This window comes from Hoeflea prorocentri, from assembly GCF_027944115.1.
In the GTDB taxonomy this organism is placed as follows: Bacteria; Pseudomonadota; Alphaproteobacteria; order Rhizobiales; family Rhizobiaceae; genus Hoeflea_A; species Hoeflea_A prorocentri.
On sequence record NZ_JAPJZI010000001.1, the window covers coordinates 3,091,633 to 3,147,703 of the forward strand.

The following is a 56,071-nucleotide window of genomic DNA, read 5'->3' on the forward strand; positions in this document are numbered from 1 at the left end:
GGGGGCCTTTGTCGTCGCAACGGATATCAGCGAAGCGGCACTGCCGGAGCTCGACGCCGTCGATGGGATTGTCGCCCGGCGCCTGGACGTATTGGATGCGGCAGCGGTCACGGGCATTCTTGAAGAATTCGGCCCCTACGACATTCTGTTCAATTGTGCCGGCTATGTGCATTCCGGCACGATCCTTGATGCAACGGATGACGAGTGGGACCTCGCGTTCAACATAAACGCCAAAGCGATGTTCCGGCTGTGCCGGGGCGCCATTCCGGGCATGCTGGAAAGGGGTGGCGGCTCGATCATCAATGTGTCGTCGGTGGCCTCGTCGGTCAAAGGCGTTGCTGACCGTTGCATCTACGGTGCATCGAAGGCCGCCGTTATCGGGCTGACCAAATCGATCGCCGCTGATTTTGTGACAAAGGGAATACGCTGTAACGCCATCTGTCCGGCAACAGTCGACAGCCCTTCGCTTCACGAGCGCCTGCGCGCCACGGGCGACTACGAGACAGCGTGGGAAGCCTTTGTCGCTCGCCAGCCGATGGGTCGGATCGGAACGGCGGACGAAATCGCGGCGCTGGCTGTCTATCTCGCGGCCGATGAAAGTGCATTCACCACCGGACAGACCCTCATAATCGATGGCGGCTGGGTTCTCTAATTCCCGCAGCTGCCTTCGGACACATCACAAGCAGACAGGACACATTCATGAAATTACTTCGTTTTGGCGAACCCGGTCAGGAACGCCCCGGCATCCTTGATGCCGGTGGCAATATCCGCGATCTGTCGGCTGTCGTTCCGGATATCGCCGGCAGCGTTCTTGGCGACGAGCAACTCTCGGCAATCGCCAAGCAGGATCTGGAGAAATTGCCTCTTGTAGAAGGGAATCAGCGTTTCGGGCCGTGTGTCGCCGATGTGGGCAAATTCTTATGCATCGGGCTCAACTACTCCGACCATGCCGAAGAAGCCGGAATGACGGTTCCGGATGAACCGGTCCTTTTCTTCAAGGCGACATCGGCAGTCTGCGGTCCGAACGACAATGTGGAAATCCCGCGTGGTTCGACTGCTACGGACTGGGAAGTCGAACTCGGCGTGGTGATCGGCAAACACGCCAAATATGTCAGCAAGGACGACGCGCTCGACCATGTGGCGGGTTATTGCGTCATCAACGACGTGTCAGAGCGCGACTTTCAGCTCAAACGCTCCGGCCAGTGGGCCAAGGGAAAATCGGCCGATACATTTGGCCCGATTGGCCCGTGGCTGGTCACCCGCGACGAGGTGCCCGACCCGCAGAACCTCTCGATGTATCTCGATGTCAACGGCAAGCGCTTTCAGTCCGGCTCAACGAACACGATGGTCTTCGGCGTCGCCCATGTCGTGTCCTATCTCTCGCAATTCATGAGCCTTCATCCGGGCGACATCATTTCAACCGGTACGCCTCCTGGTGTCGGCATGGGTCAAAAGCCCGATCCGGTCTATCTTAAGCCCGGCGACGTGATCGAACTGGGTATCGAAGGTCTAGGCGAACAACGGCAGACGACGGTCGCCAGCTGAGGCGGCCAGCCGTCAGGAAAGCTCCCTGGGGATGATTGCACCGCGCACGCCAATGACGCGGGCTGCACAATCGTGACCGGCCAGCATGGCTTCGCCCAGCGGCCGTCCGGACAGGAGCGCCGCCAGAAAAGCCCCGTTGAAACTGTCGCCCGCAGCGGTCGTATCAACCACGCTGGTTGCCGGCGAAAACCGGATCGACGGATCGGCCGGCGCGTTGATCGGAACGGGCCCCTCGGCACCGCGTTTGAGGGCGCCGGTCACAATGCCGCTGGCGCTCAAACGCGCCAGCGCCGCCATGGGATCGGCATCACCGAAGAGTGCCATCTCGTCATCCACCGACGGCATGCCGATATCGCACAGGGACCAGGCCCGGCTGACCGCATCGCGCGCAGCCTCAACGCTTTCCCACAGTCTTGGGCGATAGTTGGAATCGAAGGCAAAGAGCCCTCCCCGCTCGCGAAAAACCTGAAGCCAGCCCATCAAGGCTGTTCGTACATCAGGCTGAAGGATGGCCAGCGTGATGGCGGAGAGGTAGACGACATCAAACTCATCGAGTGAGGAGAAATCAGCGCCATGATCGCTGCAAAAAAGCAGCCTGGCGGCCGAGTTCTCGCGCCAGTAGGAAAACGATCGTTCGCCATGTGCATCGGTGCTGATGGCATAAAGGCCGGGCAGCCGCTCATCATCCCGGACAATCCCGGCAGTCGAAACACCCTCGCCTTCGATAAACGCGATCATCCGGTCCGAAAAACTGTCACGGCCGACTTGTGAGACGAAGGCAACCTTATGGGCTTTTGCGCCGGCACGCTCAAGATAGACAGCCGTATTCAGCGTATCGCCGGCAAAGCCGATTTGGGCGGTTTGCCCCTCTGCATCCAGGGAAAGCTCCACCATGGCCTCGCCCACGCACGCGATCTTTCGGCCCATGATGATTTTCTCCCGGATAGTCGGCGCGTCGTCGCCGAGCGGCGCTGGACTGGATCGCAAAAACGCGGTTCAGCGTCAAGGGATGCATACGGCCAAGCGAGGATATGCAGAACATGACGCGACAGCGCTTGCGCTCGCGGCCCGGAAAAGGCAACACTACAACTTAGAGGCGGCGAGCAGGCCGCAAGAGACAGGGAACAACCATGCATCCTACAAACAACAGAATTGCCGATATTGTTCCGGAAGTAAAAGAATGGCGGCGGTGGCTGCACCGCAACCCGGAATTGCTTTTCGACCTTCCCAAGACATCAGCCTATATCGCCGAAAGATTGCGCGAGATCGGTGTGGACGAAATCCACGAGAATGTAGCCGAGTCAGGCATTGTGGCCGTGATCAACGGCAATGCAGACGGACCGGTGATCGGGCTGAGGGCGGATATGGACGCCCTGCCGATGGACGAGATAAGCGACATCGAACATGCATCCGAAACGCCCGGGAAAATGCATGCATGCGGCCATGACGGCCACAGCGCCATGCTTTTGGGCGCTGCCAAATATCTGGCGGAGACACGCAACTTTGCCGGCAAGGCCGTGCTGATATTCCAGCCGGCCGAGGAAGGCGGCACCGGCGCAAAGGCGATGGTCGACACCGGGTTGTTCGACAGAATGGGCATTGATGAGGTGTACGGCATGCACAACATGCCCAGTCTTCCGATCGGCCATTTCGGATTCTGCGAGGGGCCGGCGCTGGCGGCGACCGATTTCTTTTATGTCGATATCGAGGGCGTCGGCGGGCATGCTTCCCGTCCACACCGCTGCGTCGATCCCGTCGTCGCGGCAAACGCCATTTACAACGCATTCCAATCGATCATCACGCGCAATGCCGATCCGATGAAAAACGGGCTGATTTCGATCACCTCCATACAGGCGGGCGACGCCAACAATGTCATTCCGCAAACGGCGCATCTGAAAGGCACAGTGCGTAACCTGCATGAAGAAACGCGCGACATGATCGAGCGGCGCATGCAGGAGATCGTCGACGGCATTGCGCAAAGCCATGGTGTTGAAATCAAGCTGACCTATGATCGTCTATGCCCGGTTACGATCAATCATGTCGATCAAACGGTTCATGCGGCAGAGGCCGCCGAAAAGGTCGTGGGCGCGCAGAACATCGACCGCGAGCAACCGGCCCGCCTCGGCGGAGAGGACTTTTCCTATATGCTCCAGGAAAAGCCCGGCACGATCGTTTTCATCGGCAATGGCGAAACCGCCGGCTTGCACCACCCGGAATATGATTTCAACGATGAGGCGATCCCGTACGGCATCGCCTTCTGGGCAAAAATCATAGAGGACAGGCTGCCGCTCGGCGAAAGCGCTGCACCACCGATCAAACAGGCGAGCTAGGGTTTCGACTAGAGCGGATGCGTTTCGGTTGCCTCGGAGAAAGGCCGGCGCAGCCGCTCTCCGGGTTGCAGAAGAACATCATTGTGCAATGCGACGCCCATTTCCAGGCTTGCAGCAATGTTATGGGCGCGCTCGATGAAGAGGTCTGCGGCAGGCGGCGCGCAAAGCTCCCGCGCCGTTTCTTCGAACAGTTGAAGCCAGCGGTCGAAATGCCTGGCGTCGACGGGAAGCGGTGCGTGTTTTTGCATCGGTCTGCCGTGATAACGCCCGGTCTGCAACGCCACAGACGACCAGAAGGCGAACATGCGCTGAAGATGTGGCTCCCAGTCGGTGATGCGTTCGGCAAAGACAGGACCGAGCATGTCATCCGCTCTCACCCGGTCATAGAACCGGCGAACAAGTCGTTCGATCAACGCCTCGGTTATTCCGGTTTGCTTTGAGATTTCCCGTGATTTGCGGGCTCGTCTGTCGTTCATAGGTGTCGCTTCTTCCAACGGGAGCAATCTGTGGGTCGAAACGGCGGGTTTCAAGTCGCTAAATTGCCGCGGTGTTTCGCCTCAATGCAAGACAGTTCGTACTTCACCTCAATCGGCAGCAAGTCATGTATGTCAGCACTGATATACTTGACGAAAACTTACACGCATGTTTCTTCTGGCACCAAAAGAGCTGGAATACTCTTTTGAAACGAGAAGCCTTTACTTGAACATCCCTCATCATCCGGCGAGACGATATCAGGCGTTTGAAGCGGATCGGCAACATGTTTAACGGACTTAACTGATCGGGCCTGCTGTATGATCCCCAAGATAATCCACCAAACATGGCGCGATGAAAACATCCCCGACAACTACCTGGAACTCGTTGACAGCTGGAAGCGGCTAAATCCGGATTGGGAGTACCGTCTGTGGACAGATAATGATCTGGACACCATGGTCGTCGAGCATTTTCCGGAATTCCTTGATCAGTTTCGCGCATATCCAAACCCCGTACAGCGCGCCGATGCAGGCCGTTATATGGTGCTTTATCTCCATGGCGGCGTTTATGCGGACCTCGACACACGCTGTAACGAGCCGTTCGATCTGCTGTGGGATGAAGAGCGTATCGTCCTGGCGCATGAGCCGCTGGAGCATCTCTACGAATATTGCCGGGTCAGGCAGATGGATCATCTGCTTTTCAACGGCACCATGGTGAGCCCCAAAGACCATCCCTTCTGGCTCAGCGTGTTCGAGGCGATGGAGCGGGCCCGGCATTCCAGAGATGTCATGGATTCAACCGGACCGGTGCTTTTGACAAATTGCGTGAAGCAATACAGCGACCCCGACAGTCTTTGCATCAATTCGTGCCAACTCTTTAATCCCCTGACGAAGCAGAAGGTCGAGTCCGAAGCCGACGTCTTCGGCGACTATGCGGGCCATCGCCTTTCGACCCATTACTGGTTCGGAACCTGGTATCAGGACTGGTATGAAACGCCGCTGCGCCGCTTCAAGAAGATCGTCCGGAAAACCCGGTACCATTTAACCCGGGGGGAGTATCTGTCGCGGTCCGAGGCGCGGTCGCTGGTGGACCGAACAGTGTTGGATATCCCGCTGAACGGGTCTGCGTCAGCGGATGACCAAAATATCCAGGTGCTGATCCCGGCTCGCGACGCGGAACCGTTCCTCGAGCGGTGTGTCGAACTGCTGCGCGCGCTGGACTACCCCAAGGACAAAATAAAGATTGCTTTTTGCGAAGGCGACAGCGTTGACAATACGTGGGACAGGCTGCAGGCACTGTGCGCCGAGCTTCGCACCGAATTTGCAGACGTGATCTGCCTGAAGAAAGAAACCGGCGCCAGTTTCAACCGTGAAAAACGCTGGAAACCCAAACTTCAAAAAAAGCGCCGCATCGGCCTGGCGAAGGTCCGCAATCACCTGATTGACAACGCGTTGGACGGCGAAGCGAATTGGGCTTTATGGATCGATGCCGATGTCTGCGATTATCCGCCCGATATCCTGAAGAGGCTGTTGCACGAGCGCGAGAAGATCGTGGTGCCGAATTGCGTCCTGGAGCCTGGCGGCGCGTGTTATGATCTTAACAGCTTCACCGTGACCGATGAGCGGCGTGATAGCGGCTATTACAAATATGTCCGCAATGGTCTTTACGCACCACCGGGAGAATCGCCGCGGCGATTGCACTTCAACGATCTTCGCAGCTCGGAGCGTGTTGAACTCTTCGGCGTCGGCGGCACGATGCTGCTGGTGCATGCCTCCGTTCACCGGGCAGGCATCCGGTTTCCCGAAATCCCCTATTGCGATCTGCTTGAGACCGAGGGCTTTGGCTATTGGGCTCGCGACTGCGGCGTTATTCCGATCGGACTTCCCAATGTGGAAATCCGGCATGTGCGCTCATGACAAATTCGGCCTGCAAACTTCCCGCCTTCGTGCTGACCTTCGACGGGTCCCATCCGCAACGTCATGAATCCGTCAGGCAACAAATGCTTGCCTTCGAACCGGCAATCGAATGGCAATTCGTTCACGGTTTTGCCGCCGATGATAGCCGGATCGAGGACCTTTATGACGATGCGCTGAACAGGCGTTATTCGAAGCGGCCCATGGGTCGGGGAGAAATTGCCGCCTATGCGGGACACCGCAGGATGATGCAGAGGTTCATTGAAACCGGCCACGATTACGGTCTTTTTGTCGAAGACGATTTCGGCTGGCGTGGAACGGCCGCTCAATGGCACCATTTGATCGGCAATGTCGATACCGTCATGGCCGGCAAGGACATGCTCAAACTGTTTGATTTCGGCCCGCCCAAGTCGGGCTGTGTGGCCCGCGCCGAATGCGGTCCTATCGAGACAGTGAAGCCCTTGAGCGTCGGTGCCGGCGTGGTTGGCTATATCCTTGGCCGGGACGGCGCAAAAAAAATACTCTCGCGCAAACGGGTCTTCAGACAGATAGACGAAGATATAAAGTATTATTGGGAACTCGGGCTCGAGATATGGACTGTCCGACCTCAGATGATCGCTGAAATCAGCGCAGGCCTTGGCGGAAGTTATCTGGAGAAAGAGCGGGCACTGATCAAGCGGCGCCATCGCAATTTGGCGACTTCACTGAAGGGCAATCTGCTGGCGCTTCGCAAAAAGGTCCTGAACCGGCATCATCGGTCCAAAGGAAATGCAGGTCCGCGATCATGAGGGCGTCGCAATGATCCGGGCAAGGTTTTGCACCAGGCATATGGACATTGTATCCTGCAAAAGACTGTCAGCGGGGTTGGCGATGCAGTTGAAATCTGTGCTTGGCGCTTTTGTTCTGGTTTTTTGTTTTTTACCGGCTGTCGGCTTAGCGGCAGATGATCCGCTGACGTTTACCTACGATCCGCCGAAGGATCTTTCCAAGCACCGCGAAATCGAGCTTTGGGGAACCTTCTACCACACCAGGATCGCCAAGGATCAGCCGGACGGGCATGACCTGCTCAACAAGCACGACAAGCCGATCGGCCCGAAGCTGGGCCGGACGGACTGGTGCAAGGCTGCCCTTGAGGGCGCTGCCGTCATCGAGATGAAGGACGGTTCGAAGGTGATCGTCAATGTGCGTGACGCGGATGGCCCGGCCCAGGTCAATTGCAGCCCGCTCTATCCGCACCTGAGTGCCCGGGCGCGCAACGGCATGCGCCATACACGGTTTTTCAAGATCACATCCCCCAAGGTCAAATATGGCTACGGGATCGACGACATGCCTCTTGCGGCCTTTCGCACCATCGCGGTCGACCGGCATCAGGTTCCGATCCGCTATCGCAGCCTGGTTTTCATTCCCAAACTCAAGGGGCGCAATCTGACCCTTGCCGATGGCACCGCCATTACCCATGACGGTTACGTGTTTGCCGCCGACACCGGCAGCGGTGTTCATGGTCACCATATCGATTTTTACACCGGCTTCGTGAACACCAATCCGTTTCCCGATCTGGCCGGTGGTGAGCGTCATCGTTTCAAAGCCTATCTCGTGACCGATGAAGCGATCCACAAACAGATGTTGGAACTTCACTCCGACTAAGCCTTGCCGTTGACTGCTCATCTACACTGCCCACGCAACTGGTAAAAAAAATTGTCCACATGCACAGATCCATCTTGTTTCCAACGGGATGATCATTAGAATGCGCTCCGGCCCTTTCCTATTCCGTTTCAGTGACAGCCAGTTTTCGCAGGATTGGGTCAACCATGGAGACACCTGATGGCGCCCATTCTCGAGATCGCGGACCTGAAAGAACGCGCCAGGCGCCGCGTACCGAAGATGTTCTTCGACTACGCCGATTCAGGCTCCTGGACCGAGAGCACCTATCAGGCCAATGAAAGCGACTACGACCAGATAACGCTGCGCCAACGCGTGGCTGTGGATATGACCAACCGCTCGCTTGAAGCCACCATGATCGGACAACCGGTCTCCATGCCGCTGGCGCTGGCGCCGGTTGGGTTTTGCGGCATGCAGTGGGCTGACGGAGAAATTCTTGCTGCGCAGGCAGCCGAAGCGTTCGGCGTTCCATTTACTCTTTCCACCATGAGCATCTGTTCCATCGAGGATGTGGCCGAGAACACGAAAAAACCGTTCTGGTTCCAGCTCTATGTCATGCGGGACCGGGACTTTGTCGGCAATCTCATCGACCGCGCCAAGGCTGCCGGATGCGCGGCACTGGTTCTGACGCTCGATCTGCAGATTCTGGGTCAGCGCCACAAGGACCTGCGCAATGGCCTGTCGGCGCCGCCCAAATTCACACCGCATCATCTTTGGCAGATCGGCACCTGTCCGTCGTGGTGCCTGGCCATGGCGAAGACCAAACGGCGTACGTTCCGTAACATTGTCGGCCACGCCAAGGGCGTCGGTGACCTCTCATCGCTCAGTTCGTGGACGGCTGAGCAGTTTGACCCGACCCTGTCATGGGCAGATGTCGAATGGATCAAGGAGCGCTGGGGCGGTCCTGTTATCCTGAAGGGCATTCTTGACGCCGAGGACGCGCAAATGGCCGCAAAGACCGGAGCCGACGCCATTATCGTGTCGAACCATGGCGGCCGGCAGCTTGATGGTGCACCTTCTTCCATCCGGTCGCTGCCGGCAATCATTGATGCGGTTGGCGACAAGATCGAGATCCACATTGATGGAGGCATCCGCTCCGGTCAGGATATTCTCAAGGCACTCTGCCTCGGCGCCACCAGCACCTATGTCGGGCGGCCGTATCTCTACGGTCTCGGAACCGCGGGCAAGGCCGGTGTCGCCAGGATGTTTGAAATCCTGAAGACGGAACTGGACATAACCATGGCGCTGTGCGGCGAGCGGGACGTGAAGAACCTTGGCCGCCAGAACCTGCATGCGGCCTTCGGCGAGAAGATCAACTGACCGCTATGTCGGACCGATCATGTCTTCGGGCCGCACGGTCGCGTCGAACTCTTCTTCGCTGACATAGCCGAGACGCAACGCTTCCTCGCGCAGCGTTGTGCCGTTTTTGTGCGCTTCCTTGGCGATCTTCGTGGCTTTGTCGTAGCCGATCTTCGGCGCAAGCGCGGTCACCAGCATCAAGGACCGCTCCATCAGGTGCCTGATATGATCCTCATTCGCCTTGATGCCGACAACGCACCGGTCTGCAAAGCTGCGGGCGGCGTCCGACAGCAATTGAACGGACTGCAGCAGATTGTGGGCAAGCAGCGGCTTATAGGCGTTGAGCTCAAACTGGCCCTGGCTTCCGGCGATCGTCACGGCCGTCTGATTTCCCATGACCTGCACGCACACCATGGTCAAAGCCTCGCACTGGGTCGGGTTGACCTTGCCGGGCATGATCGACGAGCCGGGCTCGTTCTCCGGCAGCGAAAGCTCTCCCAGCCCTGAGCGTGGGCCGGAACCGAGATAACGGATGTCATTGGCGATCTTGAAGAGCGAGGCGGCGATTGTGTTGAGTGCTCCGTGTGCATAGACGAACGCGTCATGCGTCGCCAGCGCCTCAAATTTGTTGGCAGCGGTCTGGAAAGGAAGCCCGGTCAAGTCGGCAACGGCATCCGCGAATTTTACGTCGAAACCCTTTACGGTATTCAGGCCTGTTCCCACAGCCGTCCCACCCTGTGCCAGATGGTAAAGCCCGTCCAGCGCCGGCGAAAGGCGTTCGATCGAATTGGAGACCTGCGCCGCATATCCGGAGAACTCCTGTCCCAATGTCAGCGGCGTTGCATCCTGGGTATGGGTTCTGCCGATCTTGACGATATGTTCGAATGCCTTTGATTTGTCGCGCAGCGCCGTCCGCAGATGGCTGAGCGCCGGGATCAGTGACCCATTGATTTCGCGCGCGGCGGCAATGTGCATGGCAGTGGGAAAGGTATCATTGGAGGACTGCCCCATATTCACGTGATCGTTGGGATGAACCGGGTCCTTGCTGCCAATGACGCCGCCCATCAATTCGATGGAACGGTTTGAAATGACCTCGTTGGCGTTCATATTGGACTGGGTCCCCGAACCGGTCTGCCAGACGGCCAACGGAAAATGGTCATCGAACGTGCCGTCCGCCACCTCCTTCGCGGCCTTGGTGATCGCGACGGCACGGTCTTTGTCCAGCCTGCCGAGTTCCAGATTGACGCGCGCGGCAGCTTGTTTAACGATCCCCAGCGCAGAGACGAGCGGTTTGGGCATGGTTTCATGCCCAATCGGGAAATTGATCAGCGAACGCGCGGTCTGCGCGCCGTAATATTTTTGTGCCGGCACTTCCAACTCGCCAAAGGAATCCTTTTCCAGGCGGGTTGCGTGTTTTGCGTTTTTCATCGATGCACCTTTGCCGCAGAATTGCGCTGCGCGATTGTCCGACAGGCCGACACCGCAATCAAGTTCCGGTCGCACGCCAACCCTGATGCGACGCAAAAACCGATGCTGTCGATCACAAAGAGCACCTCCAAAAATATCGATTATTCTCATCTCTTCTGGTATTATCAATATTGGGAGGATCTAAGATGAAATTATCGATGTTTACTTCTTTTGCTGCTGCGAGTTTCTGGCTTGCTCTTTCCGCAACGGACGTATCGGCCGAGCCATGTTTGAAGGTCACGCTAACCGGAACACAGGGCGGACCGCCGTTGTTCAACGGACAGGCAGGGGCCGGCACGCTTGTACAATATGGGGACGAGACAAATGGCTGCGGCGCCGTGAGGCTGCAGTTCGACACCGGCCGCGGCACCAATATGCGGCTGTCCCAGATGAAGGTCCCGGTCGGAAAACTGGATGCCGTCTTCTTTTCGCATATGCACTCCGACCATACGGAAGGGCTTGGCGATATCCTGCAGTTGCGATGGCACTTCAATTCCGGCGGACCGAAGGTTGATATCGTCTGCAGCGACGACGCCAAATCGCCCCTCGGACATACGCTCAGCTGCAGCCGCTTTGTGGCTCACATCGGGGATTCGCTGATCCGATCCGGGGAGATCGCCCAGCGCCTTGCGGAGAACAAGAAACGTCTGGCCGGCGGGCCGGCGGATCTGGCGAATGTTATGACATTTTCACCGGGCGGCGAAGCAGCCACCGTTTGGGAAAAGGGCGACGTGAAGGTTTCGGCCATCGGTTCGCATCACATTCCCGGCCATGCATCCTATCGCGTCGACACCCCGGCCGGCAGCGTCGTGATTGGCGGCGACGCTGGCAATGACAGCCCCAAGCCACCCAGGCCATCCTCAACTTCGGAACAGGTGGAGAAACTGTCCGAGGGCGCTGACGTGCTCGTTCACTCGACCATTCATCCGGTCATGGGACCGGACAAGGACAGCGGCTTTCCGCCGCCGATCTACTTCCGTCAAAGCAACGCCGCCGATCTTGGCGCCCTGTCCAAACGTGCCGGCGTAAAAAACCTGATGCTTACGCACCTCATCCCGCCGATGGGCGCCGCCAAACAAGGCCCCTACCCCATACCCGGTGGCGCGCTGGATGAGGCTTCGTACAAGGCGGCAGTCACGGAAAGCGGTTATGAGGGCAATACGATTGTCGGCACCGACCTGGTGACCATTACCCTGCCGTCCAACCAATAAGAATCAGGCGTTCAGCGTCCCGCCGGGAGCCGGCCTTTGGCGGGGCGCGAGTCTTTAATCCGACAGGGTATTCAACCGCATTTTCAGGAATTCACCGGTCGATGTGTAGTGGTCGACAAGCAGCTTTACGGCTTCGTCAGCTTCATGGGCAATCGCTGCCTCGCAGATAGCCTGGTGTTCCGCCGCGACATTTCGCGATGGGTAGGCGATCGCCCCGGCAATGTTTCGATAACGAATATTGAGATCATAAAGCTGCTCACAAAATCCGATCAGAAAGCCGGATCCGCATGAGGACAGGAGCGACATGTGGAACAGCTTATGAGCCTTTTCCCATTGCGGGCTTGCCTTGTCCGAACCAGATTGGGAGCGTGGCGTCCGCGTCAGGCGGTGATGCGCAAGCAGGACGCCCTCATCCCATGCCGCAGACCTTGACGCGATCGACTCGCGAAGCGCCCGCTCTTCGAGCCAACAACGGGTTCTCAGCAACTCCTCAAAGGCGCTGACTGATATCTCGGAAACGCGGAAGCCGCGTTGATCAAGGCGTTGAACAAGACCCTCGGCGGTCAGCATGCTTAGTGCCTCGCGTACGGGGCTTGCGCCCACCTCATAGCTTTCGCGCAGCGTCTCGATCTTCAGCTTCAGCCCGGGCTGAAGCACTCCGTTCAGGATATCGTCGCGAATGCGGTCAAACAGTTGGGCGGTGATGGATGCACCGCCTGCCGAGACGGTGACCGGCCCGGGCTCTGTGTTTGCTGCCATTAGATGCACCCCATATGATTCTCCTAGCGCCGGGTCAGTTCGGCCAAAAACCGCTGCAATATAACGCTCAAACCCGCCGAATTACAGCTTTGCCGGCTTATATGTGCCTCAAACGCCACCCGCGCGACTACGCGCTTTCCCTTGCCAGCTTGAAATCGAAATCCACCTTGTAGAAGGGAACGGTCAGCCGGTCTTTCGCCTCGAACAGATCGGGCACGAGGCTGGTATCGGTCTCTTCCACATAGTCCATGATCAGGTCGGATCGGACTCCGAAGACAGCATCCTCATCAAGATAGGGGTCATCGCTTGGGAAAACCTCCGTCACGAGCGTCTGAAAGCCAGGCGCCGAAACGATGAAATGCAAGTGCGACGGACGCCAGGGATGCCGCCCGGTTGCGTGCAGCAGCTCACCGACGGGACCGTCGTCAGGAACCGTATAGGGTGCCGGCCTGACGGTCGTGAGGGCATATTGACCATCATTTTTTGTCGTCAGATGCGCCCGAAGATTGTACTCGCCTTGCGCAGGATCCTGATTCGAGTAGAGACCGTTGTCAGCCGTCTGCCAAAGCTCGATGCCGGCGCCGGCAATCGGCTTCCCGTTTGCGTCGCTGACCGTGCCCTGCACAATAACCGTCGCCCCCTCATTATCGCCTTTCAAATCGCCGCCAAAGGCGAGTTCCGGCGCACCGAGGATATGAAACGGTCCAAGCACGCTCGACGATGTTGCCTCGGGTTTCGAGTTGATCATATCGACCAATGACGACAGTCCCAGCACATCAGACATCAGCACGAACTCATTGCGTTCGCTGTCGGTCATCTCGCCCGCGCTGGTCAACAGCTCGATGCCCTTTCGCCATTCGTCATGGGTCAGCCCTGTTTCCTTCACGAAGTCATGCAGATGCCGAACCAGATGTTCGAGAATAAACCGCAGTCGCGGTGACGTGTCCGGACCGCAATAATCCAAAAACGCCTGTGTGAGGTTATCTGAGGTGACATTGCGCATGACTGTCTCCAATCAGTTAAGCAGATAGGTCGTCAGGACCGGGAAGCGGATAATGACGATGAGAACAACGAGCATGACGGCTGCAAATGGCAACGCGCCGAGGAAGACATCCTTGAGTGATATCCGGTCATCGTTGAGCGTTGCCTTGATGACAAAACAGGATATGCCGAGCGGCGGCGTCAGCAATCCTATCTCCGCGCCGATGACCGTCACCAGGCCGAACCATATCAGGCTGAGGCCCATGGGTTCGATCACATCAATGAACAGCGGAACCACGATGAGGATGATCGATGCGGTGTCGAGCAGAGTGCCCAGGAACAGCATGAGCACGACATAGGCGACCATGATCCAGAAGAAGCTGAGGTTCTGGCTGTCCAGAAAGGCCTGAAGCTGGTTCGGCAGATCGACAAATCCGAGCATGCGGCTGTAAAAGGAGGCAGCGGTGATGAGGAACAGAATGCTTGCCGTAATGTGACCGGTTTCCAGCAACGCTTCCCAGAAGGATCCGGCAGTCATGCGGCGGCGAAGCAGCGCAATCACCAGCCCTGCCAGAGATCCGGCGGCGCCCGCTTCGACGGGCGTGAGCCAGCCGGTGTAAATGCCGCCGAGCACGATGGTGATCAGGATGACGATCGGAGCCGTCTTACCGACAAGCTCACTCCAACTGAGCAGTTCTTCGTCCGGCATTTCCTCTATGCGTCCACCGATGGCTTTCGGCGCTATCCGGCCGGCGAACGCAATAGCCACGATATAGGCAAGAGCCAGGATGATGCCCGGAATGATGCCCGCAATGAACATCTCCCCTACGGAGACTTCGGCAACGAAGGAATAGATGATGAGCATCGCGCTCGGCGGAATGATCATCCCAAGGACCGAGGACCCGGCGACAACGCCGACGGCAAAGCGTTTGTTGTAGTCAAGACGCAGCATCTCGGGCACGGAGACCTTGGTGAAAACCGATGCGGACGCTATCGAGGAGCCGGTCACCGCGGCAAAGACCGCATTTGCACCGACCGTTGCCATGCCGATGCCGCCACGAATGCGGCGAAACACCTGGTTCATGACGTCGTAGACATCCTTGCCCAATCCGGCCTTTGCCACCACAAGCCCCATGAAGGTGAACAAGGGGATTGTCGCAAACTCATATTCCGTGACGCTGTCACCGATTGTCTGGCGAAGGAAATTGATTGCAAGGATCGGCTTCTCGCTCACGATCCAAAGGGTGACGAAGGACACGCTTGCCAAGGCGACCGGGATATAGACACCGAGATAGATCAAGACAACAATGGCGACCACGGACAGGGCGCCGATTTCCACCGGACTCATCAGCTTGTCTCCCCGGCGCTGTCGCGCAGTTCGCGTGCCTGCGTATCCGAGGCGTCGGCGCCTTCACCAAGGTCGTGACCGACAATGACCTTGAGGAAGAATATGACCGCACACAGGCCGGCGCTCGCAGTGATCGCGGCATTGGCCGGCCACCAGGGAATTGTGAAAACACCGAGCGTTCCGAAATAGTGGCAACGGCGTGTGGCCGCGACCAGATCGGTCCAGAGATCGCCCGTCGGCGCAGGGCCGAATTCCGGCTGAGTGAAGTAGTGGCAGGTCTCGAACGCCTCGACCAGCGCCGGATAGGTTGCATAGGCGATCAGCGCCATCAACACACAGGCAATTGCGTCAATCACCCGGTAGAAGAATTCGGCAAGGCGCGGATGACTGCTGCGGATAAGGATAAGGAAACCGTCCGAGCGGGTCAGGCGGTTCACCCGTACCACGTCCGGCAATTGCAGAAACACGATCAGGATCATGGAGAAGATGACAATCTCGACGACGCCGAGAAAGGGCGCGTGAAAAACGCCCCGCGCCACGACATCGATATTCATGACAATTACCAGGACCAGAACCGTTAGCGTCCCGATGGCGTTGGCGCCGATTGCCAGGGCCCTGGCAAGGCCGGTCAGGCTACGGGCGGCCCGCAATGTTCCATTGTTGCTTTGCATCGCGGGTCGCCCGGCGTTCTAGTTGGTCGCTGCCCAGTCGCGTACCGGCACGGAACCGGCATCCTTGAGTTTCTGGACATAAGAACCCAACATCGCAGTTCCCGGAGCACCCTTCTTGTCGAGCGCACCGGCCCATTCCTCGGCGATATTCGGCATGGCGTCCGCCCAGGCCGAGCGCTGGCCTTCCGTCAGCACGACAACGGTTCCGCCGGCCTCCTCAAACGCATCGAGTGACGTTGCGGCCCGTTCCATTGCGACCTTGGCCACACGATCCCGGTATTCCACCGCAACCGATTGCAAAACGTCCTTAACCTCATCGGGAAGCTTGTCCCAGACATCTTTGTTGACAGTCACGGTCTTGGAATTGACCGCGCCCAGATCGACCTTGAGCATATGCGGCGCGACCTCGTTGATCTTGAAGGTCATTGCCGCTTCCGGCCACAGCATCGCCGCGTCGACAACACCGGTCTGCAGCATGTTGTAGAAGTTCGGCAGACCGCCGCGAACACCGGCAACGTCCTTCAGCCCCTCAAGGTAACGCAGATTGTATCCGGCGCCGGCAAGCTTGAGCCCGCTCAGATCGTCAAGCGATTTGACCGGTGTCTTGGAGAAGATCTGGTAGCTGTCAAGCACAACGCCCGTCGCCAGGTAGACCTGGTTTTCCGAGGCAAATTCCGCCTGCATCTGCGGGTATTCCTTGGCAATTTCGTCAACGGCCTTGGCAACGATACGAGCATCGGAAGAGACCATCGGCGTAGCCGCGGAGATTGCCTGGCTCGGCAGCGCCGAGTTGTGGAAGATCGTGGTGACGATGCCGATATCGCCGAGGCCCAGCTTGATGCCTTCAAGCACGCCGCGCGGCTTGACGATCTGCCCGCCATAGGCCTGCTGCCAGTCGATCTTGTAGGTGCCCGTTCGGGCCAATTCTTCATCAACCCGTGGGATAAAGAAGCCCGAGAATTCCTTTACCCACATCGACCGTTCCGGATAGCCATCGATGGCGATCATCTTGATCGTCTCGGTGGCTGTGGCCGGAACAGCAGCACTGGCTGCCAAACCGGCGGCCGCAACGGCAGCCATGAACGACCTGCGTAGCAATTTGCTCATTTTCTTCCTCCTTTTCGACAGCCAGCCTCCCGCTGGCCGTTTTCGGCAGCAGCGCTAGCCGGCCGGCTGCCAATCCTCCACGATCTCCGTTCCCGCCGCGGTAAACAGTTTCGACAACGGGCAGAATTTTCGCACTTCGGCGGCAACGAGTTGAAGGGCTTCGGCCTGTGCCGACCCATGACTGATCACATTCAGCTCAATGTGCCTGAACGGCACCCCGATCTCCTCCTCCAGCGTCACGCCACGCCGGTCAAAGGTGCATTTTGCCGAGATCTCCAAATGCCCGATGTCGACGCCAAGTCTTTCAGCGCATTTGTGGCCGATCACATTGGTGCAGCCGATCAACGCCGCCAGAGCGGTATCCGTCGGCGTCGGCCCGGCATTTGTGCCACCACGCTCAGTCGGCTCGTCAATCGCGAAACTCAGATCACGCACGACAATGTCGGCACGCGAATGGCTGGGGCATTCGGCTGTCGCCCTGAGCGTGACTTCAGTTTTCATTCTCAGCGCCATCTGCTTTTCCTCAGGCGAAACTGCACACATCCTCAAACTCAAAACGCGGCAGTTTATGAAACAGGGCTCCCTCGTCAGCATATCCGAGGTTGCACAGAAAATTTGAACGCAGGGTGGTCCCGGTGAAGAACTCGCGATCGACAATCTCGTTGGAGAAGCCGGACATGGCGCCGACATCAAGGCCGAGCGCCCGCGCCGCGATCATCAGATAGGCCCCCTGAAGCGTTGCATTGCGGAAGGCCGTTTCCTCCGCATGTTCCGGCTTGCCCTCAAAATGCGGGCGGCGATCCTCGTGGGGAAAGAGGAAGGGCAGCTCCCGCCAGAACTCGAGGTCATGGGCTATGATCACCGTCACGGGCGCCGTGGCCATTTTTGGTACATTTGCCGGTTTGAGCGATTTTGCCAGTTTTTCCCGCCCCTTGTCACTGCACACGAATATGAACCGCGCAGGCGAGCTGTTCATACTGGTCGCGCCCATCTTCACGATGTCATAGATCCGGTGCAACGTTTCCTCGCTCACCGGTTTATCCGTCCAGGCGTAGTGCGAGCGTGCACCGGACAGGATCAAGCGGATTTCGTCCTCGCCAAGCTGGGTGAGGCGCTGGCGCAGCTGCCTGACATGCTGCTGAGCCTCGGTTCGCAGACTTTCCAGTTGAGCGCCGGTTGGCGCTTCCTGCGGATCCCTGATCATGCAGCAGCCTCTTTTCCGGCAGCATCGCCCTCACTGACGATGGGATTGACGCAGGTGCAAATGTTTTCAATCTCCACTTCGACCGTGTCGCCGGGGACCAGGAAGACAGGCGGCGTGCGCGCATGACCGACACCGGGCGGCGTCCCCGTCGCGATGAGATCGCCAGGTTCAAGGGTCGTGAATTCAGAAACCGTGGCGATCGTCTTTGCAACCGACCACATCATGTCTGCGGTGTTCGCGCTCTGCATGACATTGCCGTTAAGCCGCGACACAATGTTGAGGCCGGCAGCGCCTGGCGGAAGCTTGTCGGCAGTGACAACAACCGGACCGACGGCGCCGGTGGCGTCAAAATTCTTTCCGGGTGTCCACTGATGCGTCTTACGCTGGTAGTCCCGCACGGACCCGTCATTGAAAACCGTGTAGCCAAAGACGTGCGAGAGTGCGTCCTCCTCGCTGATATGCCGGCCGCCTTTCCCGATGACGATCATCAGCTCGACCTCGTAGTCGAGGCGATCGGAGCAGTCCGGCTTGATCATCGGCGCGCCCGCGGGGATCATGGAAGCGGGAAAGCGTATGAACATGGCCGGGTAAGTCGGGATTTCGTAGCCGCCTTCCTTGACGTGGTCGACATAGTTCAGCCCGAGACACAGTATTTTGCCGAATTGATTGAACGGAAGAGCCGGAATGAGCGATTCGACCGGCTGGGGCGCGGCCTGTTTCGCGGCCGTCACGATTTGATTAATTTTCTCAACCGGTGCGCAGATGGCGCCTGAAAGATCCGTCGCATTGAAGCCGGCCTGACCGGTCAGGCGGTAGGCTTCTTCACCCTCGACAAAATAAAGGGCTGTTCCCTGCCCGTCCCGGGCCACCATCAAACGCATAGCGCTCCTCCTTGCTCTCTCCAAATAATCAATATTTTCTTGTATTGTCAATTTATATCGATATTTTTATCCCAAAGGAAACAACAGGGGATAATCCAATGCCGAAATGGGCTGATTACGTGAAAGAATCCCGGGAGCGCGGATCGCTGGCGGCGGAGTATTTCATTGTGCGCAGCCGACCTTCGGCACCGCCTGAAAAGCTCAAGGAGGTCCTGCCGCGCCATCTGGATTACCAGTTGAAACTTCAGGACGCGCACAAACTGGTCTTTGCCGGCCCGCTATCGGATGAGAGCCTGGAAGAGATGCTCGGCGAAGGCATGATGGTCTATCGCGCCACGTCGGAAAAGGAGGCCCGCGCCCTTGCCGACGCCGACCCAATGCATGCTGAAGGCGCGCGCAGCTACACGATGCGCCGCTGGCTAATCAATGAAGGCCACATCCCGAACGCACTTCGGCCGTTGCTTGACCGGTAGCCACATTCACCACCGCGAATGATTGTTCAGAACGCCGGACGGGACAGACACCAAGCAACCCGGGCCTGACACTTCGGTGCCACCGGCCGCTCGTCAATCACAGATTCTTTGTTTGACGAGTCGGCCAAGGTGCCGCCAACGCGCGAAACCCACCTTCCCCGGCAGGTCTTGATACAGTTTTTTGCTGCAATAATTTGCATTCAGCCATTTCATCGGAATTCTATACACGTCATCCGAATACCTCTTGATAAATACAACCGTGTATAATTCCGTATTAAATCCAAATATTTTGTTCTTTTATCGATTTCGATTCATCCTTTCGAATCAAATAGATTCTCGTGAATCTTTTTCATTTTTTTCGTCTTCTTTCTGAAAATTATTCACTTTTTACAAGCCATTTTTGCAAGATCTATTTTTTAAATTTGTTGCGCGATTACAACAAAACCACCTTCTACATAAGTAACAATTGGGATAACATCTTGGTACTAATTCTTTTGTTGGGGTAGCAAAAAATGAGATATGTAATCTCTGGCGTCGCAGGCGCACTTTTGATGAGCACGCCGGCCATGACGGCCGACGTGGTGGTCGCAGACGCTCCATCCATCGTCTCAGGCGAATCCGTTTACGACTGGAGCGGGTTTTACGTTGGAGCTGGTGGTGGTTACGGTGCGGTCGTGCACGAACTGAGCTCACCAATTTTTGGTGGCGTCACGTTCAACGGCATCGGCGGCGAAGGTTTCTTCGGCGAAATCACTGCCGGTTACGACTTCCAGTTCAGCAACGGCGTTGTCGCCGGGGTGGCGGCTTCCGGCCGGTACGGCAATATCGGCACCTCGCTCGACGTGTTCGGTCTCAATGCCGATCTGAATGCGGAGTACGGTTTCGACATTGTCGGTCGGCTCGGATACACCGTCGCGCCCAACACGCTGGCCTATGTGCTGGGCGGATACACGTGGCAACATTTCGACCTGAGCACAAATTTTGGTTTTGGAACCGACTGGAACTCGGGCGGCTATGTCCTGGGACTGGGCATGGAACACGTGCTCAGAGGCAAATGGACGCTGAAATCGGAATACCGCTACGCAAAATACAACAGCCAGGACTTCTTTGGCGGCGGACTCTCTGTCGATCCGTCGACCCATACATTCCACACGACCCTCAACTACCGCTTCAATGGCGGACCTTCGGGAACGACGGCTTCTCCGGTCAACTATGACTGGACGGGCATCAAGGTGGGTCTCGCAGCCGGCGGTGGTGCGATTGTTCACGACACCGACCTCTTCGGTAGCATTATCGACTTTGACGGTTTCGGCTCCGAAGGCTTCCTTGGTGATATCAATGTCGGCTACGATCGCGAAATCGGCAATGGCTACCTGATTGGTGGCGTGCTGGCCGCTCGCATATCCAATATGGAGCTTGAAACAACGGCTCCCGGTTTCTCCAACAGCCTGCAGGCGGAATATGGCTTCGATGCTCTGCTGCGCTTCGGTAAACTGTTCAACTCCCGTACGCTCGCTTACGTGATCGGCGGTTATACATATGAGCACTTCGACTACAGCACGTCCGGTGGAGGTTCGGCTGACTGGAATCTCGGCGGCTATACGCTGGGTACCGGTATGGAAGTCGCGTTTACCGATCGTATCACCGGCTATACGGAGTACCGTTTCTCGCACTTCGGTTCGGAAGACTTCGGAACCGGTGGGCTTATCGAAATTGGACCGTCCAGCCATACGGTGCGCGTGGGCGCCAAGTTCAAGCTTTACTGACGGGGTGACCAATCGTCACCCACTCCAGGGGCCGGCGGCACAACCGCCGGCCTTTTCATTTTAGTGTATGAAAACAGATCGGGGTTGGCGCACTAATCGGCTTCGTCCGCAGAACCCGCGTTGAGCAGACCATATTTTTCTTCGCCGATCGTATTGAGCAATTCGAGCTGTGTCTCAAGAAAATCAATATGGCCTTCTTCGTCGGCCGTTAATTCCTCGAAGATGGCCATGGTGACATAATCGCCCTCTTCGCGGCATATCTCGCGTGATTTTATATAGGATGTGCGGGCGTCATACTCACCGGCAAGATCGGCTTCGAGCACTTCCTTGACATTCTGCCCGATGCGCAGCGGCGCGATCGTTTGAAGATTGGGATGACCTTCCAGGAAGATGATACGCTCGACCAGCCGGTCGGCATGGTTCATCTCCTCGATGGACTCCTCCCTTTCCTTCTTTGCAAGCTTTGTGTAGCCCCAGTCTTCCAAAAGGCGGTAATGCAGCCAGTATTGATTAACGGCGCCCAGTTCAAGGAACAGCGCTTCGTTAAGCCGCTCGATTACCTTTTTGTTGCCTTTCATGAAGATCTCCCGCGTAGTGGTTGCGCAACTCAATCAATTTTGCGCGGTAGGAGACCATATCAACGGCAGAAGAGTCAAAGCGGAGATGGAAGGCTTCGCTGGTGCGAATGATGATATCCACCACATTCGGAAAACAGCGGCAGCATTTGCCCCGTTTTTCCATCGCATGATAGACCTTGGCCGGCACGATAAGCTGCCACCGCTCCTCATTGAGCATCTCAACGATGACCTGCTCGATCTCGCTTTCGGTGATGATATTGCAATGACAAGCGATCATTTTTCTTTAACCATACTGTGCCGATGACGGGCAGGATTGCTGAATCCGCAGCCACTTGCCGGAATTTGCTTTTTGCAATGCAAAATGTCAACCCGTTTACCCGTATTTTATCAACAAAAACAAATATTTAGAATTATTCTAATTTCAAAGTGCTCTCTTTGTCAGTATAAGTTATTGAATCAAGTGCATGACTGTTTCTACCGACCGCTTGACGCAAACGGGAGCAACTTTTAAGCCGAACCAGAAACCCATTATTGCTTAAGATCTTGGGGGACATCGTGAAGACCTATCTCATCAATCTCGACCGGTCCCCGGACCGGCTGGAATGGTTCATGCGCTCCACGAAGGACCTTAATCTCGATGTTGTGCGGATTGCCGGCGTTGACGGTTCAGCTCTTGCCGATCGGGAGTTGGAAGACAATAGGCGCAAACGTCGCCGTCCAGGTGTGACACTAGGCCGGGCCGACATTGGCTGCTTCCTCAGCCACCGGGAGGCATGGCGCCGGGTTGCCGAGGGACAAGACCGTTGGGCATTTATTGCCGAAGATGACATCCATTTTGCACCCGGGGCGGAGCGCTTTTTTTCATCGGACAATTGGATCCCTGTCGATGCCGACATAATCAAGGCGGAGACTGTCTTCAATCCGACGCGTATTACCATACGGAATAATCCACGGGCCTTCGGCCACTTACTGAGAAGCCTGCTCTCTTCACATTGGGGTGCCGGCGGCTACTTTATCAATGCACAATGTGCCGCAAACCTGGTGCGATGGACGGAAGATGTCTGTGACCTGCCGGATAATGTACTGTTTGACGACTCGCTGGAGTTCTTTTCACGACTGCGAATCTACCAGATCGATCCGGCTATCTGCATTCAGGATAATCTGATCAACAGTACCGGCAAGGTCGGGCTCGGCAGCGTGCGCATTGACGCCAACATTGAGGAAGGTGTCACGAAACAACCCGTCAATACGCATAAGAAGCGAACCGTATTCGCAAGCCTGCTGCGGGTGGTCGCACGTCCTTTTGAGCACGTTTGGCGTCAGAAAAAGCTCCTGATTGCAGGGCAGTGGATCAAGATCATATCCTTCGACAATCAGCGAGCCGGCTGAGCCGCTTTCGGGCTTAATTGATTTCAACATAGGCAATCGAGACTTTACCGCTCGACTTTCGCAGAGCATCTTGCCACTAAAACCTCTTGATATGCTTTGGCGAGCGGGAAACAGAAAACTCCGCTTCGATCTGAAAAAACATATTCAGACGCGTGAAATGGAGCAAAGCGCGGATCCCAACGAAACTCGGCTCATCTGGGATTCGGTATCTCAACCATGGGGCTCCGGGATGTATTTCGCGGCGTTGCGTGTGACGGTCACCTCCATTGAAAGCAATCATCGAACGAGCGTTTCCCCGCTTTCATACGTAGCGGCGGCCCGATGCGCCGGGTCAGGCCCTGCCGCGCAACCGGGAGCCACTTGACGCTAAGCGGGGTAACTTTTAGGCCAAAGCAACAAGATAGTCGGTATCCATCGGGGGATTCGTGAAGACATACCTGATAAACCTCGACCGGTCCCCGGACCGGCTTGAATGGTTCATGCGTACAACCCGGAATCTCGGTTTTGATGTTGTCCGCATTGCCGCTGTCGATGGGATGACCCTCCCGGTCGGGGAAATAGAACACAACAGACGCAAGCGTCGCAGGCCCGAGTTGCCAATCAGCCGGGCGGACATTGGATGTTTCCTCAGCCACCGCGAAACGTGGCGCAGGATTGCTGAGGGACAAGATCGCTGGGCTTTCATTGCGGAAGATGACATCCATTTTGCCCACGGAGCGGAGCGCTTTTTTTCCTCGGATGAGTGGATTCCAGACGATGCCGATGTCGTCAAAGCGGAGACTTTCTTCCGTCCGGTGCGTTGTACCATATGGAACAATCCGCGTGCCTTTCGCCACTCCCTGAAGGTCCTTCTGTCCACACATTGGGGTGCGGGCGGTTACTTCATCAATCGAGAATGTGCCAAAAACCTGCTGAAATGGACCGAGGACGTCTACGATCTGCCGGATAACATCCTCTTTGACGAAAGGCTGGAGTTTTTCTCCCGTTTGCATGTCTACCAGATCGATCCGGCCATCTGCGCTCAGGACAATATGATTATCAGCACCAACCAAGTTGGTCTTGGCAGTGTACGGATTGAAGCTAATATTGAGGAAGGTGTCGAGGAACGCCGCACGGGCACTCAAAGGCAACGCTCACATCTGGGGGAGCTGACGCGCGTAATTGCCCGGCCCTTCGAACACTTTTGGCGTCACAAAAAACTCTTACTGGCGGGACAATGGGTCAAGACCATTTCCTTCGGCAACCAGCGAGCCAACTGACCCGATTTCCGGTTTACTTTACTTGAAAGTTGAATCAGTCGGACCTTTACGGCTCGGCTTTTACGGAGCACATTGCAACGGAAACCTCTGGAAATGCCTTGACGAACGGAAAACAAAAACTCTATCGCGATCTGAAGCAGCGAATTCTGACGCTGGAACTGGAGCCGGGTGCGGATCTCGACGAAACTCAGCTCAGCAAGGAATACGGCATCTCGCGCACGCCACTTCGAGATGTTTTTCGCGACCTTGCAGGCGAGGGTTATCTATCTCTTGAGAGCAATCGTGGAGCGAGTGTTTCGCCGCTTTCTCACACAACGCTACGCGACTTTTTCCTCGCCGCACCGATGATCTATGCGGCAACGGCCCGACTTGCCGCGCGCAATGCAACGGCAGACCAGATCGTCGAGCTCACCGACAGCGCCAGTCGTTTTGATGAGGCAATCGAAGCCGCCTCGACAACGCAACTCGCGATCCATAACAACCGTTTCCACCAGCTGATCGGTCTGATGGCCGATAACGCGTTCCTGCTGCCAAGCCACAACCGTCTGCTCATCGATCACGCGCGCATATCGCAGACTTTCTACAGGGCCGAAGACCCGACGCTGAAGAAACCATTGGCGGACGCCGGTCGCCAACATGCCGACATGATCGAAGCCATCCGGCAACGTGACGAAGACCGGTCGGAACAACTCGTATACGAGCACTGGGCACTTTCTCGGGAGTTCATTCAGCGCTCATTGACACCGGCAAGCCTCAACATCGGGCTCTAGACCGGCAAACGACCTACACACCATCGCCAAACCGGTCTCGTGTCACCAGCCTGAAACTGTCGGCCGGATGCACGAGACGGACATGGGTAACCGCCTCGCCGGCGAGCCACGTGGTGCGTTCGATGACAAAGACCGGCTTGCCCTCGGTCAGGTTAAGCAAGTCCCCCTCGCCTTTCGAAGGCAATGCGGCGCGGAAGACATGTTCAGCGCTGGTATAGGGGACTTGCCTGAGCAACCATTCATTCGGGCTGACGCTCTCGAAAGTTTCATTTCGGGCCTGCGGCACGACGTTGAGGTCGATCCACCGGTCTTCGATCTGGTGGGGCGCGCCATCTGCAAAGTGCAGGCTGACAACATGCAAAACCCTATGCTTTCCCGTCAGTCCCATTTCAGCACGCACCTTTTGCGGAGGCTTTTCCAGCGTACGGCTGACCAGCAGATATTTGTAGGTTCCACCGCGCTGCTCGATCTCATCGCGTACGAGGGGAATTTCGAACATGGCATTGCGCGACTGACGCTGGACGACCCGTGTTCCGGCCTTGCGTTTTCGTTCAACCAGGCCCGACTCGGCCAGAGCCCGCATTGCCCTGTTGACCGTTACGCGTGTGCATCCGAACTCGTGCGCCAGATCCGCCTCGGCCGGCAACAGGGTGCCGGGTGGCCAATCGCCGCCCTTTATGCGTTCAAGAAGAATATTTTGGATGTCCTTGTAGGACCGCATGACAATCAGATCCGGTTCTTCAATTCGGCCATTACGCCGCGGAAACGCCGTTCGACATCTTCGCGCCTAACATGACGGCCACCTTCAACACAGTGCCGGCCCGCCGACCAGACATCTGTAACAAGCCTGTCGTCCCCGGCGAAGACCCAGCCATCCAGAAGCTGCCGCCGGTCAAGACCACAAAGGGCCGGATGGGTAGCGTCGATTGCGATCATGTCCGCCAGCCGGCCCTTTTCCAACGCGCCTGAATTGCGAGCGAGCGCTCCTGCGCCTCCTCTGGCCACACGCCGGTAAAGTGTTTCGCCGGTCGATGCACCGGGGTCGGCAAGCACGTTCCGCGCCTGACAAGCAAGACGTTGACTGTACTCAAGCTGACGCAGTTCTTCTGACAAGGAAATGCGGATATTGGAGTCGGACCCGATGCCAAATCGCCCGCCTTGCGCCATATAAGATCGCGCATTGAATGTGCCGTCCCCGAGATTGGCTTCAGTGATCGGGCAAAGGCCGGCAACAGCGCCGGAACGCGCAAGACCTGTCGTCTCTTCGTCGCTCATATGCGTCGCGTGGATCAGGCACCAATGGCTGTCGACATCAACATTGTCGAGCAGCCATGCCACCGGCCGCGCACCCAGCCAGGCTTCGATATCGGCAACCTCCCTTTCCTGCTCGGCTATGTGGATATGAACAGGACCGGACCGGTACCGCATTGCGATCTCTCCCAGCGCCTCCGGATCACAAGCGCGCAACGAATGCGGCGCGACACCCAGGCTGCAGTCTTTGGAAAGTCCTGATAGTGCGCGTGCAGCCTTGTCGACAAGGGCGTCAAACCGATCCGGATCGCACCCGAAACGCAGCTGCCCGCCTTCCAGCGGCTTCTTACCAGCTCCGCCATGGCTGTAGAGGACGGGCAGATGTGCAAGGCCAATCCCGGTTACCTCAACGGCCGCAAAAATGCGCTCCGACGTCTCTGACGGATTGTCATAGGCCTTGCCGCCGGGCCGGTGATGCAGATAGTGGAACTCACCGACCGATGCATAGCCCGCTTCCAGCATGTCGATATAAACGAACGCCGCGATCGCCTCGACATGGTCCGGCGTCAGCACGTCAAGAAACCGGTACATCAACGCCCGCCAGCTCCAGAAATCATCGCCATGCGGCGATCTGTGTTCGCACATGCCGGCCATGGCTCGCTGGAAGGCATGGCTATGCAGATTGGCGATGGCCGGCAGCAACACCCGGTCGCCAAGATCCGTATCACCGGCACGCGCCTTTGCATCCTGTTCAATCTCGGCAATGTGTCCGCTGGCATCGATCCCGATGCGGACATTGTCGACCCAGCCCTCCGGGAGCAAGGCGCCTGCCGCAAACAGCGTCTTCATGGACTGCCTATAATCGTTGACATAAAATTATTATGAATATACATAACAGGAATTGCAAGCGAAAGCGGAATTGCCCGCAATGACCAGCTTTGTTCTGACAAATGCGAAAATCTCAACAATGATTGAAGGCCCGACCGCCTTCGGTCTTATCGACAACGGCGCCGTCGCCGTTGAGGACGGGCTGATCTCCTGGATCGGCACGGCAAGCGACCTGCCGGCCTCTTATCGCAGTCTGCGGACGGACGATCTGGAAGGGCGGGTTGTGACGCCAGCGCTGATTGACTGCCATACACACATCGTTTTCGGCGGCGACCGCGCAAGAGAGTTCGAAATGCGACTTGAAGGCGCATCCTATGAAGAGATCGCGCGCGCCGGGGGCGGCATCAATTCCACCGTGGCAGCAACCCGAACTGCCAGCGAAGCGGCTTTGCTGGGTGACGCGCTCAAACGTGCGGACAGCCTCATTGCCGAAGGCGTCGGCACCGTCGAAATCAAATCAGGCTACGGGCTGGACGTCGAAACGGAACTGCGGATGCTCAAAGTCGCACGTGCCATCGCCGCGCAACGCGACATCCGGGTGAAAACCAGCTTCCTGGGTGCGCACGCCATACCTTCCGAATATGCAGGAAGGCCCGATGCCTATATCGACGAGGTCTGCATTGCGGCCCTGTCAGCAGCCCATGAAATGGGGTTGGCAGATGCCGTGGATGGATTTTGCGAGACCATCGCCTTTATGCCCGATCAGATCGAGCGGGTTTTCCAGCATGCGCGCGCACTCGGCCTTCCGGTCAAACTCCACGCTGAACAGCTTTCCAACCTCGGGGGCGCGGAGCTTGCAGCAAGATACCAGGCCCTTTCGGCGGACCATCTCGAATATCTCGAGGAACCCGGCCTCCTCGCCATGAAAAAGGCCGGCTGCGTCGCCGTGATGCTGCCGGGTGCCTTTTACACCTTGCGGGAAAAACAATTGCCGCCGATCGCGTTGTTGCGTGAACACGAAGTACCGATGGCCGTGGCAACCGACTGCAATCCGGGCTCCTCGCCGCTGACCTCCCTGCTTCTGGCCATGAACATGGCCTGCACGCTGTTTCGCATGACGCCGCAGGAGGCCCTTGCTGGCACAACGCGGCACGCGGCCCGGGCGCAGGGTCTCAACGATACCGGCACGATCGAGCCAGGAAAGAAGGCGGAACTGGCGGTTTGGGATGTCGCCCATCCCGCCGAACTCTCATACCGGATAGGCTTCAACCCGCTTGCGATGCGCATCATGGGGAGATTGCCATGAGCGTCACCGTGTTGAAGCCGGGGGAGATGTCCCTTGGCCAACTGGAAACCATCTACTGGAGCAACGGCGAAGTCGCGGTCGATCATTCATGCCGGGCCGAGGTTGAGGCCTCGGCAGCTGTCATTGCTGAGGCCGCGCGGGGTGAGACGCCGGTCTACGGGGTCAATACCGGCTTCGGCAAGCTGGCAAGCGTCAAGATTGCACCGCGTCATACGGCGGCGCTGCAGCGCAACCTCATCCTTTCGCATTGCTGCGGTGTCGGCGATACGGCTCCCAAACGGATCGTCCGCCTCATGATGATCCTGAAGCTCCTGTCGCTTTGCCGGGGCGCATCGGGTGTGCGCTGGGAGTTGATTGCGTTTCTGGAACAGATGCTTGCGCGGAAGATTACACCGGTCATACCGGCACAGGGTTCAGTCGGCGCTTCCGGTGACCTTGCGCCGCTCGCCCATATGACGGCCGTCATGATCGGCGAAGGCAAAGCGCTGTTCGACGGCGAGGTCATGCCGGGCGCCGTAGCGTTAAAGGCGGCGGAACTTGAACCGGTCGCCCTTGGCCCGAAGGAAGGTCTCGCCTTTATCAACGGGACGCAGTTTTCGACTGCCTTCGCGCTGGCGGAGCTTTTCGAGGCATGGCGCTGCGCGCAAAACGCGCTGCTGGTGAGCGCGCTCTCGACCGACGCCATCATGGGTTCAACCGCCCCTACCCGGCCCGAGATCCACACTTTGCGCGGTCACCGCGGCCAGATCGAAGCCGCGGCGGCAATCCGCAACCTGATGGAAGGCTCACAGATCCGCGAAAGCCACCGCGAAGGCGACACCCGTGTGCAGGACCCCTACTGCATCCGCTGCCAGCCGCAAGTGACAGGGGCGTGCCTTGACCTTTTGCGCCAGGCTGGCGCAACACTCGAGACCGAAGCCAATGCGGTGACCGACAATCCGCTGGTCGTGACGGCGTGCGGCGATGTTATCTCCGGCGGTAATTTCCACGCCGAGCCGACGGCCTTCGCGGCCGACCAGATTGCTCTGGCGATCGCCGAAATGGGCGCCATTTCCCAGCGCCGCATCGCCCTTATGGTCGACCCCACGCTGAGTTTCGACCTGCCGTCTTTTCTGACACCCGAACCGGGCCTGAATTCCGGATTGATGATAGCAGAGGTGACCAGCGCGGCGCTGATGAGCGAGAACAAACAACGGGCCAATCCGTGCTCCACGGACAGCACGCCGACAAGTGCCAATCAGGAGGACCACGTCTCCATGGCGGCCCATGGCGCGCGGCGTCTTGCCGATATGAACGACAATCTCGGCCGCATTCTCGGTATCGAATTCCTCTGTGCGGCGCAGGGTGTCGAGTTCCGCGCGCCGCTCAAAACCAGTGCTCCGCTTCGTGCCGCCATCGGTTCCGTGCGTGAGCAGATCGATACGCTCGGCGAAGACCGTTATCTGGCGGGCGATATCGAACGGGCGGCGATGCTCGTCCGGGACGGAACGATTGTCGTCAGATGCGGCATCCCGCTTATCAGTCCGCTCGGCACGGAGGCATCGCTGTGACACCGGTCGAAACCGTTCAGGGAGACAGCCCGGTCATCCTCGGCCTGCCGCATACGGGGCTTGATGTCCCCAAAGACGTTTGGGAGAGCTTCAACGAGACGGGCCGCGCCCTGGCGGATGCCGACTGGAATATCCACAAGCTTTATGACGGGGTCCTGCCGGGCGCCACGACGGTGCGCGCGACCTTCCACCGCTATGTCATCGACGCCAATCGCGATCCGTCGGACAAAAGCCTTTACCCGGGGCAGAACACAACAACGCTTTGTCCGCTGATCGACTTCAACGATACTCCCATATACCGAGAGGGACGCGAGCCCGATGAAGCAGAGATCAAACGCCGGAAACGGCTCTTTCACGCGCCCTATCACACAGCCCTTGCGGCGGAAATCAAGCGTGTGCATTCACTGCACGGCCTTGCCCTTCTCTATGACTGCCATTCGATCCGCTCCGTCGTTCCGTTCCTTTTCGAGGGAACCCTGCCCGACTTCAACATCGGCACCGATGGCGGCGCGACGTGCAATGCCGAAGTGGAGCGGATCGCAAGAGAGGTCTGCGAGGCGGCATCCGGCTATTCCACTACTGTGAACGGACGCTTTCGCGGCGGCTGGACGACACGGCACTATGGGCGTCCGGATGACGGTGTCCATGCGATCCAGATGGAACTGGCGCAAAAGTCACATCTTGCTGCCGAGGCGCCACCGTTCGACCTCGACCCCGTCAAATCCGAGCGGTTGCGAATGCTTCTGGCCGATATCCTGACGTCGCTGGAACAATGGGCGTTAAACCATGCGGGAGCAAACAATGAATGATCCACGGCACAATATTCGCGATGTTTTCCCGCTTACCGGATCTGATATCACCGCCAAATCCTGGCTGACCGAAGCGCCGATGCGCATGCTGATGAACAATCTGCATCCGGACGTTGCCGAGAACCCGCATGAACTGACCGTCTATGGCGGCATCGGGCGCGCGGCACGCAACTGGGATGCGTTCGATCGGATCGTTGCAAGTCTGAAGACACTAGAAGACGATGAGACACTGCTGGTCCAGTCCGGCAAACCGGTCGGCATTTTCCGCACCCATGCGGATGCCCCGCGTGTCCTCATCGCCAATTCCAACCTTGTGCCCCATTGGGCCAATTGGGACCATTTCAATGAGCTCGACCGCAAGGGCCTGATGATGTACGGCCAGATGACGGCTGGGTCATGGATCTATATCGGCAGCCAGGGGATCGTCCAGGGAACCTACGAGACCTTTGTCGAGGCGGGCCGGCAGCACTATGGCGGCGATCTATCCGGCAAGTGGATCCTGACCGGCGGGCTGGGCGGCATGGGCGGTGCTCAGCCGCTCGCCGCGACGATGGCCGGCGCCTGCCTTCTTGCCGTCGAGTGCGATCCGGAACGCATAGATTTTCGCCTGCGCACGAAATATCTGGATGAGAAGGCCGAAACGCTGGACGAGGCGCTTGCCATGATCGAACGCTGGACCGCTGCCGGCGAAGCAAAATCCGTCGGCCTTCCGGGCAATGCCGCGGATGTGTTTCCCGAACTCGCCCGGCGCGGCGCCCGACCTGATATCGTGACCGACCAGACATCGGCGCATGACCCGGTCAACGGCTATCTGCCGCTTGGCTGGTCACTCGCCGAATGGAAGGAAAAGCGCGAGAGCGATCCGAAAGGCGTTGCCCGGGCCGCTTGCGCTTCCATGAAGGTTCACGTCGCAGCCATGGTGGAGTTCTGGAACAAAGGCGTTCCGACACTCGACTATGGCAACAATATCCGCCAGGTCGCCTTCGACGAGGGACTGGAGGACGCCTTCGCCTTTCCGGGTTTTGTCCCGGCCTATATCCGACCGCTTTTTTGCCGCGGCATCGGCCCGTTCCGCTGGGCGGCCCTGTCGGGTGACCCCGACGACATCCATCGCACGGATGAAAAGGTCAAGGAGCTCATTCCCGATGACAAGCATTTGCACAACTGGCTCGATATGGCGCGCGAACGCATCGCGTTTCAGGGGCTGCCGGCGCGTATCTGCTGGGTCGGCCTTGGCCAACGACACCGTCTTGGCCTTGCATTCAACGAGATGGTCAAATCGGGAGAGTTGAAGGCGCCGATCGTTATCGGCCGGGATCATCTCGATTCAGGTTCGGTCGCCTCCCCCAACCGGGAAACCGAAGCGATGAAGGACGGATCCGATGCCGTCTCCGACTGGCCACTGCTCAACGCTCTTCTGAACTGCGCCTCGGGTGCCACCTGGGTCAGCCTGCATCACGGCGGCGGCGTCGGCATGGGGTTTTCGCAACATGCCGGCATGGTCATCTGTTGCGACGGCACACAAGCCGCATCCGAGCGGATCGCACGGGTGTTGTGGAACGATCCGGCAAGCGGCGTGATGCGCCATGCCGATGCCGGCTATGACATCGCTCTCGAATGCGCCCGCCAAAACCAGTTGCGACTTCCCGGCATATTGGGGAATTGATCCGGCTGCACCGTCTTTGCCTGGCTCACGTGCCGATCAGCAGAACAATCGCCCCGCAGCGCTCCTCCGTTTCAACAAGACGGTGCGCCTTAGACGCCTGATCCATGGGCAGTTCACGATCGACAATCGAGATAATTTTACCATCCTCGATCATCTTTCTGAGGGCTTCCAGTTCTTCCCGTGTTTCCTTTGCAAAGGCAAAACTTGCGCTTTTATCGGTGAAGCGGTTGGTCAAGAGGGCCCGCAGCATGACGGAAAGCCTGGGATTGCCGCACAGATAACGCCCGCCCGGTGAAAGAACCGAGATGCAGGCGCGGTAGGAACTTGTGGGCACCATGTCGAAGACGACATCATATTGCGGTCCGGCTTGCGCAAAGTCTTCACGCTGGTAGTCGACGAAATTATCCACCCCGAGACGGCGCAACATCGGTTCCTTTGCAGCCTTGTCGACCGCAGTGACCTCTGCGCCCATGCTTCTGGCGATCTGCACCGCATGCGCGCCGATGCTGCCGCCGGCGCCGTTGATCAGTATCTTCTCCCCGGCTGTCAGCCTTGCCAGTCGCATGAAATGCAGCGCGTTCAGGCCACCGAGCGGCACGGCAGCGGCCTGAGCAAAGGTCATGTTGCGCGGTTTTTCAGCCATGGCAAGCGTCGCAGGTAAGACGACATATTCGCCATAGGCGCCCATGTGAAGACCGGCCGTTCCAAACAACTTATCCCCGACGGAAAACTGCGCCACATTCGTCCCGACCGCAGCGACTTCGCCGGCGAAATACCCGCCGAGGATTGCCCGCCTCGGCTTTGTTATTCCCAACGCGATCCGCAGCGGCAACCAGAACCACTTGACTGAAAACCTGAAACCACGCAGTTCACAATCGGCCTTGGTTGCCTCCGCAGCGCGCACTCTTATCAGCACGTCGTCATCTGCGGGCTTCGGAGCCTCAACGTTCCGGAGCTGAAGCACCTCCGGGGGGCCGTATTCTTCGTAGATGATGGCTTTCAACGCGCCCTCTCCGCAATCCGTTTGTGGTATCGCCGTCCGCGATTACCTGATTTGACAGTAATCCCGTCGTGCATGAGGGCCAAGCGTCATTCCAGCATAGCCGCATAATTGCCGGTCACGGCAGTTGCGCCAAGTCAAAGAATAGCCCTTGCGGATGTGAGACAAAGAGACTGACATATAGCTGTAATTTGTTAGAGGGAGACCGAGCTATGTATAAAAACATTCTTGTACCTGTGCTTCTGGACGGCGCACATGATACGCAATCATCTTATCTCGCCGCCAAAACGCTGGCCGATGAGGACGCCAAATTCACCGTCCTCCATGTCATGGAAACAATACCAAGCTTTGTTATTGCCCAAATTCCGAAGGATACGCTGGCGCGGTCACACAAGGAGGCTGAAGAGGCGTTGGAAAAATCGGCCACGGCACTGCCCGATGCAACGACCCACCTTGCGTCAGGGAATCCGGGACGTGTTATCGTCGATTATGCTCAGGAACACGACATCGATTGCATAATCGTTGCGTCCCACCGGCCGGGCATTGAGGACTATTTCCTTGGTTCAACCGCTGCTCGGGTCGTGCGCCATGCGCAATGCCCGGTCCACGTGATCCGATAAGCGAGCGATAAGCCGGCAATGGAGCACGCCTGCGCCCACCGGCACGCGGCCTGATCGGACCCTCATGAAAACCTCAAGGTCGGCGACCCAAGCGGTTGCCGGCCTTCGGGCTGATAGATGCCGACTTTCCGCCGACCTTCGTGGCGCCGATGACGATCACCTTTGTCCCGACCACACACCGTGCTTTGGCTATGGTTGATCGGCTGGCTATGCCGCGCCGGCCTTGGTCAACAAACAGGCTCCGGCAAGGAGAGAGGGACAACGTTGATTTCAGTCAACACATGATTGCATCAAATGTGGCATGATGACTCATTCAAAAAGGGAGAAGGATGCTATGTTTGAGAAGATAGTTGTTGCGATCGACGGGTCGGAGAGCGCCGATAGCGCACTGGAAATCGCGTGCGATCTGGCAAAGAAATATCAGTCAGAGATACATCTCGTGCACTCCCCTCAACTCGAAACCACTGCGATTGCAGTCGGTTACGGGGCGGTTGAGATCAACCCCAATCCGAAGGCCGTCGAAGAAGCGGGCAAGCAGGTCATGGACCGCGCGGTCGAAAAGGCGACCGCACTTGGTTGCGTGCCGGGTGAATGCATCATCAGCAATGGCGATCCGGCCGATGAAATCCTCAAGGCAGCCGAAGCGGCAAAAGCCGATCTCATTATCATGGGCCGCCGTGGACTGGGGCGCCTGTCCAGCCTTATCCTCGGCAGTGTGTCGCAGAAGGTAAGCCACGACGCGCAATGCGCCTGCCTGACCGTGTGCTAAGCACCAAGACTGAAAAGTTGTACGCAACGGCGAACCCGGCGGCTGCGCCGGGTTCAATGCACGTCCAGATTTGATTGCACCTGGGCAAGCGGGCTCAGATTGAGCCAATCGACAAATGTCTTCCGAGCCCAGCCATCACCAATAACTTCAAGCCGCTGATCGGAGATGGCCAGCGCCGGCGTCAAATCGCCCCTGACGAGGTAGATGATGTCCGGCAATGTGCATGACAGGTATAGGTTCACCCCACCGCCGGGATCATCCACGCACAACTCGCAGCGCCCTTTCTGGTTAAGGAACCACCAGAGCCGTTTGGAAGCGACCTGATCGGTCAATTCAAGCCTGATCAAGCAGCGGCGGTCTCCGAAAGCCTGCGGATTTGTGCTGCTCTCAAGGCTCCAGACCAAGAGGCCCAGATCGATCTCGTGCTCTTTAAGCTGACGCCTCGTCCATCGCTGGCCCCAGATGCCCAGCGCCTCGACCAGGGGAACGAATTCGCGCCCCGCTTCGGTGAGTGCATAGGCGGATTGCCGCCCATGACCTCCCCGGCGTTCAACCACACCCTCGTCGATCAACCATTTGAGCCGCGAGGACAAAAGTGATGGCGACATTAGCGGAACGCCCCGCTGAAGTTCGCTGAAACGGCGCGGACCGGCTGCGAGATCGCGGACGATCAGCGCGTTCCAGCGTTCACAAAACAGCTCGGCCGCTTTGGCCACCGGGCAGAATTGACCGTAGGACTTCATCGCCCACCTCCATCATTGCTACAGATTTAGTAGTATATTGGATCGTCATTCAGGCGCCATGATCCAACTCTGGTCTTTTCAGGAAAAGAGGAGAGCATGATGACCACCGACGCAGCAAAAGCCGGCCAGGTTTCAGGAAGCGCCGCCGAAATCTACGATGAATTCTTTGTTCCGGCACTGTTCGGGGCCTGGGCTGAACCCTTGTGTACATCCGCTGGCCTGAAATCAGGCCAGTCGGTGCTGGATGTGGCATGCGGAACGGGCGCTACGACGCGGGTGGCCGAAACCTTTGTGCAGCCAGGTGGCGCGGCAACGGGACTGGACCGAAATGACGACATGCTTTCCGTCGCCCGCTCCAAACACACGTCGATCGACTGGCGCTCCGGCATGGCCGAAGCGCTCCCTTTCGATGATGCGACATTCGACGTGGTCCTTTGCCAGTTCGGATTAATGTTTTTTGAAGACAGGCAAGTAGCTCTGAAAGAGATGCGGCGCGTGGTCCGCCCCGGCGGCACGATTGCGGCTTCCGTCTGGGACAAGGCCGAGCATTCACCGGGCTATGATGCGATGATCAGGCTCATCGACGACCTGTTCGGCAAAGACCCGGCCGATGCGCTGCGCGCACCCTTCGTGCTCGGCGAGATCGAAGCACTGGAAAAGGCGCTTTCGGACGGCGGCATGTCCGGTGCGTCAATTGTGACGCAGCACGGCACAGCGCGCTTTCCGTCGATCGAGGAGTGGGCGCGCCTTGATGTGCGTGGCTGGACGCTTTCGGAGTTTTTCGACGATGCCAGCTTCGAAAAGCTACTCACACACGCCCGGGAAAAACTTGCGAAATTTGCCGGCCCCGATGGAACGGTGACGTTTGCGGCACCGGTCCACATTGCTGTCTGGTCATCCGAGTAACCGGGAATTACGACCGTGAGGCTGGAACAACTGTCTCCGGCCTCACGGCTGCTATCAGGTTTCGGTACGCTCCGCCCAGCCGGCAAAGATCTTCTCCAGATAAACGACGACGTAGTAGAGCAGGATGCCGAGCACTGCGAGTGCGATCAGAACCGCGAACATGAGCGGATAGTCGGCACTGATCTTGCCGCTGTCGAAGAGGTGACCAAGCCCCTTTCCATGCGGTTCGACGATCTCCATCAGGTTGGTGCCGATGAAGGCGAGCGTTACCGCCACTTTCAGCGCGCCGAAGAATTCCGGCAGGGTCTTCGGCAGCGCGATTTTCCTGAAAATCGTGAACTGGCTGGCGCCGAGGGATTTCAGGATATCGCGATATTCGGGCTCAAGGGTCGACAGACCAATGGAGATCGAAACGGCAATCGGAAAGAATGAAATCAGGAACGCGATAAGGATCGTGTTCATGTCGTGTGCACCGACAAACATCAGCGCAATCACCGGAACGACGGTTGCCTTCGGTATGGCGTTAAAGCCCACGAGCAGCGGGTAGAGCCCCTCGCGCGCGGTGCGGGAGAATCCCATGATCATGCCGATGAGCGTTCCGGCCACAACCGCGAGCAACAAGCCGGCGACCGTGCGCCAAAGCGTTTGCCAGCCATATTCGAGGAAAAGCCAGCGGAACTTCCAGAAAGCCGGGCCAAGGTCCGACGGCGATGCCATCTTGTAGTCCGGCCAGCCATTGACCCAGACCAACCATTCCCAGAACAGAAGAAACAGGAGGATGGCAACCACGGGAATCGCGATTTTGCGCATGGTATTCATTATGCCGCCTCCACGTCCCGCCCCTGCGCAATCTGGATCTGATGGCGTAATTCAGCCAACATTTCCGTCGCGGCGGGCGTATAGAGATCGTCGAGCGTGCGGTCCGGACCGAAGGGAACGTCCAGGAGAAACTGCGTGGTTGCGGGTCGGCCGGAAAGCACGACAACCTCATTTGCCAGGAAGACCGATTCGCGCAGATCATGGGTGATCAGAAGGCAGGTGAACTCCTCCTGATGGCGCAAATCATGCATGATCTGCCAAAGATCCTCGCGGGTGAAAGCATCCAGCGCGCCGAAGGGTTCGTCCAGGATCAGCACTTCCGGCCGGTGCACCAGCGCCCGGCACAGGGACGCCCTTTGACGCATGCCGCCGGAAAGTTCGGAGGGTTTCTTGTCTTCAAAACCCTCAAGCCCGACAAGCGCCAGAAGTTCCTCGGCCCGGTCTTCGCGCTGTTTTTGCGAAAGGCTGTTGGGAACGATCTCAAGAGGAAGCAGGACATTTTGCAAAATGTTGCGCCACTCGAGCAGCACCGGGTTCTGAAACGCCATGCCGACGGTGGAACGCGGTGACTTGACCAGTTCCCCACCGAGCCAGACTTCTCCCTCATCGGGAAACATCAGCCCGGCAATCAAGCGCGTCAGCGTTGACTTGCCGCATCCCGAAGGCCCGACGACAGCGGTAAAGGTACCCTTTTGAACCGAGATGTTGAGGTTATTGAGGACCGGCAGCGGGCCGTCATCCGTCATATAGGCATGGGTCACGCCCCGCAGCGCGATTTGAGGTTCGTCTGTCATGGAATTCCATCAACCCGAATGAAAAGGCGGGATAAACCCGCCTTTTGTTGATTTATACGGCTACTTCAGCGCAAGACTGCCGTCCGTCGGCAGGTACTCGCTGGAGAAGATCACCGCCATATCGGGCTCATTCTGGAACTCGTAGTTTTCCGCCAGCTGCTTCATGGCCTTTTCCATGCGCGCCTGATCGACGCTGCCGATACCGTTGGCCTTGGTGTAATCGGTGACGACATTGGCATCGATTGCCAATTGCAGGCGACGCTCTTCAAGCGCCGCGTCAGCAGCCGGGTTGCGCTTCTTGACCATTTCCGCGCCAGCGGCCGGATCGGCGATCACGTCGTTCCAGCCCTTGGCGACAGCGCGCAGGAAACCGGTGACAGCCTCCGGGTTTTCCTTGGCGAAATCGGTATTGACGACGATGGCGTTGCCATAGAGCTCAAGGCCATGGTCGGCCATCAGGATCACCTTGATGTCTTCTTCGGGAATACCGAGCCGGACAAGGTTGAGATAGCTGGAGAACGAAAAGCCGGTGATTGCATCTACATTGCCGTCGGCAAGCATGGGTTCGCGTGTGGGAAAGCCCACCGGCTCGACCGTTATCTTGCTGACATCAAGGTCGTTGACGGTCGCAAAGGCCGGGAACTGCGCCCAGGCGCCATCCGGCGGAGGCGCTCCAAGGCGCTTGCCTTCCAGATCCTTTGGAGCGCTGACACCCAGGGACTCGCGTCCGATCACCGCAAAAGGCGGCTTGTCATAGATCATCATCACGGCCTGAACCGGAGCACCGGGGTTCTGGTCCAGAAACTTGATCAGGCTGTTGATGTCGGCAAAACCGATGGGAAAAGCGCCCGTTGCGATCTTCGGTATCGCGTCCAGCGAGCCCTTGCCGGCGCTGATCTCGACCTCAAGGCCTTCTTCGGCGAAGTGGCCGTTGTCAATCGCGGCAAAATAGGCAGCGCTCGGCCCCTCGAATTTCCAATCGAGCGCGAAAGGCATTTTTGTCTGTGCTGCCGCCTGGGTCAGCAGCCCTGCCGCGAACAGGAGCGACAATGCGATTCTGTTAAACATTGATGAGTTCCCTTTATTTTCTTTGGTTGACGGAAAATTATCACACACATTTTCATGCGATTTTCAAATATTGACTGAAACACTTTGCCGCATCTGCGACAAGCAGGTTCACCCGCCCAGAGGCCGAGGCGATGGATAAGACCTACCTGACCTTTGCGGTTCGGATAAATACGACCTCCGTATAGGGCAGATTATTTTCAATGGATCCTTGATCGGCGAGCTCGACTTTCCAGCTTTTGTTGAAAGTCTTTTTGCCGCCGCGCTGGTTTTTTTTGCGCCGGGGGCGGTAGGATGGCCGGCACAAGAATAAGAGGGAGTAATGGCATGGCGAACGCCGTTCGCGACGAACTTCGCTTTATACTCAATGCTGAAGTTGTGCATATGCGCGATGTATCGCCGACCCTTACGCTGCTCGACTATCTGCGCCTGCAGCGGCGGCTGACCGGCACCAAGGAGGGCTGCGCCGAGGGCGATTGCGGCGCCTGCACCGTGCTTGTCGGACGCCTCGGCCATAGCGGGCTTGTTTATGAAACCGTCAACGCCTGTATCCGTTTCATGGGCTCGCTCGATGCGTGCCACATCGTGACGATCGAGCACCTGGCCGGCGTGAACGGGCAACTGCATCCCGTTCAGCAGGCCATGGTTGATTTCCACGGCTCGCAATGCGGATTTTGCACGCCCGGCATCGTCATGTCGCTTTATGGGCTGTGGCTGCAGACGCCAAACGCCGATGCGGCGCACATAGAAAAAACCCTTCAGGGCAATCTGTGCCGCTGCACGGGTTATGAAGCGATCATGGACGCGGCGAAAGCCATGGCCGATGCCGACAATTCCGGCGACAAGCTGATCGTCACGCACGACACGATCGCCGCAAAGCTGAAAGAACTGAGTGACGGCATCCGCGTCGATATCGAAACGTCATCAGGGCGCCTCATCGTACCCGGATCAGTCGACGACCTGGGTGAAATTCTCCAGACCAATCCCGAGGCCACGATCGTCGCCGGGTCGACCGATGTCGGGCTATGGGTGACCAAACATATGCGCGATATCTCGCCGACCGTATTCATCAACCACCTGGCTGAATTGCAGGAAATTGCAGAAGACGACGACGGCATTACGCTGGGTGCGGGCGTCACCTACAGCGATGCTTTTGACGCGATCTGCGGTACTGCACCCACCATGGGTGATTTGTGGGACCGGATCGGCGGCGAACAGGTACGCAATATGGGCACCGTTGGCGGCAATATCGCCAATGGCTCGCCCATCGGCGACACCCCGCCGCCGCTGATTGCGCTGGGTGCGCGCGTCACACTTCAAAGCGGCACAGACATACGCACAATCGATCTGGAGGACTTCTTCATCGACTACGGCAAGCAGGACCGCGCGCCGGGTGAATTCGTCCGCTCGGTTCACATACCGCGCCTTCCTGAGGGAGAGCATTTCGCCGTCTACAAGATTTCCAAGCGACGGGACGAGGATATCTCCGCGGTCTGCAGCGCATTCCGCGTCGCACTTGATGAAAGCGGTGCGGTCGCTTCGGCCCGCCTCGCCTTCGGAGGCATGGCCGCAACGCCAAAAAGGGCAAAGGCGGCAGAAAAGGCCTTGACCGGACAGCCTTGGAATGAAGCCACAGTCGATGCTGCCATGGCGGCGCTTCAGTCGGACTTCACCCCGCTGACCGATTGGCGTGCCTCGGCTGAATACCGCATGCTGGCGACAAAGAACCTGTTGAAACGGTTTTACCTGGAAACCCAGGGGCAAACGGTGCAAGTGACGCGACACAAACCTGATATGGCGGAGGCTTAACGGATGAACGACGCCTCCAACGCGCGCAGCAGTACGGCCATATCCGGCGGCGTTCATACGCCGCGCCGGCACGATTCAGCCCACAAACACGTCACCGGCACTGCCGAATATATCGATGACATGGCGGAGCCATCCGGCACATTGCACGCCTATCTCGGTCTGTCCGAACGGGCAAACGCGGTCATTACATCCATGGATCTCGACGCGGTCCGGGCCGCGCCCGGCGTTGTCGGCGTCCTGACTGCAGCGGACATTCCCGGTGAAAACGACATCAGCCCGACCCACCGTCACGACGAGCCGGTGCTCTCGGACGGCACAAGCGCCTTTTACGGCCAGCCAATCTTCGCGGTGATCGCCGAGAGCCGCGATGCGGCCCGCCGGGCGGCGCTCCTTGCCAAGGTCGACTATGAGGACCGTCCGCACCACATCGATGTGGTCAGTGCCGTCGAGGCCGGATATCCGCACGTCACCGATCCCTTGCAATTGCGCAATGGCGATGCCGAAGGGGCGCTGGCAACGGCGACCAACCGCCTCTCCGGCGAGATGCGCATCGGCGGGCAGGATCATTTTTATCTCGAGGGCCAGATCGCCTTGGCCGTTCCGGGAGAAGACGACGAGGTGACGGTCTATTCCTCGACGCAGCATCCGAGCGAGATCCAGCACATGGTGTCTCAGGCTCTCGGAACCGCCTCCAACGCCGTTACGGTGCAGACGCGGCGCATGGGCGGCGGGTTCGGCGGCAAGGAAACGCAAGGAAACCAGTTCGCGGCAATCGCCGCCATTGCGGCCAAGCGCTACAACCGCGCCGTCAAGATACGCCCCGACCGCGATGACGATATGACGGCCACCGGCAAACGGCACGATTTCCACGTTACCTATGACGTTGCCTATGATGACAACGGGCGCATCGAGGCGCTTGATGCGGTCTATGCGGCGCGCTGCGGTTTTTCATCGGACCTTTCAGGCCCGGTCACGGACCGCGCACTGTTTCACAGCGACAATTGCTATTTCCTGCCGAATGTCAGGCTGCGGTCGCGGCCTATGAAGACCGACACCGTCTCCAATACCGCGTTTCGCGGCTTCGGCGGCCCGCAGGGCAAGCTCGGCGGCGAACGTGTTATCGAGGAAATCGCCTACGCGCTCGGCAAGGACCCGCTGGAGATACGCAAGGCCAATTTCTACGGCATCGACGAGCGCAATGTGACGCCTTATCATCAGGTCGTCGAGGACAATATCATCCATCGTATCGTCGATGAGCTTGAAGCCTCTTCCGACTATCAGGTCCGCCGCAAAGCGGTGCTTGCGCATAACGCGAAAGGCGGCGTCCTGCGCAAGGGCATCTCTCTGACGCCCGTCAAATTCGGCATCTCGTTTACCGCAACCTGGTTCAACCAGGCCGGCGCCCTCGTCCATATTTATCAGGACGGTTCCATCCACCTGAACCATGGCGGAACGGAGATGGGTCAGGGGCTCAACACCAAGGTGGCGCAGGTCGTCGCCGACGAGTTCCAGGTCGATCTCGAAACCATTCGCATCACTGCAACATCGACCGGCAAGGTCCCGAACACATCGGCGACCGCGGCATCATCCGGCTCCGACCTGAACGGCATGGCGGCAGCCAATGCCTGCGGGCAGATCAAGGCGCGGCTCGTCGCCTATGCATCCGAGCATTTTGGTGTTCCGGCCGAACAGGTGGTGTTCGTGCCCAACCATGTTCGCGTCGGCAACCAGTTGATCCCCTTCCCCGAACTAGTCCGGCAAGCCTATACGCACCGTGTGCAGCTTTCCGCAGCGGGCTTTTACAAGACACCGAAAATCCACTGGGACCGCCAGAAGGGCCAGGGCAGGCCATTCTTCTACTTTGCCTATGGCGCATCGGTTTCTGAGGTGACAATCGACACGCTGACCGGCGAATACCATGTCGACCGGGTCGACATTCTTCAGGATGTCGGCAAATCGCTCAACCCGGCCATCGATATGGGACAGGTCCAGGGCGCTTTTGTGCAGGGCATGGGCTGGCTGACGACCGAGGAGCTGTGGTGGGACGACAATGGACGGCTGCGCACCCATGCACCCTCCACCTATAAAATCCCCCTCGCCTCCGACAAGCCCAAGGAATTCAATGTCGAGCTCGCCAACTGGTCGACCAACAAGGAACGGACCATCCGGCGCTCCAAGGCCGTCGGCGAACCGCCCTTCATGCTCGCCAATTCCGTACTTGAGGCATTGTCCATGGCGGTGGCGAGTGTCGCCGATTATCGCGAATGTCCGCGTCTTGACGCGCCGGCTACACCCGAGCGTATTCTACTCGCCGTCGAGCGGCTGAAGAAGGTTTAGGATGGCGCGCCAGCCGGCACGACTGAAGCTATTTCTTGAAGACAGCGGAATGGTCGCGCGTGTCAATATTGTCGAGGCAAAGGGTTCCACGCCGCGCGAGGCCGGGACCTGGATGCTGGTATCGCAAACCGGTCTCTTCGGAACCATCGGCGGCGGGCAACTCGAACTCATGGCGATCAACGAGGCCCGTTCCCTGCTTGCCGGCACTTCCGACAAGGCGGACATGGACATCCCGCTCGGACCCGAGATCGGCCAGTGTTGCGGCGGGCGTGTGCGCGTTGAGATCGACCGGTTGGACAAGGACAGCATCGCTCAAATATCCGCGCTGGTGGAAACGGATGATGCCGCCCTGCCGCATGTCTACGTGTTCGGCGCCGGCCATGTCGGGAAGGCGCTGGGAGACGCTCTGAGCCTGCTTCCTGTCCGCGCACATCTGGTGGAAACGCGGCAAGAAGAACTCGACGGTGCCACGGCAGATGTCGAAAAGCGGCTTGCCGCCATGCCGGAGGAGCTTGTAAGGCAAGCGCCGCCCCATTCTGCTTTCATCGTGATGACCCATGAGCACGCACTCGATTTCATCATTGTGCGCGAAGCCCTTGCGCGCACCGACACCGCCTATGTCGGCATGATCGGGTCGAAGACCAAACGCGCGACCTATGTCAGCTGGCACAACAAGGAGGGTGGTGATCCTGATGATTGCGACCGCCTCATCTGCCCGATTGGCGCCAGCGCTCTTGGCGACAAGCGGCCCGCGGTGATTGCGGCGCTGGTTGCCTGCGAGGTGATGACCGCGCTGAACGTGGCACAGGACAACGCCTCCTGATACCGGCCAAGATATTGCCGCAATCCGCCTGCAGACAATCTCCGCAAATCTCACTATACCTACTGATTTCAGAGAGTTATCCGCTTCTAGAACATTAACTCGAGTTAATTTGAAGCCGGGCTGGACACCACCACATCGACGTTAAGGACGGATTTGCAAATGGCAAATCCGCTGCAACGAAGAAAGGATGATGTCATGCTTAATATTCTTGCACAGCGCCGGATGAAAGCCATTGAAACCGAAATCCGTGGCCTCGTCAGCACCGACCGGTTGAGCGACCGCGAAATCAGCCGGCTTGAGCGCCTCGACAGCGCGCACAAGTTCTGGAAAGGGCTTTCCAGCCGGGACCGGAAAAAATACGGTGTCAAACCGGTTCCCGCAAAGGTCATAACCGCCGCCGCCAGCTAGATTGCGGCCGGAACTTATGGCCTAGTGCAACTTGAGCTCACAGTCGACGTGCCTCCACTCCCCGGGACCGATCAGTCTTTGATGGGTGAACCGGACGGAGTGGATCGGCCCGTCGAGGTTTTCTTCCCAGAAATCCAGAAATCCGTGCAGTTTCGGAAATTCCGGCGCAAGATCATATTCCTGCCAGAGATAGGACTGGATCATGGTCCGGAAATCGGGCATGCGGTAGTAGATCTGCGCCGTGGTCAGCCCATGCCCGGTCAGCATCAATTCCAACTCGCTTGCGCTCATTCGCTCCTCCGAACGGGTGTGCAACGAATCACAATTGTCCCTCGATTTTCCGTTCGAGGCAACTTTTGGAAAGAATTTATCTTTTTAAATCAAATTGTTAGCACTCAAAATGTGCGAGTGCTGACATGCATGACGGGCCGGCATCACGGTCCAAGGAACCAAATGCGGACGACAATCACTCAACTCAGGGCACAAAGCACTGTAGACTTGGAGAAAGGGGGGCGGCATGCCGAACCTTGAAACGATTGCAGTCGTCTATGACCTTCCGGCAGCCCTGTGCCTGAAGTCCGCCCTGGAAAGCCAGGGTATTTTGGTCTTTGTCGATGGCCTCCATCACGCCAGCGTCGACTGGTGGGTGACCGTTGCCCTGGGCGGCATGCAGGTGCGGGTGATCGACCGGGACGCCACAGCAGCAAGGGACTATCTGCAACACGTCGAAGGCGAAAGGGTCCCACAATCTCCGATATCGTCTGACATCTGGAGACGACCGGTGACAAATGGTCTCTTGCTTTTCTTCGGGATGATGCTGGCCTCAACGCCGATCTGGTTGCGTACACGGCCCCGCGGCCTCAACCAGCCGCCACAGGTTTCAACTGATGGGCCGCCGGCAACGACGAGCGGCTGATTGCCAGAGCCATCACAAGCGGGCGCGAACCTGCTGATGATCCGAAAACACCGCATGCGCACCGGCTTCCTCAAGCCTTTGCGCATGATCGTCGCCCACATGACCGCCGCCGGCAAAACCCCAGACGGTCATCCCGGCGGCAAGGCCCGCCTTCACGCCGTTTACGCTGTCTTCAATAACGAGACATCCGGCCGGGTCGGCATCGAGTTTGCCGGCCGCCATCAAAAAGAGATCAGGGGCCGGTTTGCCGTTATCAACCTGGCCGGCATGATAGATGTGAGGATCGAAATGCCGCCGCAGCCGGGTGAGTTCGAGTTTTAGAACCAGGCTGTCCGGAGCGCTGGAGGAGGCTACCGCCATCGGCCCGTCAAAGCGGTGGATCACCGCATCGATCCCGTCAATCATGCGCAAATCGGTTTTCATGCGGGCAATGCAGGCCTTTCGAAGCGAAGTGCCGAAATCCTCCGGCAGCGCCCTGCCCTTTTCACTGCGGTGGTCCCGGTCGAGTTCCGCCAGATAATCCGCCGAGCTCAGGCCCATGAAGCGGCGCTGATATTCACTGGCATCGTAGGACAGCCCGATGCGTTCCAGATGTTGACGTTCGACCGCTGTGTAAATCACCTCGGAATCGACTAGCACACCGTCGCAATCAAAGATGATTGCCGCAAATTTCATGATCAGAATATCCTCTCGTGCAAGCCCGCAGCCTGGGCCTTCATTGCAACGCCGCGCGGATCATCTTCTGGCAACGGGCCGCCATGAAGTCAATGAACAGGCGCAGCTTCGGATCCTGGAAATCCTTGTGCGGGAAGATAACGGCCAGTTTCGCTGCCGTTGGCGGATTATCCGGAAGGACCGTCACAAGCTGGCCCGAATTTATGAAAGGCTGAACTTCGAAACGAGGTTTGTTGACGATGCCGTGACCGGCCAGCGCCCATTCCATAAGAACGTCGCCATCATCGGAATCGAAGACGCCGGCAACCTCCACCTTGCGGACACCCTCAGGTGTCTGCAGCGTCCATACAAATTCGCTGGAGCCCGGAAACCGCAAGAGCAGGCAGTTGTGACTGTCTTTGACAAGACGGTCGATCGTCTCAGGCATGCCCGCCTTGGCGATATAATCCGGCGAGGCGCACAGCACACGTTCGCAATCCATAATGCCGCGCATGCGCAGCGAGGAATCCTCGATGACGCCGAGCCGGAAGGCCAGATCGATGCTCTCCTTCAAGATATCGACATTGTGGTCGGACAGCCGCAGCCGGACTTCGATCTCGGGATATTGTTCGTGAAATGCCGGAATGCCGGATGCGATAAAACGACGGCCAAAGCCAAGCGGAGCGGTGACGCGGATAACGCCCTTGGGTTTGCCGGAAACGGAGGCAATGGAGGCTTCGGCATCCTCGACCGCCCGGATAATACGCCCGGCGCCGCCGTAAAATATCTTGCCGTGCTCCGTCGGCGTCAATTGCCGCGTGGTCCGGTTGAAAAGCCGCACGCCGAGATACTTCTCCAGTTCCTTGACGCGATTGCTGGCAACGGCCGGCGATATGCGCAAGTCACGCCCCGCCGCAGAAAGATTTCCCAACTCGACAACCCTCAGGAACACCTTAATATTTTCAAAATATGACATAGGCAGACCATAGGATTATTTAGAATTTTTTGAAAGTCATCCGGCAAGTCTGCGCTTTCTTTAAAGCGGCGCGGTCGTCACAATACGGCAAAGCACAAGGGGACCCATATGTACGAATTCGCCATTGCCTGGGATTGGCTGTCCTTTGCCGCGCGCTGGCTTCACGTCATTACCGCCATCGCCTGGATCGGCTCGTCATTTTATTTCATTGCCCTGGATCTCGGGCTGCGGCAGCGGGTCGGTCTGCCGGAAGGAGCCTATGGCGAGGAATGGCAGGTCCATGGCGGCGGGTTTTATCATATTCAGAAATATCTGGTTGCCCCCGCCGAGATGCCCGAACACCTGACCTGGTTCAAATGGGAATCCTACATGACGTGGATTTCCGGCTTCGCCCTGATGTGCATCGTCTATTATGCAGGCGCCGATCTTTACCTGATCGATCCTGCAGTGCTCGACGTTTCCGCCCCGGTCGCGATCCTGATTTCGATCGCTTCGCTGGCACTTGGCTGGGTTATCTACGATTTCGCCTGTAAAGCATTCCTGGGCAAGAGCGATACGCTGCTGATGGTGTTTCTTTATGCCGTGCTTGTGTTGATGGCCTGGGGCTATACCCACCTCTTCACCGGCCGGGCGGCCTTCCTTCATCTGGGCGCCTTCACGGCAACGGTCATGTCGGCCAATGTCTTCATGATCATCATCCCCAATCAGAAAGTGGTCGTTGCCGATCTGATCGCCGGGCGCAAACCTGACCCGAAATACGGGCAGATCGCCAAGCAGCGCTCGACGCATAACAACTACCTGACGCTGCCGGTGATCTTTTTGATGTTGTCGAACCACTACCCGCTGGCCTTTGCCACGGAATTCAACTGGGTGATCGCGTCGCTGGTTTTCCTCATGGGCGTCACCATCCGTCACTGGTTCAATACGCGCCATGCCCGCAAGGGCAATCCGACCTGGACTTGGCTGGCAACCGCCATCATCTTTATCATCATCATCTGGCTCTCAACCGTGCCGAAGGTCCTGACAGGCGAGAGCGACGGGGAGATGGCGGTTGTTGCGCCGGCCTTCGAGCGTTTTGCCGCCAATGCGCATTTTGAAGAAGCAAGGGATGTCGTTTTGTCGCGCTGCTCCATGTGCCATGCGCAGGAGCCGGTCTGGGAAGGCATCATTGTGCCGCCGAAGGGCGTGCTGCTTGAAACGGATGCGGAAATCGCCGCGCAGGCCCGCGATGTCTATCTGCAGGCAGGCCGCAGCCATGCGATGCCGCCTGCAAACATCACGCGGATGGAACCATCGGAGCGGCAAATGCTCGTGGCCTGGTTCGAAAGCGCCGTTGCCTCGAAAACGGAGCAAAGCAAGTGAGCGCGAGACTGATCAGGGGACGGCTCCTGTCGTTCAAGCAAGCGCCGCAGGGCTTGGATGATTCATCCAGCTACAGCTACGAGGAAGACGGCGCCGTCCTGATGCGTGACGGAATGATCGCGGCCTCAGGCGATTATGCAGCCGTAAAGACGAATGCGCCGGAGGATTGCATCGAAAGCGATCACCGACCGCATCTCATCATGCCCGGCTTCATCGACACGCATATCCACTTTCCGCAGATGCAGATTGTCGGCTCCTATGCCTCTGCCCTCCTGGAATGGCTGACCACATACACCTTTGTCGAGGAACAGCGCTTTTCCGACGCCGATCACGCAGCGCGCATTGCAAGTGCCTTTTTCGACGAGCTGCTGCGCCACGGCACAACCACCGCTGCGGCCTATTGCTCGGTTCACAAACAGTCAGCCGATGCGTTTTTTACCGAAAGCCACCGGCGCAATCTGCGGATGATCGCCGGCAAGGTGATGATGGACCGAAACGCACCGCCCGGCCTTCTGGACACGCCGCAAAGCGGCTATGACGACACCAAGGCGGTGATCGAGGAATGGCACGGCAAGGGCCGCCAGATGGTGGCGATCACACCGCGCTTTGCCATCACCTCAACGCCCGGGCAACTGGAGATGGCGGCAACGCTCATGCGTGAGCATCCGGATCTGCACATGCAGACGCATCTGTCGGAGAACCACGCTGAAATCGCCTTTGCGAAGGAGCTGTTTCCCTGGAGCCAGGACTACACCCATGTTTACGAACATTACGGCCTTCTGGGTCCAAAGAGCCTTTTCGGCCATTGCATCCATCTTGAGGAGCGCGAAGCCGATATCATGTCGGAAACCGGATCGGTTGCCGTCTTTTGCCCGACCTCCAATCTTTTCCTTGGCTCGGGCCTTTTTGACCTGAAAACCCTGGACGAACGGGACAAGCCGGTCCGCATCGCGGTTGCGACGGACATTGGCGGAGGAACCAACTACTCCATGCTGCGGACCATCGACGAAGGCTACAAGGTTCTGCAGTTGCAGGGCCAGCGTATGAACCCGCTGGAGAGCTTTTACCGCATCACGCTCGGCAATGCCCAGGCCTTGTCCCTGGACGACAGGATCGGCTCGCTGGAACCCGGCAGGGAAGCCGATCTGGTTGTGCTCAACGCCCGGGCGACACCGGCGATGGCCCTTAAAATGGACGTGGTCAGCAAACTGACCGAGGAACTGTTCCTTTTGCAGACACTCGGGGACGACCGGGCCATTGCCGAGACCTATGTCGCCGGCGAGCCGGCAAAAAGTGTGCTCGCCAACCACCCAGTCTGACAATTCAGGGAATTGCGGCCTGTCAGCACAACATCAGTGACACCATGGCTATAATCCGGGTTCCTCCGGGCAAGTTATGGGCTAACCGGGTTGCCTCCAATGCTTCTGACAAGAGAGCCGGCCACCGCGGCGTCCAGAGCTTTCATGGTCTGATTGTCCACGACCTGCCGTCGCTGATCAGCAGGAATACCGAGCGGAGCGCATGCGAGAATATCTGCTGTGCTCACCGTTTCACCGGTTATTTCCCGCGCCTTGGAGGCGGCTCTGGTCAGGACACTATTGACTTGTTTGGCATCGGCGGGCGAGGGAACCCGTCCCACCGGCACCGCGGAAAGGGTGAGCTCGTGATCCTTGGTTTTTTGACCGACAAGATCAAAATCCCCCTCAATGGTTCCCGAGCCGACAACACTTGTGATCGTGGGGTTTCCCTCACCATTGAGCCCAATGGCGAATTCCAGTCCGTAGTCGATTTTGTCGGGACAGATGTTTCGTACGGATGCATCCCTGGCGATGCGCGTAAGCCAGTCACCTGCTGCCGTTCGCCCGGTCAAATGCGACTGGGTCTTGCCGAATTCACCTGGCCCACAGGGCCGTTCAGCAATATCGATCAAGTAAAAACTGTAGGCAAATGTTCCGACACTGTTGTACTCAATTGTAGGGCCTGACACCAATGTCAGCCCAAGCGTCTGAGACGCTACGGGGAAAGAAAGCACCAGTTCCCCGGACCCATCATTGGTGTGGTAGGTTTCCAAATTGAGCGTAATAGTCGCAGCCCAACCCATAAGCCAGTAATGCTCACCAGAAGCCGCGTACAGGGAATCCTGGATTTCGCATTCGATGTTATCGATGATCTCCTGAATGTTGATCGCCACCCTGTTCGGCAGCTCCGGAAAAGATATACAACCGCTCATGGCAAGAGCGGCGCTCAACATGGAAACTCCGACCAGTTTCATGTGACCCCCTATCGCAAGATATATCGCCCCTCACGCATTCCGGCGGCGAATCGGAACGCCACCAGGAACATCTGTCCAGGATAGAAGTTTTGAGTGCGAACGCAGAGAAGTTGCGGTTGTACCGGATGTACAATCCACTGTTTTATCGGGGATTACTGCGATGGATACTGACGAGCACCCATCGCGGCAAGATCAACTGCCGCGATAGGTCGAGTATCCATAGGGCGATATCAGGAGCGGCACGTGGTAATGCGCGTCCGCATCCGCGATGCCGAAACGGATGGGAATAATGTCCAGGAACGCAGGTTCCGGAAGGTTCACGCCGCTTTGCCGGAGATAGTCGCCGGCGTGAAACACGATCTCGTATTGGCCTGCCGCCATGCCCTTACCTTCGAGCAACGGTGCATCGCAGCGACCGTCACCATTGGTGGACACAGACTTGATGAGGCTTCGGGCCTCATCCTGCAGTGCGTAAAGCTCGATTGAAAGACCGGCTGCCGGCTTGCCGCCAGCGGTATCGAGCACATGAGTTGTCAGTCGTCCTGTGTGTGAGGCCATGGGTTCCTCCAATTAGGGTTTACCAGTTGTCGCGCTCGATGCGGAAGACAGATGGGTAGTCGGCTTCTTCGAGATTGTCACCCTCGCCTTCACGGTCGACCACCAGAAAGTCTGATACCTCGTCAATCGCAATCAGCGGATGATGCCAGACATTTGCATGGAAATTCACGCCTTGCCGTCCGCCGGCCAGAAAGGCCTGCGGCAAACCTGGCCGCCCGTCTTCATCCTTTGCCACGACCACGAGCCAGGGGCGATTATCAATCGGGAAAAACGCCTGGCTGCCGAGCGGATGGCGCTCCATCATCGCGATCTCATAGGGAAACGGCCGAGGCTGTCCGCGGAAAAGGTTGATGATGACCTTGCCGCCCCTTTCCGCCTCGGCGCACGCCAGCGCATGGAAACGTTCCGTCGTCCCTTCATTGATTATCCGGCGTTCCGCGCCATCCGTCTCCAGAACCTCGCCAAACGGAGCGAAGGCCGCGCGCGTCAATGGCCCGATTGGCAACACATCCGCCATGTCAGGCCTTGTTTCCGAAGAGGCGAAGACGGCTTACGCCGCCATCGGGATGGATGTTGAAGCGGACATGGGTGAACGGGCCCTTCGCTTCGATCTGCCCCTTTTCAAATTCGTGGATATGGTCCATCTGCAGTTTCTGCGCGGAAAGGATCGGCGTCCACTCTGCGGACGCGGCGACATCCGCATCATCGAAACCGCCTGAATGGTCCGGCAGATAGGCACCCAGAAGATCGCAACTGTCGGGATAATTTCCCTTGAAGTGTGCGGTATCGACCACCACACGGCCAAGGGTTCCGGCATGACCGAGTTTGAGCACGGCCCAGTCATGTCCCGGGCCACGCCTTCGGGCGGTTTCCCAGCCATCACCCATATTGACCCCGCGTCCGGGTCCGAGCAGCCGTTCAGGCGCGCCGAAATGGGCATCCGACCATGCAAGTGCGCGGCCGCCATGGAAGACATAGGCAAGATCGACCTCCTCTTCGGGCGTGACCTTGTCCCAGTCGAAATGCGCAGCACCATAGACCCGCAGGCGGGCAACGCCCCCGTCAGGGTAGATGTGCAATCGCAAATGCGTCCATACGCGGCTTCGCATTGCGTGATCGTCAATCGTCCGGAAATGATGTTGACTGGGGCCGAGGTCCGTCCTGCCGAGAATCTCCACCCAGTCGGCATTGTCGTCCGGCTCGCCGTCTTCCATGCAGATAGCCTCGACGCTGGCCTGCGGCGGATAGTTACCGGTGAAATGGCTGGTGTCTATGTCGAAGCCGAAGATGCGGCCGGGCATGGCCAGCTTGATGACTCCCCAATCATGGCCGGACACGCGTTTGCGGCGTGATTCCCAGCCGTCCATCCACTTTCCGTTGTCGTCATATTTGTCGGGAATGAAGACGGCCGGGTCATCGGCCAACATACGCTCAAGCGGCGCGAAGAACTCGTCCGTCGAGTAGAGCGCCTTCGCTCCAAGCCGCGCTGATGCAAGATTGATGGTCCCGTTGGTGAAATCCGGCAGATCAGCGCCGAGATCGGAGGATTTGATTATTTCGTTCATTATCTACTCCGGCAAAATGGCTTCGAGTCTTAGCCTGGCAATCTTTTCAACCTGTTCGCAGGCCGTTTGGAACTCTTCGTCCTGGGTGTTGGAAATGCGCTGTTTGAAGGCGGCGAGGATGTCGTCCTTGCCAAGGCCCTTGACCGCGATGATGAAGGGAAAGCCGAAGCGGGTCTTGTAGTCCTCGTTCAAACGCGTGAATTCGGCATGCTCATCGGCACTGAGACGGTCGAGGCCGGCGCCGGCCTGTTCGGCCTTGGAATCATCCGTCAGTTTCCCGGCAATCGCCAGTTTCCCGGCAAGATCGGGGTGGGCCAGCAGCACATCGCGGCGCTCGTCCCGGCTTGCCTGACGGAAAATGGCACAAAGGGCCGCGTGAACCGCACCACAGCGCAGCGGATCGTAGACCGCGCCGCTGTCATAGGCGCGTTCGGCGACCCACGGCGAATGCTCAAAAACACCGCCGCACTGGTCAATGAACGAACTGCGCGCCGTCATTTGCCGCCTCCCGCCGGTTTGTGGTGTTCATGCCAGTGCCGTGCAATATCGATACGCCGGGCGACCCAAGCGTCATCATGGGAGGCCACATAGTCGAGGAACCGGGCAAGTGCGGCAGCACGGCCCGGCCGTCCGATGAGACGGCAATGCAGGCCCACCGACATCATCTTCGGCGCACCGGCCACGCCCTCGGCATGAAGCACGTCAAAACTGTCCTTAAGATAGCTGAAAAACTGTTCGCCGCTGTTGAAGCCCTGAGGCGTTGCAAAGCGCATGTCGTTGGCATCGAGCGTATAGGGAATGATGAGATGCGGCCGGTTCGGCCCGTCGACCCAGTAGGGCAGATCGTCGGCATAGGCATCGGAGCTGTAAAGAAACCCGCCCTCTTCTACGGCCAGATCAACAGAGTGGATCGAGCTGCGGCCGGTATACCAGCCAAGCGGGCGTTCACCGGTGACCTGCGTGTGAATGCGGATCGCCTCGCGCATATGCTCGGCTTCTTCTTCGCGGGTAAAGTCGCGGTAGTCGATCCATTTGAGCCCGTGGGAGGCGATCTCCCAGCCGGCTTCCTTCATGCCGGCGACAGCGTCGGGGTTTTTTTCCATGGCGGTCGCGACACCGTAAACAGTGACCGGCATGTCACGGCTGGTGAACATGCGCCACAGCCGCCAGAAGCCGGCACGCGAGCCATACTCATATATCGACTCCATGTTCATGTGCCGTTGACCCGGCCATGAAACGGCACCGACGATTTCGGACAGAAAAGCTTCTGAACCGGCATCGCCGTGGAGGATATTGTTTTCGCCGCCCTCCTCGTAGTTGATGACGAACTGAACGGCGACCTTCGCACCGCCGGGCCATTTCGGATCCGGAGTGTGCCGTCCGTAGCCGATCATATCGCGCGGGTATTCTGACACGTTTTTACCGCTCCCTGTTTGCCATGCGACGGTAGCATCACAGATATCAAAACTCGACGCTCCAAACCCCCGGCATTTGTTGAAACTGTTTCACAACACCTGACGACCACCAGCCGTGCAAGGTGTATCGAGGCTGTTGATACAACGATTCAAAAGGCTCAGAACAGGATTCCGCTGAAGCCTTCAAGGCTTTGATGTTGTTGCTGTTTCACATGCCCGCGTCACTGCGCTTCTTGCGGTCGAGCCGGCTGGCTTGCCGGCAAGCGCGACAACAGGACACCGCCGGCAACGACAAGCAGGCCCCCTAAAGCCTGCACCGGCCCCAGTGATTGACCGAACGCCAGGAAGCCGAGAACGGCGGCAATCGGAACGGACGCGTAACCGACCGGGACGACCACCACGGCATCGGCATTCTGGAATGCCCTTATCCAGCAAAGCTGACCGAGAAGCGCCAGCGGACCGATGCATATGAGCCACAGAAGGCTCGCGCCGCCGAGCGGCTGCCAGAGCCAGATGGTCGGGGCGGCAAGCATGAAGACGGCAATGATATTGACGTGAAGCATGATGACGATCGGCCGTTCCCGGTCCGTCAGCAGCTTGATGAAAAACAACTCCGCGCCGGAAAGCATGGCGCCGAACAGGGCGATACCAACACCAAGGGTTGCCGATCCATCCCCCGCCGAGCCCGCCTCGCTCCGGGCAATCAGCATCGCGCCCGCGAGACAGATCATGGCCGCGCACCAGTGTTTCGGACCGGCGCGCTCCTTGAGCAGAAAAACAGCCAGGATCATTGCGATGACACCATTTGTCAGCGTGATCGCGGTGGCGTCCTCATAGTCGATGAAAAGCGGCGCGGCGATAATGCAGAGCTCCCCGGTCACGCCGCTGACGGCGCGGGCCACATGCAGGACCGGCATGGTGCTGCGCACTTTCGAGAACCCACCATGGAACATCAAAACCACAAGGCTGATGACCACGGCAGCGCCGGCATAGCGCATAAAGACCACCTGCATGGGATTTGCCTGCGCACTGACGAACTTACCGGAGGCAAAAACCAGCGTGAAGATCAGCGCCGCTCCAAGCGCCCAGCACACGGCAACAACAGTCGACGGATTTGATTTCACGGTTCCTCGCAGAATCATGGCCTTGTCATCCAGAGGGAATGGCAAAATCCTCAAAAGGTCAATCTGGAAGAAAAAAGCCGAGGGAGGCCGAACGATCCTAACCGTGTGACAGGATAGCCTCCACGAGTGCGCGTGAGGCCGTGTCGATGTCGCCGCTGTTATCAATCACCATGGCGCCGGGCCATCTGGCGTTCAGAACCGCGCTTCTTTCAAGCCGGGCGCGGATATCCTCCGGGTTTTCTCTGCCCCGGGCAGCAAGGCGGTTCGCCAGAACCTCCGCCGAGGCCGTGATCTCGATGACGCGAAAATTGGCATAGTGCCGGCTGAGGCCATCCAGCGCCGCACGCGAACCGTTGCATACGGCGCGATGACCGGCTGCGATGCGCTCGTCAATCTCTATTGGCAGGCCATATCTGAGGCCGTGCGCATCCCAATGGAAAGCAAAACCGTCATTGCCTAGCTTTTGTTCAAATGCCTCAGGGGTGCAGGGAATATGGTTCTCGGTCGCGCCATCGGCAGGCCTGGTGATGACGCGGCGGACGAAAAACAGGTCGGAACGGTCAGTGAGTTCACGACGGGCGCGATTCATCAGCGTGTCCTTGCCGGCCCCGCTTGGCCCGACCACGGCAATGAAAGTACCGCGCG

Annotated in this window: 58 protein-coding genes (2 of these 58 running past the window's edge); 27 read left to right on the forward strand and 31 right to left on the reverse strand. The window is 58.1% G+C overall.

The window, feature by feature from the left end; translation table 11 throughout:
• Together OQ273_RS14425 and OQ273_RS14430 are read left to right on the forward strand one after the other, a co-directional pair.
• Positions 1-652, forward strand: partial view of an SDR family oxidoreductase gene (locus tag OQ273_RS14425; RefSeq protein ID WP_267991193.1) — the 3' portion only. It extends 95 nt beyond the left edge of the window; only the last 652 of its 747 coding nucleotides appear in the window; its start codon lies off the left edge, out of view; it ends in the stop codon at positions 650-652.
• 47 nt (positions 653-699) lie between these two features.
• Entirely contained in the window at positions 700-1,545 is an 846-nt protein-coding gene (locus OQ273_RS14430) for a fumarylacetoacetate hydrolase family protein (protein WP_267991194.1), read from the forward strand.
• Positions 1,546-1,557: 12 nt separating this feature from the next.
• Here OQ273_RS14430 and OQ273_RS14435 read toward each other — a convergent pair whose 3' ends face one another.
• A complete protein-coding gene (locus tag OQ273_RS14435; RefSeq protein ID WP_267991195.1) occupies positions 1,558-2,472 on the reverse strand; it encodes a sugar kinase in 915 nt (304 codons plus the stop codon).
• A gap of 203 nt (positions 2,473-2,675) precedes the next feature.
• Between OQ273_RS14435 and OQ273_RS14440 the strand changes: the two genes are divergently transcribed.
• The gene (locus OQ273_RS14440; protein ID WP_267991196.1) at positions 2,676-3,875 is read left to right on the forward strand and encodes a M20 aminoacylase family protein; all 1,200 of its coding nucleotides are present in this window, start codon (positions 2,676-2,678) and stop codon (positions 3,873-3,875) included.
• 8 nt (positions 3,876-3,883) lie between these two features.
• Here the strand turns inward: OQ273_RS14440 and OQ273_RS14445 are convergent, their stop codons facing one another.
• Complete coding sequence (locus OQ273_RS14445; RefSeq protein ID WP_267991197.1) at positions 3,884-4,351, reverse strand: group III truncated hemoglobin; 468 nt, start codon at positions 4,349-4,351, stop codon at positions 3,884-3,886.
• Between the two features lie 315 nt (positions 4,352-4,666).
• Between OQ273_RS14445 and OQ273_RS14450 the strand changes: the two genes are divergently transcribed.
• The 4 genes from OQ273_RS14450 (at position 4,667) to OQ273_RS14465 (ending at position 9,238) form a co-directional block, all read left to right on the forward strand.
• On the forward strand, positions 4,667-6,262 hold the full coding sequence (locus OQ273_RS14450; RefSeq protein ID WP_267991198.1) for a glycosyltransferase: 1,596 nt from the start codon (positions 4,667-4,669) through the stop codon (positions 6,260-6,262).
• Positions 6,259-7,047: a glycosyltransferase family 25 protein gene (locus OQ273_RS14455; protein ID WP_267991199.1), complete on the forward strand. Its 789-nt coding sequence runs from the start codon at positions 6,259-6,261 to the stop codon at positions 7,045-7,047. Before OQ273_RS14450 ends, OQ273_RS14455 begins: the two co-directional genes overlap by 4 nt.
• Before the next feature lie 82 nt (positions 7,048-7,129).
• Positions 7,130-7,903, forward strand: a complete 774-nt coding sequence (locus OQ273_RS14460; protein WP_267991200.1) for a 3D domain-containing protein — start codon at positions 7,130-7,132, stop codon at positions 7,901-7,903.
• 177 nt (positions 7,904-8,080) lie between these two features.
• Positions 8,081-9,238, forward strand: a complete 1,158-nt coding sequence (locus OQ273_RS14465) for an alpha-hydroxy acid oxidase (RefSeq protein WP_267991201.1) — start codon at positions 8,081-8,083, stop codon at positions 9,236-9,238.
• Positions 9,239-9,241: 3 nt separating this feature from the next.
• Here the strand turns inward: OQ273_RS14465 and fumC are convergent, their stop codons facing one another.
• On the reverse strand, positions 9,242-10,645 hold the full coding sequence (gene fumC, locus OQ273_RS14470) for a class II fumarate hydratase (protein WP_267991202.1): 1,404 nt from the start codon (positions 10,643-10,645) through the stop codon (positions 9,242-9,244).
• A 185-nt stretch (positions 10,646-10,830) separates the two neighbouring features.
• On the opposite strand from fumC, the gene OQ273_RS14475 reads away from it, so the two are divergent.
• Positions 10,831-11,895: an MBL fold metallo-hydrolase gene (locus OQ273_RS14475; RefSeq protein ID WP_267991203.1), complete on the forward strand. Its 1,065-nt coding sequence runs from the start codon at positions 10,831-10,833 to the stop codon at positions 11,893-11,895.
• A gap of 54 nt (positions 11,896-11,949) precedes the next feature.
• Here OQ273_RS14475 and OQ273_RS14480 read toward each other — a convergent pair whose 3' ends face one another.
• From OQ273_RS14480 to OQ273_RS14515, 8 genes are all read right to left on the reverse strand, one after another.
• Positions 11,950-12,654, reverse strand: coding sequence for a GntR family transcriptional regulator (locus OQ273_RS14480; RefSeq protein WP_267991204.1), 705 nt, complete (start codon positions 12,652-12,654; stop codon positions 11,950-11,952).
• 127 nt (positions 12,655-12,781) lie between these two features.
• Entirely contained in the window at positions 12,782-13,657 is an 876-nt protein-coding gene (locus OQ273_RS14485; protein WP_267991205.1) for a dioxygenase family protein, read from the reverse strand.
• 12 nt (positions 13,658-13,669) lie between these two features.
• Positions 13,670-14,983 carry a TRAP transporter large permease gene (locus tag OQ273_RS14490; protein ID WP_267991206.1) on the reverse strand — a complete coding sequence of 438 codons (1,314 nt, stop codon included), beginning with the start codon at positions 14,981-14,983 and terminating at the stop codon, positions 13,670-13,672.
• Entirely contained in the window at positions 14,983-15,654 is a 672-nt protein-coding gene (locus tag OQ273_RS14495; RefSeq protein ID WP_267991207.1) for a TRAP transporter small permease, read from the reverse strand. The genes OQ273_RS14490 and OQ273_RS14495 overlap by 1 nt, the downstream gene beginning before the upstream one ends.
• 18 nt (positions 15,655-15,672) lie before the next feature.
• The gene (locus OQ273_RS14500) at positions 15,673-16,761 is read right to left on the reverse strand and encodes a C4-dicarboxylate TRAP transporter substrate-binding protein (protein ID WP_267991208.1); all 1,089 of its coding nucleotides are present in this window, start codon (positions 16,759-16,761) and stop codon (positions 15,673-15,675) included.
• A 54-nt stretch (positions 16,762-16,815) separates the two neighbouring features.
• On the reverse strand, positions 16,816-17,274 hold the full coding sequence (locus OQ273_RS14505) for an OsmC family protein (protein ID WP_267991209.1): 459 nt from the start codon (positions 17,272-17,274) through the stop codon (positions 16,816-16,818).
• 10 nt (positions 17,275-17,284) lie between these two features.
• Entirely contained in the window at positions 17,285-17,965 is a 681-nt protein-coding gene (locus OQ273_RS14510; RefSeq protein WP_267991210.1) for a malonic semialdehyde reductase, read from the reverse strand.
• A complete protein-coding gene (locus OQ273_RS14515; protein ID WP_267991211.1) occupies positions 17,962-18,846 on the reverse strand; it encodes a fumarylacetoacetate hydrolase family protein in 885 nt (294 codons plus the stop codon). The genes OQ273_RS14510 and OQ273_RS14515 overlap by 4 nt, the downstream gene beginning before the upstream one ends.
• A 98-nt stretch (positions 18,847-18,944) precedes the next feature.
• Here OQ273_RS14515 and OQ273_RS14520 point away from each other — a divergent pair, with 98 nt between their 5' ends.
• Positions 18,945-19,319 (forward strand): YciI family protein, encoded by a 375-nt coding sequence (locus tag OQ273_RS14520; protein WP_267991212.1) that lies wholly within the window; start codon positions 18,945-18,947, stop codon positions 19,317-19,319.
• Positions 19,320-19,870: 551 nt separating this feature from the next.
• On the forward strand, positions 19,871-21,085 hold the full coding sequence (locus OQ273_RS14525) for an outer membrane protein (protein WP_267991213.1): 1,215 nt from the start codon (positions 19,871-19,873) through the stop codon (positions 21,083-21,085).
• Positions 21,086-21,177: 92 nt separating this feature from the next.
• Here the strand turns inward: OQ273_RS14525 and bfr are convergent, their stop codons facing one another.
• Complete coding sequence (bfr, locus tag OQ273_RS14530; protein WP_267991214.1) at positions 21,178-21,663, reverse strand: bacterioferritin; 486 nt, start codon at positions 21,661-21,663, stop codon at positions 21,178-21,180.
• On the reverse strand, positions 21,629-21,940 hold the full coding sequence (locus tag OQ273_RS14535) for a (2Fe-2S)-binding protein (protein ID WP_267991215.1): 312 nt from the start codon (positions 21,938-21,940) through the stop codon (positions 21,629-21,631). Before OQ273_RS14535 ends, bfr begins: the two co-directional genes overlap by 35 nt.
• 278 nt (positions 21,941-22,218) lie before the next feature.
• Here OQ273_RS14535 and OQ273_RS14540 point away from each other — a divergent pair, with 278 nt between their 5' ends.
• From OQ273_RS14540 to OQ273_RS14550, 3 genes are all read left to right on the forward strand, one after another.
• Positions 22,219-23,052: a glycosyltransferase family 25 protein gene (locus OQ273_RS14540; protein ID WP_267991216.1), complete on the forward strand. Its 834-nt coding sequence runs from the start codon at positions 22,219-22,221 to the stop codon at positions 23,050-23,052.
• Between the two features lie 479 nt (positions 23,053-23,531).
• Positions 23,532-24,311, forward strand: coding sequence for a glycosyltransferase family 25 protein (locus OQ273_RS23740; protein WP_425493381.1), 780 nt, complete (start codon positions 23,532-23,534; stop codon positions 24,309-24,311).
• 98 nt (positions 24,312-24,409) lie between these two features.
• Positions 24,410-25,081 (forward strand): GntR family transcriptional regulator, encoded by a 672-nt coding sequence (locus tag OQ273_RS14550; RefSeq protein ID WP_267991218.1) that lies wholly within the window; start codon positions 24,410-24,412, stop codon positions 25,079-25,081.
• A 13-nt stretch (positions 25,082-25,094) separates the two neighbouring features.
• Here OQ273_RS14550 and hutC read toward each other — a convergent pair whose 3' ends face one another.
• A complete protein-coding gene (hutC, locus tag OQ273_RS14555) occupies positions 25,095-25,802 on the reverse strand; it encodes a histidine utilization transcriptional repressor HutC (RefSeq protein WP_267991219.1) in 708 nt (235 codons plus the stop codon).
• A 5-nt stretch (positions 25,803-25,807) separates the two neighbouring features.
• Positions 25,808-27,181, reverse strand: coding sequence for a formimidoylglutamate deiminase (locus OQ273_RS14560; RefSeq protein ID WP_267991220.1), 1,374 nt, complete (start codon positions 27,179-27,181; stop codon positions 25,808-25,810).
• Between the two features lie 79 nt (positions 27,182-27,260).
• On the opposite strand from OQ273_RS14560, the gene hutI reads away from it, so the two are divergent.
• From hutI to hutU, 4 genes are read left to right on the forward strand one after another with little or no spacing between them, the layout of a single operon-like run.
• Positions 27,261-28,466 (forward strand): imidazolonepropionase, encoded by a 1,206-nt coding sequence (gene hutI / locus OQ273_RS14565; RefSeq protein ID WP_267991221.1) that lies wholly within the window; start codon positions 27,261-27,263, stop codon positions 28,464-28,466.
• A complete protein-coding gene (hutH, locus tag OQ273_RS14570) occupies positions 28,463-30,016 on the forward strand; it encodes a histidine ammonia-lyase (RefSeq protein WP_267991222.1) in 1,554 nt (517 codons plus the stop codon). Before hutI ends, hutH begins: the two co-directional genes overlap by 4 nt.
• Positions 30,013-30,825, forward strand: a complete 813-nt coding sequence (gene hutG / locus OQ273_RS14575) for an N-formylglutamate deformylase (RefSeq protein ID WP_267991223.1) — start codon at positions 30,013-30,015, stop codon at positions 30,823-30,825. Before hutH ends, hutG begins: the two co-directional genes overlap by 4 nt.
• The gene (hutU, locus tag OQ273_RS14580) at positions 30,818-32,491 is read left to right on the forward strand and encodes a urocanate hydratase (RefSeq protein WP_267991224.1); all 1,674 of its coding nucleotides are present in this window, start codon (positions 30,818-30,820) and stop codon (positions 32,489-32,491) included. Before hutG ends, hutU begins: the two co-directional genes overlap by 8 nt.
• A gap of 25 nt (positions 32,492-32,516) precedes the next feature.
• Here hutU and OQ273_RS14585 read toward each other — a convergent pair whose 3' ends face one another.
• Positions 32,517-33,494, reverse strand: coding sequence for an NAD(P)-dependent alcohol dehydrogenase (locus tag OQ273_RS14585; RefSeq protein ID WP_267991225.1), 978 nt, complete (start codon positions 33,492-33,494; stop codon positions 32,517-32,519).
• A 209-nt stretch (positions 33,495-33,703) separates the two neighbouring features.
• Here OQ273_RS14585 and OQ273_RS14590 point away from each other — a divergent pair, with 209 nt between their 5' ends.
• Entirely contained in the window at positions 33,704-34,111 is a 408-nt protein-coding gene (locus OQ273_RS14590; RefSeq protein WP_267991226.1) for a universal stress protein, read from the forward strand.
• A 334-nt stretch (positions 34,112-34,445) separates the two neighbouring features.
• A complete protein-coding gene (locus OQ273_RS14595) occupies positions 34,446-34,880 on the forward strand; it encodes a universal stress protein (protein WP_267991227.1) in 435 nt (144 codons plus the stop codon).
• Between the two features lie 53 nt (positions 34,881-34,933).
• Here OQ273_RS14595 and OQ273_RS14600 read toward each other — a convergent pair whose 3' ends face one another.
• Positions 34,934-35,623, reverse strand: a complete 690-nt coding sequence (locus OQ273_RS14600; RefSeq protein ID WP_267991228.1) for a winged helix-turn-helix transcriptional regulator — start codon at positions 35,621-35,623, stop codon at positions 34,934-34,936.
• Between the two features lie 99 nt (positions 35,624-35,722).
• Between OQ273_RS14600 and OQ273_RS14605 the strand changes: the two genes are divergently transcribed.
• Positions 35,723-36,529 carry a class I SAM-dependent methyltransferase gene (locus OQ273_RS14605; protein ID WP_267991229.1) on the forward strand — a complete coding sequence of 269 codons (807 nt, stop codon included), beginning with the start codon at positions 35,723-35,725 and terminating at the stop codon, positions 36,527-36,529.
• 54 nt (positions 36,530-36,583) lie between these two features.
• Here the strand turns inward: OQ273_RS14605 and OQ273_RS14610 are convergent, their stop codons facing one another.
• Genes OQ273_RS14610 through OQ273_RS14620 form a run of 3 tightly spaced genes read right to left on the reverse strand, consistent with a single transcriptional unit; the run spans position 36,584 to position 39,210 of the window.
• On the reverse strand, positions 36,584-37,348 hold the full coding sequence (locus tag OQ273_RS14610; protein ID WP_267991230.1) for an ABC transporter permease: 765 nt from the start codon (positions 37,346-37,348) through the stop codon (positions 36,584-36,586).
• Complete coding sequence (locus tag OQ273_RS14615) at positions 37,348-38,142, reverse strand: ABC transporter ATP-binding protein (RefSeq protein WP_267991231.1); 795 nt, start codon at positions 38,140-38,142, stop codon at positions 37,348-37,350. Before OQ273_RS14615 ends, OQ273_RS14610 begins: the two co-directional genes overlap by 1 nt.
• Positions 38,143-38,202: 60 nt before the next feature.
• Positions 38,203-39,210, reverse strand: coding sequence for an ABC transporter substrate-binding protein (locus tag OQ273_RS14620; RefSeq protein WP_267991232.1), 1,008 nt, complete (start codon positions 39,208-39,210; stop codon positions 38,203-38,205).
• A gap of 324 nt (positions 39,211-39,534) precedes the next feature.
• On the opposite strand from OQ273_RS14620, the gene xdhA reads away from it, so the two are divergent.
• The 4 genes from xdhA (at position 39,535) to OQ273_RS14640 (ending at position 44,584) form a co-directional block, all read left to right on the forward strand.
• Positions 39,535-41,016, forward strand: a complete 1,482-nt coding sequence (gene xdhA, locus OQ273_RS14625) for a xanthine dehydrogenase small subunit (protein WP_267991233.1) — start codon at positions 39,535-39,537, stop codon at positions 41,014-41,016.
• 3 nt (positions 41,017-41,019) lie between these two features.
• Positions 41,020-43,353: a xanthine dehydrogenase molybdopterin binding subunit gene (gene xdhB / locus OQ273_RS14630; protein ID WP_267991234.1), complete on the forward strand. Its 2,334-nt coding sequence runs from the start codon at positions 41,020-41,022 to the stop codon at positions 43,351-43,353.
• Between the two features lies 1 nt (position 43,354).
• Complete coding sequence (gene xdhC / locus OQ273_RS14635) at positions 43,355-44,176, forward strand: xanthine dehydrogenase accessory protein XdhC (RefSeq protein WP_267991235.1); 822 nt, start codon at positions 43,355-43,357, stop codon at positions 44,174-44,176.
• Between the two features lie 195 nt (positions 44,177-44,371).
• On the forward strand, positions 44,372-44,584 hold the full coding sequence (locus tag OQ273_RS14640; protein ID WP_267991236.1) for a hypothetical protein: 213 nt from the start codon (positions 44,372-44,374) through the stop codon (positions 44,582-44,584).
• A gap of 21 nt (positions 44,585-44,605) precedes the next feature.
• Here OQ273_RS14640 and OQ273_RS14645 read toward each other — a convergent pair whose 3' ends face one another.
• Positions 44,606-44,875: an usg protein gene (locus tag OQ273_RS14645; protein WP_267991237.1), complete on the reverse strand. Its 270-nt coding sequence runs from the start codon at positions 44,873-44,875 to the stop codon at positions 44,606-44,608.
• 226 nt (positions 44,876-45,101) lie between these two features.
• On the opposite strand from OQ273_RS14645, the gene OQ273_RS14650 reads away from it, so the two are divergent.
• Positions 45,102-45,500 (forward strand): hypothetical protein, encoded by a 399-nt coding sequence (locus OQ273_RS14650; protein WP_267991238.1) that lies wholly within the window; start codon positions 45,102-45,104, stop codon positions 45,498-45,500.
• Between the two features lie 12 nt (positions 45,501-45,512).
• Here OQ273_RS14650 and OQ273_RS14655 read toward each other — a convergent pair whose 3' ends face one another.
• Positions 45,513-46,175 (reverse strand): HAD family hydrolase, encoded by a 663-nt coding sequence (locus OQ273_RS14655; RefSeq protein ID WP_267991239.1) that lies wholly within the window; start codon positions 46,173-46,175, stop codon positions 45,513-45,515.
• Between the two features lie 40 nt (positions 46,176-46,215).
• Positions 46,216-47,130 carry a LysR family transcriptional regulator gene (locus tag OQ273_RS14660; RefSeq protein WP_267991240.1) on the reverse strand — a complete coding sequence of 305 codons (915 nt, stop codon included), beginning with the start codon at positions 47,128-47,130 and terminating at the stop codon, positions 46,216-46,218.
• Between the two features lie 108 nt (positions 47,131-47,238).
• Here OQ273_RS14660 and OQ273_RS14665 point away from each other — a divergent pair, with 108 nt between their 5' ends.
• Positions 47,239-48,492 (forward strand): urate hydroxylase PuuD, encoded by a 1,254-nt coding sequence (locus tag OQ273_RS14665; RefSeq protein ID WP_267991241.1) that lies wholly within the window; start codon positions 47,239-47,241, stop codon positions 48,490-48,492.
• Positions 48,489-49,811, forward strand: a complete 1,323-nt coding sequence (gene guaD, locus OQ273_RS14670) for a guanine deaminase (protein WP_267991242.1) — start codon at positions 48,489-48,491, stop codon at positions 49,809-49,811. Before OQ273_RS14665 ends, guaD begins: the two co-directional genes overlap by 4 nt.
• A gap of 74 nt (positions 49,812-49,885) precedes the next feature.
• Here guaD and OQ273_RS14675 read toward each other — a convergent pair whose 3' ends face one another.
• From OQ273_RS14675 to phnN, 8 genes are all read right to left on the reverse strand, one after another.
• Positions 49,886-50,740, reverse strand: coding sequence for a hypothetical protein (locus tag OQ273_RS14675; RefSeq protein WP_271292114.1), 855 nt, complete (start codon positions 50,738-50,740; stop codon positions 49,886-49,888).
• Between the two features lie 216 nt (positions 50,741-50,956).
• A complete protein-coding gene (gene uraH, locus OQ273_RS14680; protein WP_425493382.1) occupies positions 50,957-51,334 on the reverse strand; it encodes a hydroxyisourate hydrolase in 378 nt (125 codons plus the stop codon).
• A 7-nt stretch (positions 51,335-51,341) separates the two neighbouring features.
• The gene (locus OQ273_RS14685) at positions 51,342-51,839 is read right to left on the reverse strand and encodes an ureidoglycolate lyase (protein ID WP_267991245.1); all 498 of its coding nucleotides are present in this window, start codon (positions 51,837-51,839) and stop codon (positions 51,342-51,344) included.
• Between the two features lies 1 nt (position 51,840).
• Entirely contained in the window at positions 51,841-52,887 is a 1,047-nt protein-coding gene (gene alc, locus OQ273_RS14690) for an allantoicase (RefSeq protein ID WP_267991246.1), read from the reverse strand.
• Between the two features lie 3 nt (positions 52,888-52,890).
• Entirely contained in the window at positions 52,891-53,385 is a 495-nt protein-coding gene (gene uraD, locus OQ273_RS14695; protein WP_267991247.1) for a 2-oxo-4-hydroxy-4-carboxy-5-ureidoimidazoline decarboxylase, read from the reverse strand.
• Entirely contained in the window at positions 53,382-54,302 is a 921-nt protein-coding gene (puuE, locus tag OQ273_RS14700) for an allantoinase PuuE (protein ID WP_267991248.1), read from the reverse strand. Before puuE ends, uraD begins: the two co-directional genes overlap by 4 nt.
• A 221-nt stretch (positions 54,303-54,523) precedes the next feature.
• A complete protein-coding gene (locus OQ273_RS14705; RefSeq protein WP_271292115.1) occupies positions 54,524-55,444 on the reverse strand; it encodes a DMT family transporter in 921 nt (306 codons plus the stop codon).
• A gap of 79 nt (positions 55,445-55,523) precedes the next feature.
• Positions 55,524-56,071 carry the 3' portion of a phosphonate metabolism protein/1,5-bisphosphokinase (PRPP-forming) PhnN gene (phnN, locus tag OQ273_RS14710; protein WP_267991250.1) on the reverse strand. 49 nt of this gene lie beyond the right edge of the window, so 548 of the gene's 597 nt are visible here — the last part of the coding sequence; the start codon falls outside the window, past its right edge; its stop codon occupies positions 55,524-55,526.

What these genes read in the sequence shown, in the direction of transcription:
- OQ273_RS14430 (WP_267991194.1), top strand. Translation starts at nt 700, where the DNA reads ATGAAATTACTTCGTTTTGGCGAACCCGGTCAGGAACGCCCCGGCATC.
- OQ273_RS14435 (WP_267991195.1), bottom strand. Translation starts at nt 2,472, where the DNA reads ATGGGCCGAAAGATCGCGTGCGTGGGCGAGGCCATGGTGGAGCTTTCC.
- OQ273_RS14440 (WP_267991196.1), top strand. Translation starts at nt 2,676, where the DNA reads ATGCATCCTACAAACAACAGAATTGCCGATATTGTTCCGGAAGTAAAA.
- OQ273_RS14445 (WP_267991197.1), bottom strand. Translation starts at nt 4,351, where the DNA reads ATGAACGACAGACGAGCCCGCAAATCACGGGAAATCTCAAAGCAAACC.
- OQ273_RS14450 (WP_267991198.1), top strand. Translation starts at nt 4,667, where the DNA reads ATGATCCCCAAGATAATCCACCAAACATGGCGCGATGAAAACATCCCC.
- OQ273_RS14455 (WP_267991199.1), top strand. Translation starts at nt 6,259, where the DNA reads ATGACAAATTCGGCCTGCAAACTTCCCGCCTTCGTGCTGACCTTCGAC.
- OQ273_RS14460 (WP_267991200.1), top strand. Translation starts at nt 7,130, where the DNA reads ATGCAGTTGAAATCTGTGCTTGGCGCTTTTGTTCTGGTTTTTTGTTTT.
- OQ273_RS14465 (WP_267991201.1), top strand. Translation starts at nt 8,081, where the DNA reads ATGGCGCCCATTCTCGAGATCGCGGACCTGAAAGAACGCGCCAGGCGC.
- fumC (WP_267991202.1), bottom strand. Translation starts at nt 10,645, where the DNA reads ATGAAAAACGCAAAACACGCAACCCGCCTGGAAAAGGATTCCTTTGGC.
- OQ273_RS14475 (WP_267991203.1), top strand. Translation starts at nt 10,831, where the DNA reads ATGAAATTATCGATGTTTACTTCTTTTGCTGCTGCGAGTTTCTGGCTT.
- OQ273_RS14480 (WP_267991204.1), bottom strand. Translation starts at nt 12,654, where the DNA reads ATGGCAGCAAACACAGAGCCCGGGCCGGTCACCGTCTCGGCAGGCGGT.
- OQ273_RS14485 (WP_267991205.1), bottom strand. Translation starts at nt 13,657, where the DNA reads ATGCGCAATGTCACCTCAGATAACCTCACACAGGCGTTTTTGGATTAT.
- OQ273_RS14490 (WP_267991206.1), bottom strand. Translation starts at nt 14,983, where the DNA reads ATGAGTCCGGTGGAAATCGGCGCCCTGTCCGTGGTCGCCATTGTTGTC.
- OQ273_RS14495 (WP_267991207.1), bottom strand. Translation starts at nt 15,654, where the DNA reads ATGCAAAGCAACAATGGAACATTGCGGGCCGCCCGTAGCCTGACCGGC.
- OQ273_RS14500 (WP_267991208.1), bottom strand. Translation starts at nt 16,761, where the DNA reads ATGAGCAAATTGCTACGCAGGTCGTTCATGGCTGCCGTTGCGGCCGCC.
- OQ273_RS14505 (WP_267991209.1), bottom strand. Translation starts at nt 17,274, where the DNA reads ATGGCGCTGAGAATGAAAACTGAAGTCACGCTCAGGGCGACAGCCGAA.
- OQ273_RS14510 (WP_267991210.1), bottom strand. Translation starts at nt 17,965, where the DNA reads ATGATCAGGGATCCGCAGGAAGCGCCAACCGGCGCTCAACTGGAAAGT.
- OQ273_RS14515 (WP_267991211.1), bottom strand. Translation starts at nt 18,846, where the DNA reads ATGCGTTTGATGGTGGCCCGGGACGGGCAGGGAACAGCCCTTTATTTT.
- OQ273_RS14520 (WP_267991212.1), top strand. Translation starts at nt 18,945, where the DNA reads ATGCCGAAATGGGCTGATTACGTGAAAGAATCCCGGGAGCGCGGATCG.
- OQ273_RS14525 (WP_267991213.1), top strand. Translation starts at nt 19,871, where the DNA reads ATGAGCACGCCGGCCATGACGGCCGACGTGGTGGTCGCAGACGCTCCA.
- bfr (WP_267991214.1), bottom strand. Translation starts at nt 21,663, where the DNA reads ATGAAAGGCAACAAAAAGGTAATCGAGCGGCTTAACGAAGCGCTGTTC.
- OQ273_RS14535 (WP_267991215.1), bottom strand. Translation starts at nt 21,940, where the DNA reads ATGATCGCTTGTCATTGCAATATCATCACCGAAAGCGAGATCGAGCAG.
- OQ273_RS23740 (WP_425493381.1), top strand. Translation starts at nt 23,532, where the DNA reads ATGCGTACAACCCGGAATCTCGGTTTTGATGTTGTCCGCATTGCCGCT.
- hutC (WP_267991219.1), bottom strand. Translation starts at nt 25,802, where the DNA reads ATGCGGTCCTACAAGGACATCCAAAATATTCTTCTTGAACGCATAAAG.
- OQ273_RS14560 (WP_267991220.1), bottom strand. Translation starts at nt 27,181, where the DNA reads ATGAAGACGCTGTTTGCGGCAGGCGCCTTGCTCCCGGAGGGCTGGGTC.
- hutI (WP_267991221.1), top strand. Translation starts at nt 27,261, where the DNA reads ATGACCAGCTTTGTTCTGACAAATGCGAAAATCTCAACAATGATTGAA.
- hutH (WP_267991222.1), top strand. Translation starts at nt 28,463, where the DNA reads ATGAGCGTCACCGTGTTGAAGCCGGGGGAGATGTCCCTTGGCCAACTG.
- hutU (WP_267991224.1), top strand. Translation starts at nt 30,818, where the DNA reads ATGAATGATCCACGGCACAATATTCGCGATGTTTTCCCGCTTACCGGA.
- OQ273_RS14590 (WP_267991226.1), top strand. Translation starts at nt 33,704, where the DNA reads ATGTATAAAAACATTCTTGTACCTGTGCTTCTGGACGGCGCACATGAT.
- OQ273_RS14595 (WP_267991227.1), top strand. Translation starts at nt 34,446, where the DNA reads ATGTTTGAGAAGATAGTTGTTGCGATCGACGGGTCGGAGAGCGCCGAT.
- OQ273_RS14600 (WP_267991228.1), bottom strand. Translation starts at nt 35,623, where the DNA reads ATGAAGTCCTACGGTCAATTCTGCCCGGTGGCCAAAGCGGCCGAGCTG.
- OQ273_RS14605 (WP_267991229.1), top strand. Translation starts at nt 35,723, where the DNA reads ATGACCACCGACGCAGCAAAAGCCGGCCAGGTTTCAGGAAGCGCCGCC.
- OQ273_RS14610 (WP_267991230.1), bottom strand. Translation starts at nt 37,348, where the DNA reads ATGAATACCATGCGCAAAATCGCGATTCCCGTGGTTGCCATCCTCCTG.
- OQ273_RS14615 (WP_267991231.1), bottom strand. Translation starts at nt 38,142, where the DNA reads ATGACAGACGAACCTCAAATCGCGCTGCGGGGCGTGACCCATGCCTAT.
- OQ273_RS14620 (WP_267991232.1), bottom strand. Translation starts at nt 39,210, where the DNA reads ATGTTTAACAGAATCGCATTGTCGCTCCTGTTCGCGGCAGGGCTGCTG.
- xdhA (WP_267991233.1), top strand. Translation starts at nt 39,535, where the DNA reads ATGGCGAACGCCGTTCGCGACGAACTTCGCTTTATACTCAATGCTGAA.
- xdhB (WP_267991234.1), top strand. Translation starts at nt 41,020, where the DNA reads ATGAACGACGCCTCCAACGCGCGCAGCAGTACGGCCATATCCGGCGGC.
- xdhC (WP_267991235.1), top strand. Translation starts at nt 43,355, where the DNA reads ATGGCGCGCCAGCCGGCACGACTGAAGCTATTTCTTGAAGACAGCGGA.
- OQ273_RS14640 (WP_267991236.1), top strand. Translation starts at nt 44,372, where the DNA reads ATGCTTAATATTCTTGCACAGCGCCGGATGAAAGCCATTGAAACCGAA.
- OQ273_RS14645 (WP_267991237.1), bottom strand. Translation starts at nt 44,875, where the DNA reads ATGAGCGCAAGCGAGTTGGAATTGATGCTGACCGGGCATGGGCTGACC.
- OQ273_RS14650 (WP_267991238.1), top strand. Translation starts at nt 45,102, where the DNA reads ATGCCGAACCTTGAAACGATTGCAGTCGTCTATGACCTTCCGGCAGCC.
- OQ273_RS14655 (WP_267991239.1), bottom strand. Translation starts at nt 46,175, where the DNA reads ATGAAATTTGCGGCAATCATCTTTGATTGCGACGGTGTGCTAGTCGAT.
- OQ273_RS14660 (WP_267991240.1), bottom strand. Translation starts at nt 47,130, where the DNA reads ATGTCATATTTTGAAAATATTAAGGTGTTCCTGAGGGTTGTCGAGTTG.
- OQ273_RS14665 (WP_267991241.1), top strand. Translation starts at nt 47,239, where the DNA reads ATGTACGAATTCGCCATTGCCTGGGATTGGCTGTCCTTTGCCGCGCGC.
- OQ273_RS14685 (WP_267991245.1), bottom strand. Translation starts at nt 51,839, where the DNA reads ATGGCGGATGTGTTGCCAATCGGGCCATTGACGCGCGCGGCCTTCGCT.
- alc (WP_267991246.1), bottom strand. Translation starts at nt 52,887, where the DNA reads ATGAACGAAATAATCAAATCCTCCGATCTCGGCGCTGATCTGCCGGAT.
- uraD (WP_267991247.1), bottom strand. Translation starts at nt 53,385, where the DNA reads ATGACGGCGCGCAGTTCGTTCATTGACCAGTGCGGCGGTGTTTTTGAG.
- OQ273_RS14705 (WP_271292115.1), bottom strand. Translation starts at nt 55,444, where the DNA reads ATGATTCTGCGAGGAACCGTGAAATCAAATCCGTCGACTGTTGTTGCC.